The 56075-nt window shown below is 60.2% G+C and carries 58 protein-coding genes, 1 tRNA gene, 2 pseudogenes and 1 riboswitch (1 of these 62 cut by a window edge); of the genes and pseudogenes, 51 read left to right on the top strand and 10 right to left on the bottom strand.

What is annotated here, in order from left to right:
• The 5 genes from pdxR to E0E29_RS07660 all read left to right on the top strand — a co-directional run.
• A protein-coding gene (pdxR, locus tag E0E29_RS07640) for a MocR-like pyridoxine biosynthesis transcription factor PdxR (protein WP_130849358.1) crosses the window boundary here: on the top strand, positions 1-1001 show its 3' portion. Its footprint begins 400 nt before the window's first position; the window shows 1001 of its 1401 coding nt (coding positions 401-1401); its start codon lies off the left edge, out of view; it ends in the stop codon at positions 999-1001.
• A gap of 76 nt (positions 1002-1077) precedes the next feature.
• Positions 1078-1779: a response regulator transcription factor gene (locus E0E29_RS07645; protein WP_130849359.1), complete on the top strand. Its 702-nt coding sequence runs from the start codon at positions 1078-1080 to the stop codon at positions 1777-1779.
• Positions 1751-4066, top strand: coding sequence for a sensor histidine kinase (locus tag E0E29_RS07650; protein ID WP_130849360.1), 2316 nt, complete (start codon positions 1751-1753; stop codon positions 4064-4066). Before E0E29_RS07645 ends, E0E29_RS07650 begins: the two co-directional genes overlap by 29 nt.
• An 86-nt stretch (positions 4067-4152) precedes the next feature.
• A complete protein-coding gene (locus tag E0E29_RS07655) occupies positions 4153-4425 on the top strand; it encodes a GNAT family N-acetyltransferase (protein WP_130849361.1) in 273 nt (90 codons plus the stop codon).
• Positions 4426-4478: 53 nt separating this feature from the next.
• Positions 4479-5567 (top strand): putative NPN-dependent ornithine cyclodeaminase, encoded by a 1089-nt coding sequence (locus E0E29_RS07660; RefSeq protein ID WP_130849362.1) that lies wholly within the window; start codon positions 4479-4481, stop codon positions 5565-5567.
• 51 nt (positions 5568-5618) lie between these two features.
• On the opposite strand, the gene E0E29_RS07665 is transcribed toward E0E29_RS07660, so the two are convergent.
• Positions 5619-6545 carry a nucleotidyltransferase family protein gene (locus E0E29_RS07665; RefSeq protein ID WP_130849363.1) on the bottom strand — a complete coding sequence of 309 codons (927 nt, stop codon included), beginning with the start codon at positions 6543-6545 and terminating at the stop codon, positions 5619-5621.
• 210 nt (positions 6546-6755) lie between these two features.
• Here E0E29_RS07665 and E0E29_RS07670 point away from each other — a divergent pair, with 210 nt between their 5' ends.
• Positions 6756-7253, top strand: coding sequence for a pyridoxamine 5'-phosphate oxidase family protein (locus E0E29_RS07670; protein ID WP_130849364.1), 498 nt, complete (start codon positions 6756-6758; stop codon positions 7251-7253).
• Between the two features lie 3 nt (positions 7254-7256).
• Positions 7257-7970 carry an ATP-binding protein gene (locus E0E29_RS07675; RefSeq protein WP_130849365.1) on the top strand — a complete coding sequence of 238 codons (714 nt, stop codon included), beginning with the start codon at positions 7257-7259 and terminating at the stop codon, positions 7968-7970.
• Positions 7971-8013: 43 nt separating this feature from the next.
• Here the strand turns inward: E0E29_RS07675 and glpK are convergent, their stop codons facing one another.
• On the bottom strand, positions 8014-9513 hold the full coding sequence (gene glpK / locus E0E29_RS07680) for a glycerol kinase GlpK (RefSeq protein WP_130849366.1): 1500 nt from the start codon (positions 9511-9513) through the stop codon (positions 8014-8016).
• A 156-nt stretch (positions 9514-9669) separates the two neighbouring features.
• Here glpK and E0E29_RS07685 point away from each other — a divergent pair, with 156 nt between their 5' ends.
• The 3 genes from E0E29_RS07685 to E0E29_RS07695 are packed head-to-tail and all read left to right on the top strand — an operon-like array spanning position 9670 to position 11092.
• A complete protein-coding gene (locus E0E29_RS07685) occupies positions 9670-10221 on the top strand; it encodes a DUF2284 domain-containing protein (RefSeq protein ID WP_130849367.1) in 552 nt (183 codons plus the stop codon).
• A gap of 4 nt (positions 10222-10225) precedes the next feature.
• Positions 10226-10849, top strand: coding sequence for a CYTH domain-containing protein (locus E0E29_RS07690; protein ID WP_130849368.1), 624 nt, complete (start codon positions 10226-10228; stop codon positions 10847-10849).
• A gap of 21 nt (positions 10850-10870) precedes the next feature.
• The gene (locus E0E29_RS07695; RefSeq protein ID WP_130849369.1) at positions 10871-11092 is read left to right on the top strand and encodes a hypothetical protein; all 222 of its coding nucleotides are present in this window, start codon (positions 10871-10873) and stop codon (positions 11090-11092) included.
• A 41-nt stretch (positions 11093-11133) separates the two neighbouring features.
• On the opposite strand, the gene E0E29_RS07700 is transcribed toward E0E29_RS07695, so the two are convergent.
• A complete protein-coding gene (locus tag E0E29_RS07700) occupies positions 11134-11598 on the bottom strand; it encodes a GNAT family N-acetyltransferase (RefSeq protein ID WP_130849370.1) in 465 nt (154 codons plus the stop codon).
• 15 nt (positions 11599-11613) lie between these two features.
• Entirely contained in the window at positions 11614-12846 is a 1233-nt protein-coding gene (locus E0E29_RS07705) for a GNAT family N-acetyltransferase (protein ID WP_130849371.1), read from the bottom strand.
• A 416-nt stretch (positions 12847-13262) separates the two neighbouring features.
• Here E0E29_RS07705 and E0E29_RS07710 point away from each other — a divergent pair, with 416 nt between their 5' ends.
• The 24 genes and pseudogenes from E0E29_RS07710 to E0E29_RS07825 all read left to right on the top strand — a co-directional run bounded on the left by E0E29_RS07710 (position 13263) and on the right by E0E29_RS07825 (position 35762).
• A complete protein-coding gene (locus tag E0E29_RS07710) occupies positions 13263-14396 on the top strand; it encodes a 1-propanol dehydrogenase PduQ (protein WP_130849372.1) in 1134 nt (377 codons plus the stop codon).
• Between the two features lie 291 nt (positions 14397-14687).
• Complete coding sequence (gene eutS, locus E0E29_RS07715) at positions 14688-15038, top strand: ethanolamine utilization microcompartment protein EutS (protein ID WP_130849373.1); 351 nt, start codon at positions 14688-14690, stop codon at positions 15036-15038.
• A gap of 11 nt (positions 15039-15049) precedes the next feature.
• Positions 15050-15496 carry a EutP/PduV family microcompartment system protein gene (locus E0E29_RS07720; RefSeq protein WP_130849374.1) on the top strand — a complete coding sequence of 149 codons (447 nt, stop codon included), beginning with the start codon at positions 15050-15052 and terminating at the stop codon, positions 15494-15496.
• A gap of 41 nt (positions 15497-15537) precedes the next feature.
• Complete coding sequence (locus E0E29_RS07725; RefSeq protein ID WP_130849375.1) at positions 15538-16125, top strand: ANTAR domain-containing response regulator; 588 nt, start codon at positions 15538-15540, stop codon at positions 16123-16125.
• Positions 16126-16128: 3 nt separating this feature from the next.
• Positions 16129-17556 carry a sensor histidine kinase gene (locus tag E0E29_RS07730; protein WP_130849376.1) on the top strand — a complete coding sequence of 476 codons (1428 nt, stop codon included), beginning with the start codon at positions 16129-16131 and terminating at the stop codon, positions 17554-17556.
• Between the two features lie 120 nt (positions 17557-17676).
• Positions 17677-19107 carry an ethanolamine ammonia-lyase reactivating factor EutA gene (gene eutA / locus E0E29_RS07735; RefSeq protein ID WP_130849377.1) on the top strand — a complete coding sequence of 477 codons (1431 nt, stop codon included), beginning with the start codon at positions 17677-17679 and terminating at the stop codon, positions 19105-19107.
• Between the two features lie 22 nt (positions 19108-19129).
• Positions 19130-20500 carry an ethanolamine ammonia-lyase subunit EutB gene (locus tag E0E29_RS07740; protein WP_130849378.1) on the top strand — a complete coding sequence of 457 codons (1371 nt, stop codon included), beginning with the start codon at positions 19130-19132 and terminating at the stop codon, positions 20498-20500.
• Between the two features lie 17 nt (positions 20501-20517).
• Positions 20518-21408, top strand: a complete 891-nt coding sequence (gene eutC / locus E0E29_RS07745; RefSeq protein WP_130849379.1) for an ethanolamine ammonia-lyase subunit EutC — start codon at positions 20518-20520, stop codon at positions 21406-21408.
• A 22-nt stretch (positions 21409-21430) separates the two neighbouring features.
• Entirely contained in the window at positions 21431-22081 is a 651-nt protein-coding gene (gene eutL / locus E0E29_RS07750) for an ethanolamine utilization microcompartment protein EutL (protein ID WP_130849380.1), read from the top strand.
• 64 nt (positions 22082-22145) lie between these two features.
• A pseudogene (locus E0E29_RS19100) lies at positions 22146-22403 on the top strand (BMC domain-containing protein); the annotation flags it as partial.
• Between the two features lie 379 nt (positions 22404-22782).
• Positions 22783-24267, top strand: a complete 1485-nt coding sequence (locus E0E29_RS07760; RefSeq protein ID WP_130849382.1) for an acetaldehyde dehydrogenase (acetylating) — start codon at positions 22783-22785, stop codon at positions 24265-24267.
• A gap of 25 nt (positions 24268-24292) precedes the next feature.
• Positions 24293-24580 (top strand): ethanolamine utilization microcompartment protein EutM, encoded by a 288-nt coding sequence (eutM, locus tag E0E29_RS07765; protein ID WP_130849383.1) that lies wholly within the window; start codon positions 24293-24295, stop codon positions 24578-24580.
• Between the two features lie 95 nt (positions 24581-24675).
• The gene (eutM, locus tag E0E29_RS07770) at positions 24676-24960 is read left to right on the top strand and encodes an ethanolamine utilization microcompartment protein EutM (protein WP_130849384.1); all 285 of its coding nucleotides are present in this window, start codon (positions 24676-24678) and stop codon (positions 24958-24960) included.
• A gap of 38 nt (positions 24961-24998) precedes the next feature.
• A complete protein-coding gene (locus E0E29_RS07775) occupies positions 24999-25832 on the top strand; it encodes an ATP-binding protein (RefSeq protein ID WP_242622431.1) in 834 nt (277 codons plus the stop codon).
• Positions 25833-25856: 24 nt separating this feature from the next.
• Positions 25857-26675 carry an ethanolamine utilization protein EutJ gene (gene eutJ / locus E0E29_RS07780; RefSeq protein ID WP_130849386.1) on the top strand — a complete coding sequence of 273 codons (819 nt, stop codon included), beginning with the start codon at positions 25857-25859 and terminating at the stop codon, positions 26673-26675.
• Positions 26676-26712: 37 nt separating this feature from the next.
• On the top strand, positions 26713-27468 hold the full coding sequence (locus E0E29_RS07785) for a hypothetical protein (protein ID WP_130849387.1): 756 nt from the start codon (positions 26713-26715) through the stop codon (positions 27466-27468).
• Between the two features lie 66 nt (positions 27469-27534).
• Complete coding sequence (locus tag E0E29_RS07790) at positions 27535-27819, top strand: EutN/CcmL family microcompartment protein (RefSeq protein WP_130849388.1); 285 nt, start codon at positions 27535-27537, stop codon at positions 27817-27819.
• Between the two features lie 58 nt (positions 27820-27877).
• The gene (locus E0E29_RS07795) at positions 27878-29227 is read left to right on the top strand and encodes a 4Fe-4S dicluster domain-containing protein (RefSeq protein WP_130849389.1); all 1350 of its coding nucleotides are present in this window, start codon (positions 27878-27880) and stop codon (positions 29225-29227) included.
• 5 nt (positions 29228-29232) lie between these two features.
• Entirely contained in the window at positions 29233-29784 is a 552-nt protein-coding gene (locus E0E29_RS07800) for a BMC domain-containing protein (protein WP_130849390.1), read from the top strand.
• Positions 29785-29849: 65 nt separating this feature from the next.
• Positions 29850-31082, top strand: coding sequence for an ethanolamine utilization protein EutH (locus E0E29_RS07805; RefSeq protein WP_130849391.1), 1233 nt, complete (start codon positions 29850-29852; stop codon positions 31080-31082).
• A gap of 29 nt (positions 31083-31111) precedes the next feature.
• Positions 31112-31549 carry a cupin domain-containing protein gene (locus E0E29_RS07810; protein WP_130849392.1) on the top strand — a complete coding sequence of 146 codons (438 nt, stop codon included), beginning with the start codon at positions 31112-31114 and terminating at the stop codon, positions 31547-31549.
• Between the two features lie 125 nt (positions 31550-31674).
• Positions 31675-31858, top strand: a riboswitch (cobalamin riboswitch).
• Positions 31859-32307: 449 nt separating this feature from the next.
• Complete coding sequence (eutL, locus tag E0E29_RS07815) at positions 32308-32958, top strand: ethanolamine utilization microcompartment protein EutL (RefSeq protein ID WP_130849393.1); 651 nt, start codon at positions 32308-32310, stop codon at positions 32956-32958.
• Between the two features lie 90 nt (positions 32959-33048).
• Positions 33049-33804: a peroxide stress protein YaaA gene (gene yaaA, locus E0E29_RS07820; protein WP_130849394.1), complete on the top strand. Its 756-nt coding sequence runs from the start codon at positions 33049-33051 to the stop codon at positions 33802-33804.
• Positions 33805-34109: 305 nt separating this feature from the next.
• Positions 34110-35762: a Na/Pi cotransporter family protein gene (locus tag E0E29_RS07825; RefSeq protein ID WP_130849395.1), complete on the top strand. Its 1653-nt coding sequence runs from the start codon at positions 34110-34112 to the stop codon at positions 35760-35762.
• A gap of 64 nt (positions 35763-35826) precedes the next feature.
• Here E0E29_RS07825 and E0E29_RS07830 read toward each other — a convergent pair whose 3' ends face one another.
• Positions 35827-37335, bottom strand: a complete 1509-nt coding sequence (locus tag E0E29_RS07830; RefSeq protein WP_130849396.1) for a diguanylate cyclase — start codon at positions 37333-37335, stop codon at positions 35827-35829.
• Between the two features lie 136 nt (positions 37336-37471).
• Between E0E29_RS07830 and E0E29_RS07835 the strand changes: the two genes are divergently transcribed.
• Both E0E29_RS07835 and E0E29_RS07840 read left to right on the top strand, forming a co-directional pair.
• Complete coding sequence (locus E0E29_RS07835; protein WP_242622432.1) at positions 37472-38446, top strand: tRNA dihydrouridine synthase; 975 nt, start codon at positions 37472-37474, stop codon at positions 38444-38446.
• A gap of 57 nt (positions 38447-38503) precedes the next feature.
• Positions 38504-39025, top strand: a complete 522-nt coding sequence (locus E0E29_RS07840) for a nitroreductase family protein (protein ID WP_130849397.1) — start codon at positions 38504-38506, stop codon at positions 39023-39025.
• Between the two features lie 68 nt (positions 39026-39093).
• Here E0E29_RS07840 and E0E29_RS07845 read toward each other — a convergent pair whose 3' ends face one another.
• From E0E29_RS07845 to E0E29_RS07855, 3 genes are read right to left on the bottom strand one after another with little or no spacing between them, the layout of a single operon-like run.
• Positions 39094-40101, bottom strand: coding sequence for a siderophore ABC transporter substrate-binding protein (locus E0E29_RS07845; protein WP_130849398.1), 1008 nt, complete (start codon positions 40099-40101; stop codon positions 39094-39096).
• A gap of 43 nt (positions 40102-40144) precedes the next feature.
• Positions 40145-40534 carry an ATP-binding cassette domain-containing protein gene (locus E0E29_RS07850; RefSeq protein ID WP_423202439.1) on the bottom strand — a complete coding sequence of 130 codons (390 nt, stop codon included), beginning with the start codon at positions 40532-40534 and terminating at the stop codon, positions 40145-40147.
• Positions 40521-42008 (bottom strand): RCC1 domain-containing protein, encoded by a 1488-nt coding sequence (locus tag E0E29_RS07855; RefSeq protein WP_130849399.1) that lies wholly within the window; start codon positions 42006-42008, stop codon positions 40521-40523. Before E0E29_RS07855 ends, E0E29_RS07850 begins: the two co-directional genes overlap by 14 nt.
• 169 nt (positions 42009-42177) lie before the next feature.
• Between E0E29_RS07855 and E0E29_RS18440 the strand changes: the two genes are divergently transcribed.
• Positions 42178-42513, top strand: coding sequence for a hypothetical protein (locus tag E0E29_RS18440; RefSeq protein WP_207303590.1), 336 nt, complete (start codon positions 42178-42180; stop codon positions 42511-42513).
• Between the two features lie 339 nt (positions 42514-42852).
• On the opposite strand, the gene E0E29_RS07865 is transcribed toward E0E29_RS18440, so the two are convergent.
• Positions 42853-42939, bottom strand: a tRNA-Leu gene (locus tag E0E29_RS07865).
• Between the two features lie 202 nt (positions 42940-43141).
• On the opposite strand from E0E29_RS07865, the gene E0E29_RS07870 reads away from it, so the two are divergent.
• The 11 genes from E0E29_RS07870 (at position 43142) to pgsA (ending at position 53405) form a co-directional block, all read left to right on the top strand.
• Complete coding sequence (locus E0E29_RS07870; RefSeq protein ID WP_130849400.1) at positions 43142-44515, top strand: hypothetical protein; 1374 nt, start codon at positions 43142-43144, stop codon at positions 44513-44515.
• Positions 44516-44582: 67 nt separating this feature from the next.
• Complete coding sequence (locus E0E29_RS07875; RefSeq protein WP_130849401.1) at positions 44583-45272, top strand: response regulator transcription factor; 690 nt, start codon at positions 44583-44585, stop codon at positions 45270-45272.
• Between the two features lie 47 nt (positions 45273-45319).
• Positions 45320-46720: a sensor histidine kinase gene (locus E0E29_RS07880; protein ID WP_165449955.1), complete on the top strand. Its 1401-nt coding sequence runs from the start codon at positions 45320-45322 to the stop codon at positions 46718-46720.
• Positions 46721-46861: 141 nt separating this feature from the next.
• Positions 46862-47842 (top strand): DUF1385 domain-containing protein, encoded by a 981-nt coding sequence (locus E0E29_RS07885; RefSeq protein ID WP_130849403.1) that lies wholly within the window; start codon positions 46862-46864, stop codon positions 47840-47842.
• A gap of 43 nt (positions 47843-47885) precedes the next feature.
• Positions 47886-48749 carry a peptide chain release factor N(5)-glutamine methyltransferase gene (gene prmC / locus E0E29_RS07890; RefSeq protein WP_130849404.1) on the top strand — a complete coding sequence of 288 codons (864 nt, stop codon included), beginning with the start codon at positions 47886-47888 and terminating at the stop codon, positions 48747-48749.
• A gap of 14 nt (positions 48750-48763) precedes the next feature.
• On the top strand, positions 48764-49159 hold the full coding sequence (locus E0E29_RS07895; protein WP_130849405.1) for a hypothetical protein: 396 nt from the start codon (positions 48764-48766) through the stop codon (positions 49157-49159).
• Positions 49160-49226: 67 nt separating this feature from the next.
• A complete protein-coding gene (gene recA / locus E0E29_RS07900) occupies positions 49227-50339 on the top strand; it encodes a recombinase RecA (protein WP_130849406.1) in 1113 nt (370 codons plus the stop codon).
• Positions 50326-50955 carry a regulatory protein RecX gene (locus E0E29_RS07905; protein ID WP_130849407.1) on the top strand — a complete coding sequence of 210 codons (630 nt, stop codon included), beginning with the start codon at positions 50326-50328 and terminating at the stop codon, positions 50953-50955. The genes recA and E0E29_RS07905 overlap by 14 nt, the downstream gene beginning before the upstream one ends.
• On the top strand, positions 50952-51527 hold the full coding sequence (locus E0E29_RS07910) for a nitroreductase family protein (RefSeq protein WP_130849408.1): 576 nt from the start codon (positions 50952-50954) through the stop codon (positions 51525-51527). The genes E0E29_RS07905 and E0E29_RS07910 overlap by 4 nt, the downstream gene beginning before the upstream one ends.
• 26 nt (positions 51528-51553) lie before the next feature.
• On the top strand, positions 51554-52873 hold the full coding sequence (gene rimO / locus E0E29_RS07915; protein WP_130849409.1) for a 30S ribosomal protein S12 methylthiotransferase RimO: 1320 nt from the start codon (positions 51554-51556) through the stop codon (positions 52871-52873).
• Between the two features lie 4 nt (positions 52874-52877).
• Entirely contained in the window at positions 52878-53405 is a 528-nt protein-coding gene (pgsA, locus tag E0E29_RS07920) for a CDP-diacylglycerol--glycerol-3-phosphate 3-phosphatidyltransferase (RefSeq protein ID WP_130849410.1), read from the top strand.
• A gap of 59 nt (positions 53406-53464) precedes the next feature.
• Here pgsA and E0E29_RS07925 read toward each other — a convergent pair whose 3' ends face one another.
• Entirely contained in the window at positions 53465-53656 is a 192-nt protein-coding gene (locus E0E29_RS07925; protein WP_130849411.1) for a zinc-ribbon domain-containing protein, read from the bottom strand.
• A 204-nt stretch (positions 53657-53860) separates the two neighbouring features.
• Between E0E29_RS07925 and E0E29_RS07930 the strand changes: the two are divergent.
• From E0E29_RS07930 to E0E29_RS07940, 3 genes and pseudogenes are all read left to right on the top strand, one after another.
• Positions 53861-54596, top strand: a pseudogene (locus tag E0E29_RS07930) (IS5 family transposase).
• 82 nt (positions 54597-54678) lie between these two features.
• Positions 54679-55377, top strand: a complete 699-nt coding sequence (locus E0E29_RS07935) for a hypothetical protein (protein WP_130849412.1) — start codon at positions 54679-54681, stop codon at positions 55375-55377.
• A gap of 25 nt (positions 55378-55402) precedes the next feature.
• On the top strand, positions 55403-56020 hold the full coding sequence (locus E0E29_RS07940) for a zinc ribbon domain-containing protein (RefSeq protein WP_165449837.1): 618 nt from the start codon (positions 55403-55405) through the stop codon (positions 56018-56020).
• The last annotated feature ends 55 nt before the right edge of the window (positions 56021-56075 follow it).

Here is a 56075-nt window from a genome sequence, read left to right on the forward strand (position 1 = left end):
AGGACAGCGGCCTGCTGTCGGCCATCCATCCTCAGGGAGTCCCCGCCCTCCGCTCCGCCATCGTGGACTATCTCCGAGAGTTCCGGGGCATCGACGCACAGCCCGACCAGGTGGTGGTGGGGGCCGGGTCGGAATATCTCACCGGCATCCTCTTCCAGCTCCTGGGCCGGGAGGGGGGGTACGCCGTGGAAAATCCGGGCTACCGGAAATTTGGACGCATCCTCTCCCGGCAGGGTGCCCTTATCTGTCCCATCCCCCTGGACGAGCAGGGACTCCGGGTGGACGCCCTCACCTGGTCGGGGGCACGGGTGGTCCATGTGACCCCCTCTCACCACTTCCCACTGGGCACCGTCATGCCGGTGACCCGGCGGCGGGAGCTCCTGGCCTGGGCGGCGGCGGGGGAGGGGCGGTACATCATCGAGGACGACTACGACAGTGAGTTCCGCTTCTCCGGCCGGCCCATCCCAGCCCTCCAGAGCCTGGACGCCGGAGAGCGGGTGGTCTACCTCAACACCTTCGCCAAGAGTCTGGCCCCCTCTCTCCGCATCGGCTACATGGTGCTGCCGCCCCACCTGGCGGAGCGGTACCGGCGGGAGTTTTTGCTCTACTCCTCCACCGTGCCCTCCTTTGAACAGTACACCCTGGCCCGGTTTTTGGAGGGCGGCCACTTCGAGCGGCACATCGCCCGGATGCGGGTGGAATACCGGGACCGGAAGGCCGCCCTCACCACCTGTGTGAAAGAACTGGGCCTCCCCGCCCGACTCTCCGGCGCGGACGCCGGACTCCACATGCTCCTCACCCTGGAAAACGGCATGGGAGAGGGAGAGCTGGTGGAGCGGGCGGCGGCGGCAGGGGTGGCGGTCTACCCCCTGTCGGCCAGCTGGCTGACGCCGCCGCCAGAGGAGCTGCCCCCCACGCTCATCATGGGCTATGCCCGGCTGGAGGCCGAGGACATCCGTCAGGCCTTCCGGCGGCTCGAGGCCGCCTGGGGCAGTCGTTAGAGATTTGTAAGAAATGCCCGGTGGGGCTGTAAGAGTCGCCTGCTATGCTGGAGGCATCAGGAAGGAGTTTCAATCTATGGACGAGCGGATTTTAGTGGTGGATGACGACCGGGAGATCGTAGGGGCCATCGCCATATTGCTGGAGCGGGAGGGCTATCAGGTCCTCCGGGCCTACAACGGTATGGAGGCCCTGGACCTGGCGCTGGACCCGGCCATCCGGCTCATCATTATGGATGTGATGATGCCCCGGCTGGACGGGCTCTCGGCGGTGCTGCGCATCCGGGAGAAGCGGAACCTCCCCATCATTGTCCTCTCCGCCCGCAGCGAGGAGACCGACAAGATCCTGGGCCTTTCGGTGGGGGCGGACGACTACGTGACCAAGCCCTTCAGCCCGCCGGAGCTGGTGGCGCGGGTCCGCAGCCAGCTGCGGCGGTACACCAGCCTGGGGGACGTCCACGCCGAGGGGCGGCTGGATGTGATCGTCAACGGCCGCCTCACCTACGACCCGGAGGGCATGTGCCTGAAGGCCGACGGGGAGCCGGTGAAGCTCACCGCCACCGAGACCCGGATCGTGGACCTCCTCATGCGGAACCTGGGCCGAATCTTCCCGGCGGAGGAGATCTACCGCCGGGTGTGGGAGGGGGAGTGCTTCGCCCCCGAGAACACGGTGATGGTCCACATCCGCCGCATCCGGGAGAAGATCGAGCTCAATCCCAAAAAGCCGGAATACTTGAAGGTGGTGTGGGGCATTGGTTACAAGATGGAAAAAATGGGTTAGTGTGATCGTCCTCTTTCTGGGGTTCTATCTCACCCTGACGGGCTGTGTGGGGACGTGGTACGCCGTCTGGGGACTGGTACCCCGGGGGCTGGGGCCGGAGGTGGTCTACCAGAGCGACTACCGGGATACGGCCTACTTCCGGCGGGAGATGACCGGCTATCTGTACGATGTCCTCAACTGCCTCCAGAGCGGGCGGACCTATCATCTCTGGACGAATGCCGATGTAAGCACCAACCTCCTCTACTCCGGGAGCTACCGGTCCGGGTACAACGACATCGTCTATACCAACACCGACTACGACCTGAGTCGTGGCCTGCCGGACGGGTATAGTTTTCTTCTGGCCTTCCGGAACGGGAAGGTGATCATCACCAAGGACGGGGAGACGGTAGACGTCTATGGCAACGGTTACTACACAAAGGACAGCCAGTGGGACGTGCCGGGCTATGTCAACCGGGACTCCAGCGGCCTGGAAAACTACACGGTTTACCTGGCCGTAGCCTCCCAGCCGGTGGACCACGGCTGGTGGGAGCCCATCTGGGATATGAAGCAGGTGATCACCTACGTTCGGTACGGCTATCTGGGCCTCTTCGGGGTATGGGCCGGTGCAGTGCTGTGCCTCACCCTGGCGGTGGTGCTGCGGAGGGCCAGGCGGGAGGCGAGAGCCGCAATCGCTGCCCGGACGGCCAGGGTGTGGTTCGAGGTCAAGGCCCTCTGGACGATCTTCCCGGCTTTCCTGTTCTGGCAGCTCCTCATTGGGGGCTTTTTCTGGGGGCTCAGTGCCTTCGCCGCCGTGACGGGGCTGGTCTTTCTGCTCTGCTACCCCGTGCTCCTTTATCTGACGGGGTGTGATCTGCGGCACAACAAGCAGGTTTGGAAAAACAGCCTGTGCGCCAGGCTTCTCTCCGGCGGAAAGTCAGCGGCTGGCGCCCTGTCCGCCCGTCAGGCCGCGGCGGCCCGATTGGCCTCCCACATCTGGTTCGAGTGGAAGCTGCTGCTGCTCGTCTTTTTGCCCTTCCCCGCCCTGTGGACCCTGTCCGAACTGCGGTGGGCTGTGAACTATGTGGAGTCTTTTCTGTTCTTCCTGGCCTTGTTTGTCCTGACTGCCGGACTGTGGCTGGCCACCTTCTATGTGCTCGTCTGTGACCTGCGCTGCAACCAAAAGCCGTGGCGCCACGGGCTGGTCGCTGCGCTGCTTCGTGGACTGGGGCGCCTGTGGCGGATTCTCCGGGGCGCCGAGCTCTCCCAGCCCCTGCGGCGGCGGTTCCTGGCCCGGATGGTGGTTGCGGCAGCGGGAGTCCTCATCCTGGCATTCCTGTCGCTGGTCACGGTGTTCGGGTACTGCTGGGACCACACGGGCCTCTCTTTCTTTGCGAGCATCCTGACAGCCCTTCTGGCGGTGCTGCTCCTGCTCCTCCCCCTGGCCTGGCTGCTGGACCGGACCTGGGTCCTCCTCCGTGACCTGGTCCCCCTCACCGATCAGCTCTCCACGCTGCGCTCCGGCGGGGCGGCCCAGCCCCTGACTCTGCCCGAGGGTTCTGACCTGTCCGCCGCCGCGGGCGACCTCAACCGGGTCCAGGAGGGCCTGCGCTCCGCTGTGGCCGAGCAGATGAAGAGCGAGCGGATGAAGGTGGAGCTCATCGCCAACGTCTCCCATGATTTAAAGACCCCGCTCACCTCGGTGGTGAGCTACGCCGCCCTGCTGGGGGAGGAGGAGGACCTGCCTCCCCATGTGAAGGATTATATCCGTATACTCAATGAGAAGGCGAGACGGCTCCAGGTCATGGTGCAGGACGTCTTTGAGGTGAGCAAGGCGGCCTCCGGGGAGCTGCCGCTGCACATGGAACAGCTGGACCTCACCCGCCTGCTGGACCAGACCATGGCCGACATGGACGAGACCATCCGCCGCAGCGGACTCACCTTCCGCACCACACTGCCCAGCAATCCGGTGTGGATCATCGCCGACGGGGACCGGCTATACCGGGTCTTTCAGAATCTGATCCAGAATGCCCTCCGCTACTCCCTGGAGGGGAGCCGGGTCTATGTCACTCTGGAGGTTGTTGAGGGCCGGGCAGTGGCCCGATTGAAGAATACCTCCCGGGACGAACTGCCCTCCGGGGTGGATTTCACCGCCCGGTTCGTCCGCGGGGACGTCAGCCGCACCGACGGCGGCAGCGGTCTGGGCTTGGCCATCGCCAGCAGCTTCACCGCCGCCTGTGGCGGCACCCTCCGGGTGGAGACCGATGCCGACCTCTTCACCGTGGAGGTGACCTTCCCCACCTCCGGCTGACGAAAACAGGGGGTGGGCAACCAAGCGCCCGTGTGGTATACTATACGTATATCACACGGGCAATTTTGGCGCGGAAAGGAAAGCCTATGGAATTCATCTATGAGGCCGAGCGGATCTATGTCAAGGACGCGTCCGGCCGCATGGAGGCCCAGGTCACCTTCCACCAGCGGTCCGACAGGGCCATGTCCATCGACCACACCTACGTCTCGCCGGAGCTCCGGGGGCAGGGGGCGGCGGGAAAGCTGCTGTCTGCCGCAGCCAAACGCTTCCGGCAGCGGGAACTGAAGGTGGTGCCGGTGTGCTCCTACGCCGTGGCCTGGTTCCGGGACCATCCGGAGGAATCGGACCTTTTGAAGTGATACCGCCGCCATACATGCGGATCAGAGAATTTTAAGAAGGAGAGATTTGGAACATGAGCTTTGTACTGCCCGCGTACCACGCCCCCGACTTTGCAGCCCTGGGCCTCAGCGAGGCCCCCGATGTGTCTCTGGTCCCCGCCCCCAAGGACGGGGTGGTGCCCGAAGGATACCACGCCACCACCATGTTCCCGGAGTATTTCCGCCTGGGCGGCCGCTGGGTTCTGGCCCAGGAGAGCCGTATGGACTGCGTGGCCGTCTGCCGGGACGGCAATGTCTCTATCGTGGAGTTCCGCAATGTGAAGGCGGGAGACCCGGTGGCGGTGGGCCGCACCGAGGACGGCAGTCAGGGCATCTATGTCCACACCACCGGTTTTGAGGAGGACCGGGAGGCGGCGGGGGAGGCCTTCTCCTTCCGTCAGGGCCGCAGCCGTGAGACGGCCTACTCCATGGACTACGACTCCATGTATGAGCTCCTCCGCCACGAGCGGGAGCACGGCAATATCCTGTGGGTCATGGGTCCCGCCTGCACCTTTGACGCCGACGCCCGTGCCGCCTTCGCCGCCCTGGTGCGGGAGGGCTTTGTGGACGGGGTACTGGGGGGCAACGCACTGGCCACCCACGACCTGGAGGCCGGCTGCCGGGGCACCGCTCTGGGCCAGGACATCTATACCCAGCGCAGCCAGCCCAACGGCCACTATAACCACATCGACACCATCAATGACGTCCGCCGCCTTGGCTCCATCCAGGCCTTCGTGGACTCCGGCGCCGTGAAGGACGGCATCATCTACGAGTGCGTGAAGAAGGGCGTTCCCTTCGTGCTGGTGGGCTCCGTCAGGGACGACGGTCCTCTGCCCGAGGTGTACGGCAATGTGTACGAGGGCCAGGACGCCATGCGCAACCTGATCCGGAAGGCCACCACCATCATTTGCATGGCCTCCACCCTACATACCGTGGCCACCGGCAACATGACCCCCTGCTACCGGGTGGTGGATGGGGTGGTCCGTCCCCTCTACTTCTACTCGGTGGATATCTCGGAGTTTGCCGTCAACAAGCTCCGGGACCGGGGCAGCCTGACGGTCAAGACCATCGTCACCAATGTTCAGGACTTCATCGTCCATGTGAAAAACGGCGTCTGCGGCTGAATATAGAGCACAAAAAACGGCGTGTGCAGTATGGCACACGCCGTTTCTGTGTTATTCGCCCCACAGATCGGCGGGGTAGAGCCCTTCTTTGGTCATACGGGCGATGGCGGCCACCACCACCGGCTTATCCTCGTGGTAGGTGACGCCGTACCAGCGGTCCCGGCTGCGCAGGACCTTCACCCGGGCCTTGCCCTCCTCGATGAGAGCGCTCACCACGCTGGGCAGGAAATATTCCCCCTTGACGGGGTCTGTCTCCAGGGTCCGGTCCAGGAAAGCGGGGAAGCGGGCTTCGGCCTCGGTGAGGAAGCTGCGGGTGAAGCCCCACAGGTTCATGGACACGATGGTGTCCCCGGCCAGGTGTTCCCAGGTCTGTCCGTCGTCCCGGGTGGAGCGGGCATTGTCCCCGTCCTTTTCGATGTGGGTGTGCTCGGTGACGCTCTGGAGAAAGTGGTCGGCCGTCTCCACACACACCCCACGGGCTACGTGACCGTGCTCGGTGACGGTGTTCCCCAGCAGGTAGCCCACCATGGCGTATTCATAGCAGCCGGGCTGGTCTTCATGGGTGGAGAGGTAGTCGTACATCTCCCGAAAAGCCTCAGGGCCGTAGTAGTCGTCGGAGTTGATGACGGCGAAGGGACCGTCTACTACCTTCCGGGCAGCCAGAATGGCATGGCAGGTGCCCCAGGGCTTCACCCGGCCCTCGGGAACGGTGTAGCCCTCAGGCAGGTCGTCCAGCTCCTGATAGGCGTAGCGCACGTCCATCACCTTGCTCAGCCGGTCGCCGATGCCGGCCTTGAAGGTCTCCTCAATGGCGTGCTTGATGACGAAGACCACCGTCTCAAACCCCGCCCGACGGGCGTCGTAGATGGAGTAGTCAATGATGAGCTCTCCGTGTTCCCCTACGGGGTCCAGCTGCTTGAGGCCGCCGTACCGGCTGCCCATACCGGCGGCCATCACCACCAAAACAGGTTTCTGCATGTTCGTATCCTCCTTGTGCTCCGTGTCTCTCACCGCTATTTTACACGCTGGAAGCGAAAAAGGGAAGAGGCGTTTCAGCGCCCCTCTCTGGGGAGCCGGAGGAGGATTTCCAAATATTTTTTCGTGGCAGGCGTTTGATTGTTGGAATTCCAACTGACTTTTGAGTTCTGATATGGGATAATCCATACAGAAAATGAGGAGGGACCGGAAATGAGGAGAAAAGACCGGGAGATGGATGTGGAGTTTGCCCGGATGGTGCTGGACAAGTGCGAATACGCGGTGCTGGGTATGACCGGCCCGGAGGGCTGGCCCTACAATGTGCCGGTGACCATCGTCCGCCGGGGGGAGGAGCTCTTCTTTCACTGTGCCTTGGAGGGGCAGAAGGTGGACTGCCTCCGCCGGGACAGCCGGGTGTGCGTGACGGCGGTGGGGGACACCCACATTCCGCCCGACAAGTTCACCACCGAGTATGAGTCGGCGGTGGCCTTCGGCCTGGCCGAGGAGGTCACCGATCCGGCGGAAAAGACCGAAGCCCTGCGCCTGCTGTGCCAGCGGCACGTCCCCTCCAACATGGCGGACTTCGAGACCTCCGTTACCCGGAGCCTGGACCGCACCGGCGTGTGGCGGGTGCGGATCACCAGTTTGACCGGCAAGCGGAAGAAGTACGATGCCGCCGGGAAAGAAATGAAATTCGGAAGGATGGAATAAAGAATGGAGCGCAAGATCATCAAGATCGACCAGGAGAAGTGCAACGGCTGCGGCCTGTGCGCGGCCGCCTGCCACGAGGGTGCCATCGGCATGGTGGAGGGCAAGGCCCGGCTGCTGCGGGAGGACTACTGCGACGGGCTGGGGGACTGCCTGCCCGCCTGCCCCACCGGGGCCATCACCTTTGAGGTCCGGGAGGCCCCGGCCTATGACGCCGCCGCCGTGGAGGCGGCCAAAGCCGCCAAGGCCGCCCAGACGTCGGCCCCTCTGCCCTGCGGCTGCCCCGGCAGCCAGTCCCGGAGCATCCAGCGCACCCCCTGCGCCGCCCCTGCCGCTCCCGCCGCCCCGGAGGAGAGCCAGCTCTCCCAGTGGCCGGTGCAGATCAAGCTGGTGCCGGTGAACGCCCCCTACTTTGACAGCGCTAAGCTGCTGGTGGCCGCCGACTGCACCGCCTATGCCTATGCCGCCTTCCACCGGGACTTCATCCGAGGGCGGATCACCCTGGTGGGCTGCCCCAAGCTGGATGAGGGGGATTATGCCGACAAGCTCACCGAGATTCTACGGCGCAACGACATCAAGAGCGTCACCGTGGTGCGCATGGAGGTGCCCTGCTGCGGCGGCCTGGAGAACGCCGTGAAGCGTGCCCTCCAGAACTGCGGCAAGCTCATCCCCTGGCAGGTGACCGTCATCTCCACCGACGGCCGTATCCTGGACCTGTAAGGGGAAAAATGCTGCCCCGGAGCCATGGCTCCGGGGCAGCGTTTTATGATTCTTCGTCCTCTCTGGCCCAATCCAGGCTGCGCTTCACTGCACGGTGCCAGCCCTTCAGCAGCTTTTCCCGCCGGTCGTCGGCCATGTTCGGAGTGAAGGTCACGTCCTTCCGCCAAAGCCCCCGAATCTCCTCACGATCCTTCCAGACCCCCACCGCCAGACCGGCCAGGTAGGCGGCGCCCAGGGCAGTGGTCTCCCGGATGACGGGCCGGACGACATCAGTGCCCAGAATGTCGGCCTGGAACTGCATCAAAAAGCTGTCCCGGCTGGCTCCGCCGTCGGCCCGGAGTGCCTGGAGGGGGACACCGGTGTCCTTCTCCATGGCGGCAGCCAGGTCCCGGACCTGGTAGGCGATGGATTCCTGGGCTGCCCGGATGATATGCTCCCGGCGGGTGCCCCGGGTGATGCCCACCAGGCAGCCCCGGGCGTACATGTCCCAGTAGGGGGCCCCCAGACCGGTGAAGGCGGGCACCAGGTAGACCCCGCCGGTGTCGTCTACCTTTTGGGCGTAGTACTCGGCGTCACGGCTCTCGGTGAGGAAGCGCAGCTCGTCCCGGAGCCACTGGATGACGGCGCCGCCCACAAAGACGGAGCCCTCCAGGGCATACTGGACCGTGCCGCCCAGACCCACGGCGATGGTGGTGATGAGGCCGTTACCGCTGATACAGGGGGTCTCACCGGTGTTCATGAGGAGGAAGCAGCCGGTGCCGTAGGTATTTTTGGCCTCTCCGGGGGCGAAGCAGGTCTGGCCGAAGAGGGCGGCCTGCTGGTCTCCGGCGATGCCGGCGATGGGCACCTTGTCCTTCCCAAGCTGGGCATAGCCGTAGATCTCACTGGAGGAGCGGACCTCCGGCAGCATGGCCCGGGGAATATTGAGGGCTTTTAAGAGAGTGTCATCCCAGTCCAGACGGCGGATGTCGAAGAGCATGGTCCGGGAGGCGTTGGTCACGTCGGTGACGTGGACCGCCCCGCCGGTGAGCTTCCAGAGGAGCCAGGTGTCCACGGTGCCAAAGAGGATCTCGCCCCGCTCGGCTTTCTCCTGGGCGCCCTCCACGTGGTCCAGGAGCCACCGGATCTTGGTGGCGGAGAAGTAGGCGTCGGGGACCAGGCCGGTGGTGCTGTGGATGTGGTCTCCCAGGCCGTCGGAGAGGAGCTTGTCCACCAGGGGGGCGGTGCGGCGGCACTGCCAGACGATGGCGTTGTGGATGGGCCTGCCCGTGGCCTTATCCCAGAGAATGGTGGTCTCCCGCTGGTTGGTGATGCCGATGGCGGTCACCTCTGCAGGAGAGACCCCGGTCTTGGCCAGTACCTCCATCATGACGGCATACTGAGAGGACCAGATCTCCATGGGGGCGTGCTCCACCCAGCCCTCTCTGGGGTAGAGCTGGGGGAACTCCTTTTGAGCCACCCCGGCGATGGTCTGGCCCCCATCGAATAAAATGGCCCGGGAGCTGGTGGTGCCCTGGTCCAGGGCCAGGATATATCTGCCCATACGCTTGCCTCCAAACGTGGTTGTTTTGACCAGTTTACCACATTCAAGCCGGTTTGGATACTCCAAACTTGTTTCTCTTGCCAAGACGTGCGGGAAATGCTATGATGAGACAAAGAGCGTCCCCGCCTGGAGCGGGCAAAAGAAAGGCGTGAGGACATGTTTACCACAGAGGTCAGGGTGAAGGCCCTGCCGGTGCGGGAGTGGCTTGACAGCTATTGTTTTCCGGATCTGTTCCGGGATGCCTGCCTCCACTGTCCGGACCACAACATGAACTGGTCTTGTCCGCCGGGATTACCGTCGGCGGAAGAGCTTTTGGGGGGCTACCGTACCGTTTACCTCATTGGGATCAAGGTGATCTACGATGCCGAGCAGCGGGCCGTTGCTTTGCTCTCCCCCCAGGCGGCGGACGCGGTCAGGAGCGCCAGCTATGGCGTAGTGAAGAAGGCCCTGCTGGAGGTACTGCTCCAGCTGGAGCAGGCGGTGCCCGGCTCCTATACCGTGGCGGCGGGGCGCTGTGAGCAGTGTGAGAAGTGCAGCCGGATCATTGGGCGGATCTGTCGGCGTCCGGAGCGGCTGCGGTATTCTTTCTCCGCCTTCGGTTTCGACCTTACCGGACTGGCCCGGGACCAGCTGGATCTGGAGCTGCTGTGGGCCAAGGAGGGCCTGCCGGAGTATAACGTGGCGGTGGCCGCGTTCCTGACGAGGTAAGATCATGGGTACCGAACTGGAGCAGAAATATGTGGTGGATTCCACGCGGCCCTGGGCGGTCCAGACCCAACTCCTTGCCCAGCTGAGCCGGGCGGGCTATCAGGTGGCCTTTCTGGAGGAAAAGCCTCAGCAGGATACCTATTTCGACACCCCTGAGGAGGCCGTTCTCAAGGAGGACGGCTCTCTGCGCCTCCGGGAGAAGGGAGAGAAACGCCTCCTTTCTGTGAAGTCCATGCTCCGCAGCCAGGAGGGCACCTTTCTTCGCCGGGAGGACGAGCTGATCCTGGGCCAGGAGGCTGACCCCATGGTCTTCCTGCGTGAGCGTCTGCCGGGGGTGAGCCTGGAGCAGCTGCGCCCCACAGTGGTGGTGGTCAACCGCCGCCGTACCTATGAGGTGTCCCGGACGGCGGGTGGACGGTTTGAGCTGGCCTTTGACGATGTGACCTATCAGAATCCGGGTACCGGCCGGGAATATAGGGAGCGTCAGGTGGAGATCGAGGCTCTGTCCGGTACGGAGGAGGAGCTGGCCCGTGTGGTGTCCGCCCTGCGTCTCCCTGAGCTGCGTCCGGCTGCCGAGTCTAAATACCAGCGGGCCGTGTGGCTCACTGCCGCAGAGAAGGCCCGATAACGGCGGGGAGGAAGAGGGACCATGAGGAAAAAACTGCTGCGGCTGCTGAGCCTGCTGGTGACGGGAGCAGCGGCCATCGTATGGACTGTCAACTGTGTGATATTGGCGGTGTATACCCGCCACAACCCGCCTCCGGAATTCCTGCTGCCGCTGAACATCCTCTGTGCCGTCCTGTTTTGGTTTGCCTTTCTGATTCGGCTCTACTACTTTGTCAAAAGCAGAGGAGAGAAACCTAAGGAATAAAAAAATCCCGGCTCCGTGAGGAGCCGGGATTTTTTGTCCATTTATAGATCCTTGACCATGATGTTTTCGTGGATGCCGGGAAGGATGCAGTCGGGCACATAGCCCACCTTCTTGAAGCCAAGGGACTGGTAGAGGTTCTTGGCTCTGGGGTTGAAGTGGCTCACCAGCAGGGAGCACTTCTTGTAGCCCAGGGACCGGGAGACGCCGATAAAGGTCTCCAGCAGCACGTGACCAATGCCCATGCCCCGGAAGGACTTCTTCACGCCCAGCAGGGCCAGGTAGGGGAAGGTGCCGAAGAAGCCGTCGGGCTCCACCCACATGCACCCTGCCACCTCGTCCTGGGAGGTGAGGGCGATCCACAGCTCACCCCGGCTGATGGCAGTGGAGAGCTGTTTGTCCAGCCGCCCCTCCTGGGAGAAATAGTGGTCGTAGAGGGCGCTGTCCAGGAAGACTTTATGGCAGGCGCTCAGGCGGCTCTCGTCCGCCTTGGTGATCCGCACATTCATGGACGCACCTCCCACTCAGAAATAAGTATAGTTCTTGGGTTTGACGCTCCAGCCAATGGCCTTCTGGATGTCATCGGCATAGCTGGGGTCGGTGAGCTGCATGCGGTCGTACGCCAAAAATTCCTTCAGGGGGATGGCGCCCATCACCAAGGAGGAAAGGTCGGCGATGGGGGTGGAGAGGGTGACGTCAGCCTCGCCCTTGTCCACCAGGGCCACCCTGTCCCCCTCCACCTTCAGCAGGAAGGTGCCATCGTTGTGGGAGAGGAAGGTGTCCCGGACCTGGAGGGCCAGGGTGAAGGGCCGGGAGACCGGCGACTCACAGTGGGTCTGGACGGCAAAATACTGCTTCACGTCAAAGATGCGGACCATATAGCCCATGGTCTTGCGGCCGATCTCGTGGATGCAGCCGTCATGGGCCCGGTTCTCACCGGTGTCGGGGTTCTTGAACATGACGTGGAGGTATTCGTCGGGGGAGAAGATGCGCACCCGCTCGATCTGATCCACCTGGGAGGCGAAGAAGGTCATGAACTGCTTGAGGGTGTCCACGTCCTCCCAGATCATCTCCCGGACCATCAGGTCATGGTACATGTCGGTGTAGTGATCCACCTCCACGAACTCGAAGGTGAGGTAGCCGGTGATCCGGCCCTCCCTGCGGCAGACCACCACGTAGGGCATATCAAAGATGCGGTGGGGGTCCATGTAGTGGTGGACCGTGGCGCCGTTGGTCTTTTCGGCCCAGGCGCGGTAGAAGCGCAGGATCTCTTCCTTGTCGTCGGGACCGGCGTAGGACAGACCGGACTTGTCCCCGAAGGAACGGATCATGCTGGGTTTGGGCTGATAGAGGATGCTCTCGTTGCAGTACCCGTAGCCCATCTTCCGGTAGAAGGAGGGCATGAAGGGGTGCAGACAGCCGATGGCTGTACCGAGCTTTTGGTAATACCCCATGAGGACGCGGAGCATGGTCATGGCCGTGTGCTCCTTCTTCCGGAGGAAGTTGGTGGACACATAGGCCGCCGCTCCCATGGGCATCATCACGCCTCTGACGTTGAGGGTGAAATCCATCATCAGAATAGAACCCACCAGGGTCCCATCGTCGTCAAAACAGCCGAGGTAGCGTCCCTCGTCCGGCTGGTACAGCTCGCTTTCCATGTTCCGAAGGAGGGCGTCCGGCGTCTTGGACGGGAAGGCGCTCACCACGTTGCGGGCGAGCTGATCTCGTTCGGAGGGGAGAACGAACCTGATTTCCATTGATACACTCCTTTGCTGGCAGCGTGGGGAAAATGGGATAAAAACCAGACCCTGCCCATAAATGGCGGCAAGGCCTGATCTTTTGTTCTGCTGGAGGCCGGCTGGACGACCTCCGCGCACCTGCTTTGACAGCCTACATTATCGCAGGCTTTCTCCGGCTTGTCAAACCGTTTTTTACAGATATAACAAAAGGAGAAGGAGATCAAGAGAAAAAACTTGACAAAAAGCCTTTGACGTCGTAAAATTGCCATAGCTGGGATTTGTCCGCGAGGCAGTGGACAGTCAGCAAGGTAATGGATGCGAAGCAGCGTCCTGAACGGGGAATCGATGTGATTTATCCTGCGTTCAGGGCGCTTTTTGTTTTTCGGCGGCGCCGGATAGGGTGCCGGTCAACGGGAAAGGAGCGAAGTGAGCATATGAACTCCTTCAGCGTGCGTACCAAGATCATGACGGGGGGCGGATTGGAGACCCTTGCCCCCAAGCTGCACCGGGTCTTCATCGTCACGGACGGCTTTATGTCCTCCAGCGGGAAAGTGAGCTACATCACCGATGTGCTGGATCAGGCCGGGGCGGAGTACCGCATTTTCGACCAGGTGAAGGCCGATCCTGACATTGCCACCGTCACCAAGGGCGTGGACACCATTCTGGAGTTCAAGCCCGACGCTGTCATTGCCTTCGGCGGCGGCTCCCCCATCGATGCGGCCAAGGCCATCGTCTTCTTCGCCGCCAAGGCCTGCGACATGCGGGACTGCCAGTTTATCGCGGTGCCTACCACCAGCGGCACCGGCTCCGAGGTGAGCCGCTTCGCCGTCATCACCGACCCGGAGAAGGAGGTCAAGTACCCCCTGGTGGAGGACAGCCTCCTGCCCGATGTGGCCATTCTGGACGCTGTGCTCACCGCCAGTGTGCCCCCCTCCGTCACCGCCGACACCGGCATCGACGTCTTCACCCACGCGGTGGAGGCTCTGGTGTCCACCGCCGCCAACGACTTCTCCGACGCGGCGGCCGAAAAGTCCATCAAGCTGGTGCGCAAGCATCTGCTCACCGCCTACCGGGAGCCGGAGAACATGGAGGCCCGTCAGGGCATGCACAACGCCTCCTGCCTGGCCGGTATCGCCTTCTCCAACTCCGGCCTGGGTCTCAACCACGGCATGGCCCACGCCTTGGGCGCCCGGTTCCACATCCCTCACGGCCGGGCCAACGGCATCCTGCTTCCCTATGTGATGAGCTTCAACGCAGGCTGTGCCGAGAGCCTCACCCCTGTGGCCAAGCGGTATGCCAAGATCGCCCGTCTGCTGGGCCTGGAGAGCTCCAGCGTCCGCCAGAGTGCCCTGAACCTCATCCGCACCGCCCGGAAGTATGTGGAGCAGTTCCACATCCCCTCCAGCATCCAGGCCGCCGGCGTGAACAAAGAGGAATTCGAGGCCGAGCTGGACGCCATGGCGGAGGCCGCCCTGGCCGACCGCTGCACCGCTACCAACCCCAAGCCCTGCACCAAGGAGGATATTCTCCAGGTATTCCGGAAAGCCTATATCGGGAAGCTGCCCTGAGTCCGACGGCTGCGGTCGGCGCTGCCGGCCGCAGCCGAAAGAAGAGAAAAGCATTGACAATGCTTCTTTTGGCTGATAAAATATACAAAAAGCATCGGTGCGATTTCAGATGCTTTTGTATAAAAGTGGCGGAAGGCGCGCCGTTAGTGCCGGAAGCAGCGCGGATCGATAGGAAACGCAGGTGTTTGAGCCGAGCGATGGAGCTCCCAGGGATTGATGCTGAAAAAGATTGATCCTGTGGGGGCTTTTTTGTCAGGTGATACCGCTGCTCATGGAAGGATGGTGAGCGCCATGATCGAATTGGATGAGAAAAAACGAATTATTCAGGAGTTCGTCCCCGGTAAGCAGGTGACACTGTGCCATGTGATCGCCAGCCCGGACGACTCCCTTTATACGAAGCTGGGTCTGATCGATGCGAGGGGTGCCATCGGCATCATGACCATCACCCCCAGTGAGGCCGCCATGATCGCCGCCGATGTGTCCACCAAGGCTGCGGCGGTGGAGATCGGCTTTGTGGACCGGTTCAACGGTTCGCTGGTCATCACCGGTGATGTGGCCGCCGTGGAGGCCGCCCTCCACAGTGTGATGCAGGTGCTGTGCGACATGATGGGGTATAGCCCCACGCCTATGACCAAGACCTGAGGCCGGTGGAAATGGAAGAACGAAAGAAGAGGATCATCCTCATTGGACGCTCGGCGGCGGGAAAGACCACCCTGTGCCAGCGGATCAACCATGAGGATCTAACTTATCACAAGACCCAGACAGTGCAGGTCATCAATCAGACCATGATCGATACGCCGGGGGAATATCTGGAGCGCCGTTATTTTCGGGGCGCCCTGATGGTGACGGCGGCGGACGCGGATGTGATCGTCTTTGTCCAGGACGCCACCGAGGATGGGACCATGTTCCCTCCGGCCTATAACAGCCAGTTTGCCAAGCCCGCCCTCGGTGTGGTGACCAAGTGTGACATTGCCACGCCGGAGCAGGTGGAACGCGCCAAGCAGTACCTGCGTATGGCGGGAGCGAACCAGATGTTCGTGACCAGCAGCGTCAGCGGCGAGGGAGTCGATGAGCTGCTGCGGTTCCTGGGGTACTTGTAGCGGGCGGACGGACGCCGGCATAGCAAGGAGGAAGAAGTGGAATGTACAAGGACGGGATCCGGGTGGTCATCGCCGACGATGAGCCCATCACCCGAATGGACTTGAAAGAGCTGCTGTCGGAAGAGGGCTATCAGGTGGTCGGAGAGGCTGCCGACGGCTTCGACGCTGTGGAGGTCTGCAAGCAGTGCCGGCCCGACCTGGTGCTCATGGACATCAAGATGCCCCTGCTGGACGGCCTGTCCGCCGCCAAGATCGTGTATGAAGAAAACCTGGCCGACACAGTGATGATGCTCACAGCGTACAGTGAGCGGGAATTCGTGGATCAGGCCAAAGACATCGGGGTGGCCGGCTATCTGGTCAAGCCCATTGACGAAAAATCCCTGGTCCCCAGCATCGAGCTTGCGGTGGCCCGCAGCAAGGACATGAAGAAGCTCCGAAAGGATATGCAGAAGGTGTCTGAGCGGCTGGAGAACCGCAGCATCATCGAGAAGGCCAAAGGCCAGGTCATGGCCCAGGAGGGCATGACCGAGCAGGACGCCTATGATTACATCCGGAAGCTCAGCCAGACTAAGAACCTGTCCATGCGCCGGGTAGCCGAGATCATCTTGATGAAGTCCGGGGGTCAGTGAGAGATGGACATCATCTGGGAGCTGTGCAAGAAATATACGGACCTCACAGAGGAGGAGATCGCCACCATACAGGGTATGAGCGCGGTGCTCCAACCCCTGGCTAACCTGGAGGACGCCGATATTTTCATCGACTGCCCCTCCTGGGATGGAGATGCCATCGTGGTGGCCGAGGCGAAACCCTCCTATGTGCCATCCTCCTATAAAAAGACCGTGGTGGGCCTGCTGGCCCGGAAGGAGAACGAGCCCGCTGTGGCGCGGACCTTCCGGCTGGGGGTGGCCACCAAACAGATGAAGGCCGTGACCCAGGAAAATGGCCGCACCATTCAGTCGGTGGAGCCCATCAAGAACACCGCCGGCGATCGGGTCATCGGCGTGCTCATCCGTGAGCAGCGGGTGGATGAGCAGCGGCAGATCAGTGAGCGGCTCCACTTTTCCGAGCAGAGCTACGAGCAGATCGCCAACGCCCTGAGCCACATGGTGGGCAGCAACAACTGGCTTACCGAGTGTATCGACGAGGCGTTGCTGATGGTGGACCGGACAGGCGTCGTTGCCTTCCGGAACTCCCTGGCCCGGGACCTCTACCGTCAGTTGGGCTACATAGAAGACCCATTGGGGCAGGTTTACGAGAATGTACGTCTGGTGGACTCAGTGGATGATGCCGACCAGTCGGGCTATTCCGTCATCGAAATCACCGTGGGTCGGCACAGCCTTTCCGTGAAACGTATCCAGCTGGAGAGTGAAGACATGGCCTTTGCCGTGGTCATCCAGGACAACACCTGGAAGAAAGAACAGGAAAAGGCCCTGATCTTGAAATCAGTGGCCATCAAGGAGATGCACCACCGGGTCAAGAACAATCTCCAGACCATCGCCAGCCTCCTGCGGCTTCAGGTCCGGCGTTCGGACAACGAGGAGACCCGGAAGGTTCTGGGCGAGAGTATGAACCGCATCCTCTCCATTGCCACCACCCATGAGCTGCTGGCCCAGAGCGGTGTGGATCAGGTGAAGATCGGTGAGGTCATCCTCAATATCAAAAACAATACCGTCCGCTACTTCGCGCGCCCCCACTTCGACGTAAATATCACCCTGGAGGGGGACGATTTCGAAGTAGATTCCGATATTGCCACCTCAGTGGCCCTCATCATCAACGAGCTGCTGCAAAATTCCCTCCAGTACGCCTTCCAGGACCGGGAGAGCGGACTGATCCGCATCGTGGTGACCCGCGGGGAGCTGTATTCCCGCATCGAGGTCATCGATGACGGCAGCGGTTATGATGTGGAGAATGTCCGCACCGACCGGCTGGGCCTGTCCATTGTCCAGACCATGGTGAAGGATAAGCTCCGGGGGAACCTGGGTGTGGAGTCGGGACCGGGCGGAACCCATGTAACCTTTGACTTCAAAAATCAAATCGTAGACGCGGCCAGTGTGACGTAACACAGGCCGGAAAACGGAGCGACGCAGCTCGGATGCGCGGGGGAGAGAAAAAGCCCCTGTGTGTTCGGGCTGCCTGTTTTTACAGGACCAACCACCAAAAATGGAAAGCAGGTGAACGCCTTGCATGAAGTGATCCTCAGCGTGGGCATCGACATCGGCACCTCCACGACACAGCTCATTTTCAGCAGGCTGACCATTGAGAACCGGGCCAGCAGCTATACCGTGCCGCGGATCCAGATCGTGGACAAAGAGGTCATCTACCGCAGCCTCATCTATTTTACGCCTCTGAAGTCCAATACGGAGATCGACGCCGATGCAGTAAAGAAAATTGTCCGGGACGAGTATCAGGCCGCCGGCATGACGCCGGAGGATGTTCGGACCGGCGCGGTGATCATCACCGGTGAGACCGCCCGTAAGGAAAACGCCAACGAGGTGCTGGAAGCCCTCTCCGACCTGGCCGGAGACTTTGTGGTGGCCACCGCAGGACCCGACCTGGAGTCGGTCCTCTCGGCCCGGGGCGCCGGTGCCGACAAGCTCTCGGAAGAGCACCGGACCGCCGTGGCCAATCTGGACGTAGGCGGCGGCACCACCAACATTGCAGTCTATGAGAAGGGTACCCTCCGTGGGGTGAGCTGCTTGGACATTGGCGGCCGCCTCATCAAGGTGGACAAGGGCAGGGTAACCTATCTCTTCCCAAAGATACAGGCATTGGCCAAGTCCCACGGCATCGACCTCCAGGTGGGCGACCCGGCGGAAGAGCAAAAGCTCCGCCAGATCTGCGCCCTGATGGCCGACCAGCTGGCTCAGTCCCTCCACCTCAAGAAGATGGATGGGGACCATATGGGACTCTATACCAACGACGGCAAGCCCCTCCCCGCCGAACCGGAGATCAAGGCCATCACCTTCTCCGGCGGCGTTGCCGACTGCGTCTATCAGCAGATGGAGGGTGACCTTTTCCGTTACGGCGACATCGGCGTGCTGCTGGGTCAGGCGATCCGGTCCAACCCGGACCTCCAGACCGTGCAGCTCTTCCGGGCCGCCGAGACAATACGGGCCACGGTGGTGGGCGCGGGGACGCATACCACCGAGGTGAGCGGGAGTACGATCCATGTCGAAGCAGACCGGCTCCCGATCAAGAACATCCCCATCCTCAAGGTGTCCGAGGAGGACGAGGCGTCGCTGGAGACGTTTCGCTCTTCCATCACCAGGCAAATGCCGCTGTACAAGCCAGAGGGCAAGGTGGAACAGATCGCCATTGCCTTCAACGGGGAAACGCGCACCAGCTTTGCGGAGGTCCAGGACCTCGCAGCGGCCATCATCGAAGCAGCGAAGGAGGTGATCGACAGCAGTTATCCCTTGATCCTTGTGGTGGAAGCCGATATCGGCAAAGTGCTGGGGAACGCGGTGAACGTGATGCTGGACTACAAGAAAGACGTCATCTGCATCGACGGCATCAAGACCCTCAGCGGAGACTACGTGGACATCGGCGAACCCGTCGCGGACGGGCATGTGGTGCCCGTGGTGATCAAGACCCTGATCTTCAATTCTTAAAAAGTACGAGAGGTGAAGTAGCGTGATTCTCAAAACGAAGCTGTTTGGCCATGTGTACGAGTTCAAGAGCGTGCGCGAGGTTATGGCCAAGGCCAATGAGGAAAAGTCCGGCGACAAGCTGGCAGGCATCGCCGCCGAGACTGCCGAGGAAAGAGTCGCCGCCAAGGTGGTCCTTTCTCACCTTACTTTAAATGATCTGCGCAATTCCCCCGCCGTCCCCTACGAAGAGGACGAGGTTACCCGTATTATCCAGGACGCCGTCAACGAGACCATCTTCAACGAGTTCAAGAACATGACGGTGGCCGAGTTCCGTGAGTGGCTCCTCAGCGAGAGCACCACCACCGAGATGATCCGGCACGCTTCCCGCGGCCTGACCTCCGAGATCGTGGCCGGCGTCTGTAAGCTGATGAGCAACCTGGACCTCATCTATGCCGCTAAGAAGATGCGTGTGTCCGCCCACTGCAACACCACCATCGGTCTGCCCGGCACTTTCTCTTCCCGCCTGCAGCCCAACCACACCACCGATGACCCCAAGGGCATCATCGCTTCCGTTATGGAAGGTCTGTCCCTGGGCTGCGGCGACGCCGTCATCGGCCTGAACCCCGTGGACGACTCCCTGGAGTCTGTGGCCCGCATCCTGAAGATGTTCGACGAGTTCAAGCGGAAGTGGGAGATCCCCACCCAGATCTGCGTGCTGGCCCACGTGACCACCCAGACCGCTGCCGCCGACAAGCTGGGCGCTCCTCTGGACCTGATGTTCCAGTCCATCGCCGGCAGCCAGAAGGGCAACGAGGCCTTCGGTCTGACCGCCGAGATGCTGGACGAGGGCCGCGCCACCATGCTCAGCCGCGGCACCTGCACCGGCCCCAACGTGATGTACTTCGAGACCGGCCAGGGCTCCGAGCTCTCCTCTGACGCCCACAACGGCTGGGACCAGGTCACCATGGAGGCCCGCTGCTACGGCTTTGCCAAGCGCTATCAGCCCTTCCTGGTCAACACCGTCGTTGGCTTCATCGGCCCCGAGTACCTGTACGATTCCAAGCAGGTCACCCGCGCCGGCCTGGAGGACCACTTCATGGGCAAGCTGACTGGTGTTCCCATGGGCTGCGACGCCTGCTACACCAACCACATGAAGGCCGACCAGAACGACATCGAGAACCTGGCCACCCTGCTGGTCGCCGCTGGCTGCAACTACGTCATGGGCGTGCCCGAGGGCGATGACTGCATGCTGATGTATCAGTGCACCGGCTATCATGAGGCCGCTGCCCTCCGTGAGATCTTCGGCCTGCGTCCCATCCACGAGTTCGATATGTGGCTGGAGAAGATGGGCTTCTCCGAGAACGGCAAGCTGACCGCCAAGGCTGGCGACGCTTCCGTGTTCCTGGCGAAATAAGGGAGGAGGTGTGATTCATGGATGAGAAAGATCTGAGAACAATCATTGAGCAAGTGCTCAGCGAGATGAACGTGAGCGGTTCCGCCGCCCCCGCTGTCGAGGCCGCCTGTGCCAAGGCCTGCGAGGCGCCCGCCAACATCGAAGACGGCTGCATCCCCGATATCACCGAGGTGGATATCCGCAAGCAGTATCTGGTGGAGAATCCTGAGCACGGCGAGGAGTATGCCGAGCTGAAGATGAATGCTCCCTGCCGTCTGGGCATCGGCAAGGCCGGCGCCCGCTATAAGACGCTCCCCCAGCTGGAGTTCCGCGCTGCCCACTCCGCCGCCCAGGACGCCGTGTTCAACGACGTGGACGAGGAGTTCGTGAAGTCCCAGGGCCTGTTCATCGTGCAGACCCAGTGCGACAGCAAGGACACCTACCTGACCCGCCCCGACCTGGGCCGTAAGCTCAGCCCCGAGGCCGTGGCCACCATCAAGGAGAAGTGCAAGAAGAACCCCACCGTCCAGATCTATGTGGCTGACGGTCTGTCTTCCGCCTCCGTGGCCGCCAACATCCCCGATCTGCTCCCCGCCATCATGCAGGGCCTGCAGAACTACAAGATCGACGTGGGCACTCCCTTCTTCGTGAAGTTCGGCCGTGTGGCCGTCATGGACGAGATCTCCGAGCTCACCGGCGCCGAGGTCACCTGCACCCTCATCGGCGAGCGTCCCGGCCTCATCACTGCCGAGTCCATGTCCGCCTACATCGCTTACAAGGCCACCGTGGGCATGCCTGAGGCCCGCCGCACCGTGGTTTCCAACATCCACCGGAATGGTACCATCCCCGCCGAGGCCGGCGCTCACATCGCCGACATCATCAAGATCATGCTGGAGAAGAAGGCCAGCGGCACTGATCTGAAACTGTAAGGAGTAGGGAGGAAATTCTACCATGAAAAGAGATCCCGTAAGAGCAACCGTATTGGCCACCAAGATCATCCCTAACGTGGCTCCTGATATGGCCAAGGAGCTGGGCCTGCTGCCCGGCGAGAAGTCCCTGGCCCTGGTCACTGCCGACTGCGATGATGTGACCTATACCGCTCTGGACGAGGCTACCAAGAAGGCCGACTGCCGCGTGGCCTACGCCAAGAGCTTCTACGCCGGCGCTGCCAACGCCAACACCAAGCTGGCCGGTGAGATCATCGGCATCCTGGCCGCCCCCAACCCCGCTGAGGCTAAGGCTGGTCTGGCTGCCTGCGTGGACATGATCGAGAACGTGTGCCACTTCGTCTCTGCCAACGAGGACGATACCATTGTTTACTACGCCCACTGCATCTCCCGGACCGGCTCCTACCTGTCCGAGGCCTGCGGTATCCAGGAGGGCGAGGCCATTGCCTACCTGATCGCTCCTCCTCTGGAGGCCATGTACGGCGTCGATGCCGCTCTGAAGGCCGCCGACGTTCGTCTGTGCGTGCTGTACGCGCCCCCCAGCGAGACCAACTTCGGCGGCGGTCTGCTCACCGGCAGCCAGTCCGCCTGTAAGTCCGCCTGCGACGCTTTCGCCGCCGCTGTGGAGTTCGTGGCCGACAACCCCATCGACTGATCCCCATCGCCTGATTCGTTCACAAGAGAGGGCCGGTAGCGCCGGCCCATGATGGAGGTACTGAATGAAGGCTTTGGGTATGATCGAAACCCGTGGCCTGGTGGCCTCGATTGAGGCCGCCGATGCCATGGTAAAGGCGGCAAATGTCACCCTGACGTGTAAGGAACACGTGGGCGGCGGCCTGGTGACCGTCATGGTCCGTGGCGACGTCGGCGCCGTGAAGGCGGCGGTCGACGCCGGTGCGGCCGCGGCGGAGCGGGTCGGTGAGCTGGTGTCCGTGCACGTCATCCCGAGACCGCATGAGGAGCTCGAGGGCATGTTGACGACGCCCGCGCCGGTCACGCCCACTCCCAAGCCCCCCAAGGAGCCTGAGAAGGTCCAGGAGCCTCCGGTGAGCGAGCCCCCCGCCCCCCAGCCTGAACCCCAGCCGGAGCCGGAGGCCCCGGCAGAGGAAAAGGCCGAGGAAGGGGAGAGCCTGCAGCTCGCCGACCTGACGGATGAGGTCCTGGAGGCCATGCCTGTGGTCAAGCTGCGTTCCGTCGCCAGGAGCGTAGGCTTGGACACCATGACCCGCAAGGAGATCCGATTCGCCAAGAAAGAGGAGCTTGTGGCGGCCATTCGAGCGTTTCGGGGACGTTAAAATCCGCTGAAGATGACGGAATGTCATATGGGAAGCATCCCTCAAGAGGAGAGTTGATTAAATGCAGCTTTACGATAAAGACCTGCTGTCTATGCAAGAGGTCCGTGAGCTGGTGGAGGCGGCGAAGGAGGCCCAGAAGGAACTGGCCAATATGACCCAGTCCCAGGTGGACCACATCGTCCGTGCCATTGCCGACGCCGGCGTGCGCAACGCCCGGCGGCTGGCCGAGATGGCGAACGAGGATACCGGCTTCGGCAAGGTCGAGGATAAGATCATCAAGAACATCTTCGGCAGCCGCGGCGTCTACGAGTATATCAAGGACATGAAGACTGTGGGTGAGCTGGAGCGGGACGACGTCAAGAAGGTCCGCACCATCGCCGTGCCCATGGGCGTCATCGCCGGTCTGGTTCCCTCTACCAACCCCACCTCTACCACCCTTTACAAGGCGGAGATCGCCATTAAGGCGGGCAACGCCATCGTGTTCTCCCCCCATCCCACGGCACTGCGCTGCATCATGGAGACCGTCAAGGTCATCCGGCAGGCCATTGCCGAGGCTGGCGGCAACGAGAACCTGGTCTCCTGCATCACCATCCCCACCATGGAGGCCACTGACAACCTGATGCGTCACCGGGACGTGGCCATGATTCTGGCCACCGGCGGCTCCGCCATGGTCCGCGCGGCCTATTCCTCCGGCACCCCCGCCATCGGCGTGGGCCCGGGCAACGGCCCCGCTTACCTGGAGAAGACCTGCGACCTGCCTCTGGCGGTCAAGCGCATCATGGACTCCAAGACCTTCGACAACGGCACCATCTGTGCCTCTGAGCAGTCTATCATCTGCGATGAGGACATGGTTCCCGCCGTCAAGGCTGAGATGGAGAAGCAGGGCGCCTACTTCCTGGACGACGCCGAGCGTGAGAAGCTGGGCAAGTTCATCCTCCGCGCCAATGGCACCATGAATCCCGAGATCGTGGGCCGCAGCGTGGAGACCATCGCCAAGCTGGCCGGGCTGGACAAGGTGCCCGCCACCGCCCGGGTCCTGGTGGCCCGTGAGGACGGCGTGGGCCGCGGCCATCCCTACTCCAACGAGAAGCTGGGACCCATCCTTGCCTTCTTTACCGGCACGGATTACAAGGACGTGTGCGACAAGGTGTGCACTATCCTCCACTACGAGGGCGCCGGCCACACCTTCTCCATGCACACCAATAACGATGAGATCGTGGACTACTTCGCCAAGCGGGTGCCCGCCTCCCGCATCATGGTGAACACCCCCTCCGCCCTGGGCGGCATCGGCGGTACCACCGGTCTCATGCCCGCCCTCACTCTGGGCTGCGGCGCCGTGGGCGGCTCCGCCACCAGTGAGAACGTGGGTCCCATGCAGCTCCTCAACACCCGCAAGGTGGCCTATGGCATCAAGGAGCTGGACGAGATCCGGGCTGACCTGCCTGACTGCTCCGACGGTATCTGCCGGCTGCGCACCAGCGATGTGAGCGAGGCCGATGTGGAGGATATCGTCCGCAAGATCATGGCCCGTCTCAAGGATCTGTAAGACTGATTTTTAGGAGGAACTATTTATGGCTACTATGCAAGCACTTGGCATGATCGAGACCAAGGGTCTCGTTGCCTCCATCGAGGCCGCCGATGCCATGGTCAAGGCCGCCAACGTCACCCTCATCGGCAAGGTCCACGTGGGCGGCGGTCTGGTGACCGTCATGGTCCGCGGCGACGTGGGCGCTGTCAAGGCCGCCACCGATGCCGGCGCTGCCGCTGCCGAGCGCGTGGGCGAGCTGATCTCCGTCCATGTCATTCCCCGTCCCCACGAGGAAGTGGAGTTCATCCTCCCCTCCCTGGATAAGCAGTAACCATTTTCCCCATCCCCTGCGGTGGAGCGGGGGCTGGGCGGCGTGAGCCGTCCAGTCCCCTGACCGCCGCCCGGATGGTATAGGAGTGTATGAATATGGCTAGTATGCAAGCACTTGGTATGATTGAGACCAAAGGCCTGGTCGCCTCCATCGAGGCCGCCGATGCCATGGTCAAGGCCGCCAACGTCACCCTCATCGGCAAGGTCCATGTGGGCGGCGGTCTGGTGACCGTTATGGTCCGTGGCGACGTGGGCGCTGTTAAGGCGGCCACCGATGCCGGCGCCGCCGCCGCTGAGCGTGTGGGCGAGCTGGTTTCCGTCCACGTGATCCCCCGTCCCCACGAGGAAGTGGAGTTCATCCTCCCCAGCCTGGAGAAGTAAGACCGGCGTAAGCCGTATCAAACCTACCGACGGAGGGGGTGAAGCGCTTGAAATGTATCACGGAGGACGCTCTTCGGTGCGAACTTCGGGCAACAGATCCCGAATGCTACGTCGTACCGGCAGGCAAGATCCTCACCCCGGCGGCCCGGGAGTATCTGCAGTCCCGCAAGATCAAGATCGTCAAGGAGGGACAGCAGACCGCACCCAGGATCGTCGCCACAGAGGTGCCGCCCATGCCCGAGGTGACCATGGCAGCGCCCGCACCCGCGCCCACGCCTGCGCCGGCGCCGGCGCCGGCGCCTGTAAAGCCTAAGTTCGTGGACTATGAGACCGGCGCCTTCTACATGGAGAAGCCCGAGCATATGACCCACCTGGTGGGAAATGTGCTGGTGGTGAAGAACCATCCCCGGATCCTGTTCCGCGGTAAGCTGGACTCGCTGCAGAGCGCAGTGGTCCTGGCCCAGGTGGACATCCACGACCGGGGCGGCAGTCAGGCTCTTATCGACGACCTGGACGACATCCTGAAGATCCTGCGGGAGATGATGCGCTGCGACGTGTTGGATGAGCCTTTCCAGATGGATACCATCATCGGACTCACCCACGCGGAACTGCGGGAGCAGTCCCACGATCCCCAGCGGTTCTTCGGGGTCAAGGCAATGGTCCTGCCCGACTACACCATGGGACGGGACTTCGCGCTGCTCAACCAGTTGCGCACCGACGTGCGCGAGACGGAAGTGGCGGCGGCCAACGCCTTCCACAGCGGCGCAAAGTACACCCGGGGCGATATTATCGAAGAGCTCAACCGCATGTCCAGCGCCCTGCACATTATGATGTGCAGATATTTGGCCGGACAGTATCAAAACGGAAACTAAACTTGACAAAGGAGCGCCAAACACATGATGGATCTGGACCGCGTCAACGCCTATATGGCCCGTGTGGAGGAATCGGAGACCAAGACCTTCAAGCCCGTCAGCAACAAGCTGAAGGTGGGCCTGGATTTGGGCACGGCCTACATCGTCATGGTCGTCCTGGACGAGGAGAATAACCCCATCGCCTGTGAGAAGCAGGCGGCGCAGGTCCTGCGGGACGGCGTGGTGGTGGACTACTCCGGGGCGCTGCGCATCGTCAAGGAACTCAAGGCAAAGCTGGAGGAGCGGCTGGACACGGAGCTGGTCAACTGTGCCATCGCCATGCCCGCCGGGACCGAATCCAGCACCAAGACCCACCAGTACGTGGCAGAGGGTGCCGGCTTTGAGGTCACCAATGTTCTGGATGAGCCCACCGCGGCCAACTCCATTTACCAGATCGAGGACGGTGTGGTGGTGGACATCGGCGGCGGCACCACGGGCCTTGCCATCCTGAAGGGCGGCAAAGTGGTCCAGATCGAGGATGAGCCCACCGGAGGCACCCATCTCACCCTGGTCCTGGCGGGGAATTTCCACGTTCCCTTCCAGGAGGCCGAGGCCATCAAGCAGGACTACTCCCGTCACAAGGAGATCCTGCCGGTGGTGAAGGCTGTGGTGGAGAAGATGGCCTCCATCGTGAACCGGTATATCGACAAGGAGCACACCGACGCCATCTATCTGTGCGGCGGTACCTGCTGCCTGACGGGGATCGAGGGCATCTTTGAGAAGGAGACCGGAATCAAGACCATCAAGCCGGCCAATCCCTTCCTGGTGACGCCGGCCGGCATTGCCATGAACTGCAAGGTCTGACGAGACCCAATGAATGATTTAGAAAGGAGGGGAAGGCATGGACCATAACGCCATCGTGGAAGAGATCCTCCGTCGCGTCGCGCAGAAGATCTCCGAAGCGGAAGGTAGCTGCGCCGAGTGTGCCGACTGCGGCGGAAAGCCGGGTCTGCTGATCCTGACTCAGAACCACGGCACCGACTGTCACGCGACCTTGGAGAATGAGGCCCTCAAGGCCCGTTACCACACCGACTGCGCCCTGATGCACCACTACGAAGTGGACCTGGACGCCTATGAGGCCGTGGTGCTCTTCAATCTGAGCTGTGACGCCATGGCGGCGCTGGCATCCGGCGCCTGCGATACCGCGTATACCCGTCTTGCCTCCAAAGCCATCCTCTCAGGTAAAAAGGTCTATGTCCCCACCGAAGAGGTGGAGCTGTATCAGTACAGGGAGACAGCGCCCGCTGCCTACTATAACATGATGCAGCAGAAGCTGGACCTGCTGGTGGCCTCCGGCGTGGTGATCTGCGCCCAGGCCAGCCTGGAGCAGGTCATCCTGGGCAATGCGTCTCCTGTGCCCGCCGCGGTCGCGCCTGTGTGCGCCGCTGCCGCTCCCGCGGCACCCGCCCCTGCCGCTGCCTGCTGTGAAGCCAAGGCAGTGCGCATCGAGAAGCGGGTGCTCACGGAGAAGGACCTCATTGAGGCCAATATGGGCGGAGTTACCGAGGTCCATATCGGTGAGAAGACCATCGTCACCGCGCTGGCCAAGGACGCTGCCAAGGACCGGGGTATGACCATCGTCCGAGACGAAGACTAAACGCGGATGGACCGCGGGAGAGGGAGCCCCTCTTCCGCCGTCCCGCGTCAAACAGGGGGACAACGTATGAAAGTGGCAAAAGTCATCGGCAACATCTGGGCCACCCGCAAGGAAGAGAAGCTGGCCGGATATAAGCTGCTCATCGTGCAGCCTATCAACATCCTGGACGGCTCCATGGATAAGCCCCCCATGGTGGCGGCCGACATCATCGGCGCCGGTGTGGGAGAGACGGTGTTGATCGTCGGCGGGAGCTCGGCCCGGAGCGCTGCCGGGGACATGTCAGTCCCTGTAGACGCTACCGTTGTGGGCATCGTGGACGACCAGGAAATCGACCCCAGCGTTTTGGAGTAACAGCCGGTCCGCCCAACTGGGGCGGCACACGGCAAAGGGAATTAAGGCGGTGAAAGCATTGAATCTGACCGAACTTGTCAAGGCATCCGGTATCGTTGGCGCCGGCGGCGCTGGGTTTCCCACCCAAGTCAAGCTCAACGCCAAGGCCGAATGCTTTGTGGTCAACGCCGCGGAGTGCGAACCCCTCATCGAGACTGACAAATATCTGTGCCGCACCTATGCGCCCCAGATCATAGCCGCGGTGGTGGCAGTGGCCGCCCACCTGGAGGCCAAGCGGGCAGTCATCGCACTCAAAGGAAAGTATAAGGCTGAGATCGCGGCCCTATCCGACGCGATCAAGCTGGCGGATGCCCCCGTTGAGATTTTCGAGATGGGGACCTTCTATCCCGCCGGCGACGAGCAGACCATGGTCCAGCAGGTCACCGGCCGGTCGGTGCCGGAGCGGGGCCTGCCTCTGGACGTGGGCTGCGTGGTGGACAACGTGGGCACCCTGCTCAACATCTTCGATGCCATCCAGGGGCGTCCCGTGGTGGATAAGTTCCTCTCCGTGGTGGGTGAAGTAAAGGCCCCCATCATGCTCCACGTTCCCGTGGGCACCGCTATCACCGAATGCGTGAAGGCGGCGGAGCCGACCATCACCGACTACGCCCTAATCCTGGGCGGCCCCATGATGGGCAAGGTGCTCCTCAGCCAGGCGGACATCGATGCCGCGGTGGTCACCAAGACCACCGGCAACATCATCGTCCTGCCCAAGGACCACTACCTGTTCAAGCGGGCCACCCTGCCTCTGGAGTCCATCCGGCACCAGACCCGAAGTGCCTGTATCCAGTGCCGGATGTGCACCGACCTGTGTCCCCGGTATCTCATCGGCCACCAGATCCGCCCCAACCTGGTGATGCGGAACTTCTGGCGTGAGCCGGGAATGGAGGACAACGCGGAGTACGAGCGCTGCTTCGGCGACGCGGCCAACTGCTGCGACTGCGGCGTGTGCGAGATGTTTGCCTGCCCCATGGGCCTTTCGCCCCGGAAGGTGAACCAGTACATCAAGGGCCAGCTCCGCGCCCGCGGCATCCAGGTGCCCCGGAACATGGAACCCCAGGCGCGGTCCTTTGTGGACCAGCGTCATACCCCCACGGACCGCCTGGTGGCCCGGCTGGGGCTCTCCGAGTACTATGGGCTCCACGCCCACGAGTGCAAGGAGCTCAGCCCCAATGAGGTCTTCATCCCCTTCTCTCAGCACATCGGTAAGCCCGCTAATGTGGTAAAGGCGGTGGGCGACTATGTGGAGCGGGGCGAAGTCCTGGCCGAGGCCGCTGAGGGACTTTCCGCCAACATCCACGCCAGCATCTCCGGCGTGGTGGTGGAGGTCACCGACAAGGGCGCCCGCATCAGCAGCCGGAAGGAGTGAGAAGCATGGGAAACGCCAGCAGACTTGCCATCGGCATGGTAGAACTCAACAGCATCGCGCGGGGCATCGAGACCTGCGACTACATGGTGAAGGCGGCTCAGGTGGACCTCATCCGATCCTCCACCGTCTGTCCGGGTAAGTACATGGTCCTCATCGCCGGCGATACCGGTGACGTGAAGGCGGCCATGGCCGAGGGGATCAAGCGGGGCGGCGAGTGCGTGGTGGACACGCTGACCCTCCCCAACGTCCACCCCCAGGTCATTCAGGCCATCAGCATGACCACCCAGGTGGAGAAGCCGGGCGCCGTAGGCGTCCTGGAGTTTTACTCCGTGGCCTCCGCCATCATTGCCGCCGATGTGGCGGCAAAAGCGGCCAACATCACCCTCATCGAGGTCCGCATCGGCTACGCCATCGGCGGCAAGGGCTATGTGACCCTTACCGGCGACGTGGGCGCGGTCCGTGCGGCTGTGGCGGCCGCGGAGCGGGAGGCGGAGCTCCTGGTGGGCACCACCGTCATCCCGCGTCCCTCCCCCAAACTGTTCCAGTCTCTGCTGTAAGGCGGGACTGACAGAAGGCTTCCCAATGGGAGCAGACCCATTTAGAGAAGAGAAGGAGCGTAACTATGGATTATAGTGAACTGATTGCTGCTGCCGATCCCAGTATATTCACCGAAAGTATCTCTGCATGGATCTCCGGCATCTCTATCAACTCTGTCATCATGCTCATCATGATGATCTTCATGCTCGTTGGCGCCATCGACAAGATCCGCGGCAACAAGCTCGGTTACGGTGAGAAGTTTGAAGACGGCTTCAACGCCATGGGCGGTCTGGCCATGTCCATGGCCGGCGTCGTGGCTGCGGCCCCCGTTCTGTCCATGCTGCTGGGCCCCATCCTGAAGCCCATCTACGGTATCTTCGGCGCCAGCCCCGCCATGTTTGCTACCACCCTGCTGGCCTGCGACATGGGCGGCTATCCCCTCGCTATGCAGCTGGCCGGTGACAATATCGCCATCGGTAACTTTGCCGGCCTGATCCTGGGCACCATGATGGGGCCCACCATCGTGTTCACCATCCCTGTGGCCCTGGGCATCATCAAGAAGGAAGACCGCGGCTATCTGGGCGCCGGTGTTCTGGCTGGTATGATCACCATCCCCATCGGTTGCATCGTGGGCGGCCTGATGATGAACACCCTGGCTCCTGAGTATCACCTGAGCATCATCACCATCATCCAGAACCTGATTCCCGTCATCATCATCGCCGCTCTGATCGTTATCGGCCTGTGGTGCGCCCCTGGCCCCATGATCAAAGGCTTCAACGTGTTCGGTACCGGCGTGACCATCGTCATCACTGCCCTCACCGCCATCGCTGTCTTTGAGCAGATCACCGGCATTATGTTCCCCGTGTTCCACATCATGGTTGAGAACCCTGCCGATGGTTCCCGCGGCCTGGACAGCGGCCTTCTGGTCTGCGGCCAGATCGCTATCGTCCTCATCGGCGCCTTCCCCATGGTGGAGTGGATTACCCGCACCTTCGGCAAACCTCTGGAGAAGATTGGTGCCGCTCTGGGCATGAACGAGCAGGGCTCCGCCGGTATGGTGGCCAACCTAGCCAACAACATCGCCATGTTCAACATCATGGGCGAGATGAACCCCAAGGGCAAGCTGCTGAACGTGGCCTTCTCCGTGTCCGCCGCCTTCGTGTTCGGCGACCACCTGGGCTTCACCGCCGGCAACAACCCCGACATGATCTTCCCCGTGATCGTTGGCAAGCTGGTGGCTGGTATCACCGCCATCATCGTGGCCAATATCCTGGCGCCCAAGCTGCTGTCTAAGATCGAGAACGTGAAGTTCGACTAACTGGCAGCGCGGAAAGGTAAGGAATCGCTATGAACGTAAGTGAAGAACTCATTCGCAGCATTGTAGAAAAGGTCATCGCCGAAGCGGCGGGCTCTACCGGCAAGTGCGACTTCCAGAAGCAGGTGGATCCCAGCGGCGTCATTGGCGTCAAGACCTCCACCGTGAAGCTGGAGCCCTTCGAGGGCCGCAATGACGTCAAGCTCAAGGACGTGGCCACCCTGGAGGAGGCCCCCCGTATGGGCTGCGGCATCATGGAGCTCTCTGACGGAGCCGACTTCGAGTGGACTCTGACCTACGATGAGTGGGACATCGTGCTGGAAGGCCGTCTGGAGATCAAGATCGACGGTCGCGTGGTGGGCGGCGACGCCGGAGATGTGATCTACATCCCCAAGGGCAGCCACATCCACTTCAGCACTCCGGACTACGCCAAGTACGCCTACACCGTGTTCCCCGCCGACTGGCAGTAATGAACGCAGACAACCCCCGCCGCAGCGCATGCGGCGGGGGTTGTTTCCTCTTTGAAAAGTGTTAGCGCCACTTGACAAGGGTACGGTAAGGCCGGTATAATAAACACAAGCCAAGCTGACAACTGAATCATAAGTGGTACACAGGTGCTTTGATGAGCTCAAAAGGGAAGTCGGGTGAGAATCCCGCGCAAAGCCGTTGCTGTATTGGCGAAGTGGTCCCCATTAGGTCACTGGAGCGAAAGCTCTGGGAAGGCGGGGAGCGCGTTCGGACGCCTAAGTCAGAATACCTGCCTGTGTATGGCGCACACGAGACCTCCTCGCGCTTAGGAGGGTGCAGTTCCCACGGTGAAGCCCGTGGGCCATTGCTGTATCCTTTTTGAGAGGGATACGGCTTTTTTGTTGTCGGCGCTAAAGGGTGGACGGGACGTACCGCCATTCCTCCTTATGCGATGTGTCAGGTGGCCAACTTCACCTCCCTTTGGAACTGGTATGGCAAGCTGATGCAGGGCAAGGACCCATAGCTGCCACTGTGGGTCCGGCCATACCAGGAAATACCCGCCTGTGGAGAAGGGCGGAGCCATCCCGACGTAGGGATGGTTCCGCCCCTTTTTTTGTCTGAAAGGGTTGGAAAAAGCGGTGGGCGGCCGGTGTTCCGTTGACAAAAAGAACGGGGTCCGATATAATTACACTGATGATATATGCCGCCGACCGGACGGCAGACAGGGCGGAAAAGACGCCCGTGAAGGAGGAGACGGATCATGAAACGAGATCCTGTGAAAGCAACTGTACTGGCCACCAAGCTGATCCCCAATGTATCTCCTGACCTGGCCAAGGAGCTTGGTCTGCTGCCCGGCGAGAAGTCCCTGGCCCTGGTCACTGCCGACTGCGACGATGTGACCTATACCGCTCTGGACGAGGCCACCAAGAAGGCCGACTGCCGCGTGGCTTACGCAAAGAGCTTCTATGCAGGCGCTGCCAACGCCAACACCAAGCTGGCCGGTGAGATCATCGGTATTCTGGCCGCCCCCAACCCCGCTGAGGCTAAGGCCGGACTGGAGGCCTGTGTGGACATGATCGAGAACGTGTGCCACTTTGTCTCCGCCAACGAGGACGATACCATTGTCTACTACGCCCACTGCATCTCCCGGACCGGCTCCTACCTGTCTGAGGGTGCCGGCATCGCCGAGGGTGAGGCGCTGGCCTACCTGATCGCTCCTCCTCTGGAGGCCATGTACGGCGTCGATGCCGCTCTGAAGGCCGCCGATGTCCGCCTGTGCGTGCTGTACGCGCCCCCCAGCGAGACCAACTTCGGCGGCGGTCTGCTCACCGGCAGCCAGTCCGCCTGTAAGTCCGCCTGCGACGCCTTCGCTGCCGCTGTGGAGTTCGTGGCCGACAACCCCATCGACTGATTTTTGACCCATCAACGGCCCGGAGACGGCGTAGGATCACCGCTCCGGGCCATTTTATGCCCGTTCCGAAGGATGAAAGGGAGGAAGTCTATGCGTATCATCATCTCACCTGCCAAGAAAATGAAGGAAGATTTGGACGGGCTGCCGCCCAGAGAACTACCAACTCTTCTGGGGGAGACGGAGCGGCTGCTGGACTATCTGAAAGGCCTTTCCTTGCCGGAACTGAAAAAGCTGCTCGCCTGTAACGACCAGCTGTCCCAGCTCAACTACCAGCGGTTCCAGACGATGGAGCTGCGCCAGCGGCTGACGCCGGCACTTCTGGCCTATGAAGGGATTCAGTATCGTTATATGGCGCCTGCAGTGTTTTCGGAAAGGGCGCTGGACTATGTGCAGGAACACCTGCGGATCCTCTCTGGCTTTTACGGGGTACTCCGGCCCTTCGACGGAGTGACTCCATACCGGCTGGAGATGCAGGCCAGACTGAAGACCCCGTTTTGTAAGGATCTCTATGCGTTCTGGGGAGGCAAACTGGCCGAAGCTTTGGCGCCGGATGGTGTAGTGGTGGATTTGGCCTCCGGGGAGTATAGCAAGGCGGTGATCCCCCACCTGCCCGCCGGAACCAGGGTGATTACGCCTGTCTTTGGGGAGCTGCGTGCCGATGGAAAGGTAGTGGAAAAAGGGGTCCATGTCAAAATGGCCAGAGGGGAGATGGTCCGCTTTCTGGCAGAGGGAGGCGTGGAAGATCCGGAGGATGTCACCGCCTTTGAGGGACTCCATTTTCGGTATTGCCCACAGAGATCCCAGCCGGACCATCCGGTCTTTCTGCGCGATGTGGAGAAAAGGTAAAGTGGGGTAAAATCCCGTTGACGGTGGCAGAGATAGCATGTATAATGTAATTGTGAGAGATTGTGTTTGAGACAGAAAGGACCATGGAGCTATGAGCGATACTGCTGCGGAAAAAGCCACCGTGCTTACCCACAAGTGGAATTGCCCCAGGCCTGTTAAAGAGACATGACCTGCTTTTCGGTTGGAAAAGCAGGCTATGTCTTTTTCTTTTGCCCAAACGCGGGAAAGAGCACGTGGACAGACGGCAAAAGAACTGATCCAACCATTCGATTTCAGAGAGAAGAAAGAGAAAAAGGAGCATTTCGATGAGTATTGCCAATATTCTGAGCCTGTTGGGCGGCTTGGCGCTGTTTCTGCACGGAATGCAGATGATGAGCTCCGGCTTGGAGGCTGCGGCCGGTAACCGGATGAAGGGCATCCTGGAGAAGCTGACGGCCAACCGGTTGCTGGGTGTACTGGTGGGTGCGGTGATCACCGCTGTCATCCAGTCCTCCTCCGCCACCACGGTCATGGTGGTGGGCTTCGTCAACTCCGGTATGATGACCCTCACACAGGCAGTGTGGATCATCATGGGTGCCAACATCGGTACCACCATCACCGGACAGCTCATCGCCCTGGACGTAGGTGCTATGGCGCCCTTCTTTGCCTTCCTGGGCGTGGCCATGATGGTATTTTTGAAAAAGCCTCAGCTCCACCACTACGGCAGTATCCTGGGTGGTTTGGGCGTCCTCTTCATTGGTATGGACATGATGAGCGCCGCCATGGTCCCGCTGCGGGAGATGCCCGCTTTCGTAAACCTGATGACCAAGTTCTCCAATCCGGTGCTTGGTATCCTGGCCGGTGCCCTCTTTACCGCTCTGATCCAGTCTTCCTCCGCCTCTGTCGGTATCCTTCAGGCCCTGGCCAACAGCGGCGTAATCGGACTGGGCAGCGCTGTCTATGTCCTCTTCGGCCAGAATATCGGTACCTGCATCACTGCTGTGCTGGCCTCGGTGGGCACCGGGCGCAACGCCAAGCGGACCACCATCATCCACCTGATGTTCAATATCATCGGCACGGTTCTGTTTACCACACTGTGCTTGGTCACGCCGCTGATGGGGGTTTCCATGGTGGGCTTCGTGGAGAGCCTCACGCCCGACAGTCCTGCCTCTCAGATCGCCAACATGCACACCCTCTTTAACATCGTCACCACGCTGCTTCTGCTGCCTCTGGGCAAGTGGATGGTGAAGGCAGCCATGCGCATCCTGCCTGAGCGCAAGCAGGATCTGGACGAGGGGATGCATCTGGCCTTCCTCACCCCCATCAATGCCAATCAGGACCGTACCATTGGTCAGTCTGCCATCTATATCAGCCAGCTTCGCCAGGAACTCAACCGCATGTTGGACATGGCGAAGGAAAATGTCTCCACCGCCTTCCGGGCGGTGCTGGACCGCGACCCCTCCCTGGTGGCCAAGGAGGAGTCGGTGGAGGAGTATATCGACTTCCTCAACAAGGAGATTTCTCAGTTTATCTCCCACGTGATCGTCCACGAGACCAACGAGCAGGACTCTGCCGCGGTAAGCGCCTACTTCAAGATCGCGGGCAACATCGAGCGTATCGGCGATCACGCGATGAATATCTGTGGTTACAGTGGTATTCTGAAGGAGAAGGATGTCCACTTCTCCGAGGAAGCAAAGAACGAGATCCGGGAGATGGAGGCCGTCTGCCGCAAGGCCATCGAGTCGCTCAGCGGTGTGGTATCCAATCCGGTGGAGTGGATTAGTGAGATTTCCGCTCTGGAGCAGAAGATGGACGACATGACAGCTAGCTTCCGGCGCCATCAGATGGAGCGGATGCGCAAAGGCATTTGCTCTGACGAGGGCTGCATCCTGTTCTCTGAGATGCTCACCGACTTTGAGCGTATCGGCGACCATGTGCTCAACATTGCGCAGGAGCGCTCCAGTGCCAGCCTGCCCTGAGGCGGAAGGAAAGAAGAAGACCGCCATGTTCCGGCTCAGGCCGGAACATGGCGGTCTTTATTTGTTAGCAGGAGGACTCACCGGAGAAAATGCTCCAGCCGTCCTTGCCGTGGTGTTTGGCGCAGTACAGAGCGCTGTCCGCATGTGGGTAAAGCTCCTCAAAGGAGCGCCCCTGGTCGGGGATCATGGCAGCGCCAACGCTGCAGGAAACGGAGATCTGAGGGTAGGTTGGGTCTGTGAGGAGGCGGAATTCCTCGCACAGGCGACGCATGTGCAGCTCCACAACGGACCGGGAGGATACATCCTTCATCAGAACCATAAATTCATCACCGCCGATCCGACCGATGACATCACTCTGACGGAAATGTGCGCGCAGCAGCTCCGCAGTAAGGACCAGGATAGAGTCACCCGCCTGGTGACCCCAGACATCGTTGACCTCCTTGAAATTGTCCAGATCCAGCATCAAAAGGGCACCCTGCCTGTCGGGGACGGCCAGCCAGGTGTCGATGCAGGCACTGGTGCTGGTGCGATTAAGCAGACCGGTGAGAGAATCGGCCTGGGCCTGATGGAGCAGCCGGCGCCGGTCTCGCAGAGAAATATGGATCATAGAGAACAAAAGGAGCAGGACGCCCACCAAAAAGGCGATACCCAGATAGAGAACATCCCGGAAGATAAAGCTGTAATCAGCGCTGGCCTCGCTGCTGGAGACGGTGTAACACATCATCCAGCCGTTGTCCAACCCGGCGGACTGGTAGACCATATACTGGATCTCGTCACCGTTGTGGGCAAAAAAATAGCCGCTCTTGCCGGCGGCAAAATCAGCCCGAACTTCATCCGGAGAAGCGCCGCCCATCAGCTCCATAGAGGCACAGTATTCAAAGAAATCATGATAGTGTGTGGGCAAGGTGGTAGAGGTGGTGGAAACCAGGGCGCCGCTGGAGGTGACCAGCAGAGGATAACCGCTGCCATTGTACAGTCCGGAGAAGAGGAAGTCACTGAGTTGTCCGATGTTGTAGGCTCCGCCTACAACGCCCATAACTTCTCCATCCTCACCAATGATGGGCACGGACAGAACGACCTTTGTCTGGCTGTCCACAGAACTGGAGAGGGGATCACTGACCGCGCGGCGACCGGACATGGAAGTCAGGAAATATTGCCGGTGAGCGACAAGAGTAGTGGCGCCATCGTTGGAGTGGCCGGTACCGGAGGGGGCGATAATCAAAATGCGGGAAAATTCACCACTGGAAACAATGGCATCAGCCATCAGTATATTATCGCTGTCGACAAGATGATCTTGCCTCGCGATAAAGCGGGCCAAGCTGTCCAAGGAGGAAAACTGCGTGTCGATCACAGAGTTGAAGTAATCACATTGATGCTCTACATTGTTGCGGAGAGAGAGAAGTGTATGTTCTTCCACAGAACGCTTTTCATGCAGAACGAAACAACCCATACAGGCGGCCATATACAGCAAAAACAATAACAGCGACGGCGCATAGCGGCGAATGCGGTCGACATGCAACACAGAAATAAGATCCACCTCCTCACCTGATATTTTGTACCCATAGTATACCATATTTTATAGAAAAGCGGAACGGGGAAACTGTCAGATTTGGAACAGAAAGTGGTAAATTTTTCATGTAAAAGCAAGAAAGAATGGGCAGAAGTCCGAAATACGTTACTATTTAAAAATAAAAGGGGACAGGGAAAACATGTATTATTACTTCGCACCCATGGAGGGGGTGACGGGCAGGCTGTTCCGGCGGGTCCACAGTCAGTTCTTTCAGGGGGTAGACAAATATTTCATGCCGTTTGTCTCACCTGGGAAGGACAGGGTCTTTTCCAAACGGGATATGCGGGAACTCACGCCGGATGCGGAGTCAAGTGTACCGGAAGTGCCCCAGCTGCTGACCTGTCAGGCGGAGGATTTTCTCTGGGCGGCGGAGCTGTTGGCCGACCTGGGCTATCGGGAGGTCAATCTGAATCTGGGCTGTCCTTCCGGAACGGTTACTGCCAAAGGGAAGGGGTCCGGTTTCCTCCGGGACCCGGATGGACTTGACCGCTTTCTGGAGGAAATCTTCAGCCGGGCCAAAGTCGCCATATCCATCAAGACCCGGGTGGGATTTGCGTCACCGGAGGAATTTGATCGGCTGCTGGAGTGCTTTGACCGCTATCCCTGCACGGAGCTCATTGTTCACCCCAGAGTGCGGTCGGATTTCTATAAGGGCAGGGTGCGGCTGGAGGCCTTTGCCCTGGCGGTGGAGAGGAGTACAGCCTCGCTGTGCTACAACGGGGATCTGACCACTGCCAAAGAGATCGGGATTTTCCGGCAGCGCTTTCCATCGGTGGAGCGGGTGATGCTGGGACGGGGATTGGTGGGAGACCCCGCCCTGGCAGCCAAGGCCAAAGGAGTACCAGCAGCCGACCGAGAGACGCTGCGAAAATTTCATGATACTCTTTATGAAGGCTATGCGGAGGCCTTTGGTAGCCGACATAACGCCATGCTGCGGATGAAGGAGCTGTGGTTCTATCTCATTTGGCTCTTTGAGGGACAAGAGCGGCTGAGCAGGGCACTGAAGAAGGCCAAAAACCCTGCCGAGTATGAAGCGTGTGTGGAGACCATTTTCGGTGAGCTGCCCCTGCGGGAGGATTCTGCCGCCGGCTGGCGTGACCAGCCCATTTTTTGACACAGGGCCGTGGCCGCGGTATGATGAAACAAACGATATGGAAATGGGGGAATACACTTGGAAAACAAAGCATATGAGACCATTCTGGGGCGCCGGAGCATCCGCTCCTTTCAGACGAAGCAGGTAGCACAGCAGGAGCTGGACGCGGTGCTCCAGGCGGGGCTGTATGCCCCCTGTGGGATGGGCAGCCAGCTGGTGACATTGGTGGCCGTCCAGGACCCGGAGGTCCGGGGCAAGCTGTCCGCCATGAACGCCACCATCATGGGCACCGACCGCGATCCCTACTATGGAGCACCCACCATCGTGGTGGTTTTGGCGTCGACGGAGCGGTATACCTGGGTAGAGGACGGCAGCTGCGCGCTGACTGTCATGATGGAGGCCGCCCACGCCCTGGGGCTGGGTTCCTGCTGGATCCACCGGGCGCGGGAGATGTTCGACAGTGACGAGGGCAAGGCCATGCTCAAGGCGTGGGGGGTCCCCGAGGGCATGCGGGGCGTGGGGGCCCTGGCCCTGGGCTATCCCGCGGGCGCGGCGCCCCAAGCACCCCAGCGGAAGCCGGGCCGTGTTTTCAAGATCTGACCATAAAAAGTCGTCCCATAAAAAGTCGTCCGGCCGACCGGCCGGACGACTTTTTTACAGGAAAGGATTCAGCTCAGAAGCTCACTCTCCAGGTCGGAGAGCATCACATCCAGAGCGGTGATACCGCCTTCGGCGGTGTACCAGACGGCGGGGTGAACCAGATAGACGATGTGGCTGTTCTTGTAGGCGTCGGTCCCCACGACCAGCTCATTTTCCATGATCTCCTGGGCCAGCTTGGCACCCTCGGTGGCGATGGCGGCATCCCGGTCCATAACGAAAATGTAGTCCGGGGCTTTGTCCACAATGAACTCGAAGGAGGCCTCGTTGCCATGGGTGGAGGTTTCCAGGTCGGCGTCCACGCCGATGTTCTCAAAGCAGATCTCCGGACCGATGATGGAGCAACGTCCATCGTTGCCCAGCACATTGAAGCTGCCGCTGGTACACATGCCGACGATGGCGGTCTTGCCGTCGGCAAATTTAGACAGGGCGGCGATCCGGCTGTCGAAATCAGCCATGAGTGCATCCACCTCTTCCTCCAAACCAAACATGGAGGCGATGGTGACGGCGTTCTGGCGTACACTTTCTACCACGCCAATCTCGGTGTCGGTGGAGAGGTAGACCACGGGAGCGATCTCACTGAGGGCGTCATAGCTGGAGGCCAGGCGGCCGCCGATGAAGATGACATCCGGCTCACAGGCCATGACCGCTTCCAGATCGGCCTCTTTGATGGTGCCCAGGTTGGCGATATCGTCATTGATGTAGTCCTGGAGGTATTCCAGGCTGGTGGAGGCGGTGCCCACCACTCTGTCGCCCACGCCCAGTGCGTCTAGAATGTCCAGACAGGCCATGTCCAGAGTGGCGATACGCTGGGGATCGTAGGGCACCTCCAGCTCCACAGACTCTTTGGCGCCGTTCAAAGAGGTGATGGTAACGCTCGTGGGAACGGTCCCTGTAAGCTGAGTATCCTCCACCGGTGTGGTGGATTCCGGCGCGGCGGAGCCGCCGCTGCCGGAGGAGCAGGCGGCCAAACCCAGGGACAGTGCCAGTGCGAGGGCAAGAGAGGCGATCTTCTTCATGTGTGCAAACTCCTTTTCATAAAAAGTACGGAAAAATAGCGGGTCAGTAGTAAATAGACAGGGGCTTACCCTGAATATTCAGGATCTCAAAGTCCACCCGGTAGATCTCTGACAGGTTCCCTTTGGTGATTACCTCCTCCACAGTGCCGAACTTGGCGATCCTGCCGTCCTTAAAAGCGCAGATGTAGTCGGAGTAGAAGTCGGCATAGTTGATCTCATGGAGTACCAGGATCACAGTCTTGCCCAGCTCGTCGCAGAGCCGACGGACGATCTTCATCATGTTGGTGGCGTGGTAGATGTCCAGGTTGTTGGTGGGCTCGTCCAGGAGAATGTATTCGGTGTCCTGGGCGATGACCATGGCGATGAGGGCCCGCTGGCGCTGGCCGCCGGAGAGCTCGTCGATGAACCGGTCCTGAAATTCATCCAGTTCCATGTACGCGATGGCACGGTCGACGATGGCCTGGTCCTCGTCGGTGAGGCGGCTGCCCGAGTACCGCCCACTCCACGGCGTCCCGGTACCAGGCGTTGGCGGCAATGTCGGCAAAACCGGCCACCAGCTCCACTTCCTCCTGGACGGGACCGAACATCCCGGCGAAGGAGCCGTAGGACAAGCCGCACAGAGTGGGGGTGCTGCGATAGGCGCTGTGGGAGGGATGGCCGTCCTCCAGGATATAGATCTCGCCCCACTCGTCCGCGCCGTCACCACGGCCCAGAGGGCGACTTCCGGTGAGTTCCATGCCGCAGCCCCACATGGTACCGTCGTTTTTCAGATAGAGCATATGACTACCGCCACCGGAGACAGAGTGGACATTGGTGTCCACGATCTCCGGATAATAGTTGTACAGCTTATACTCGCCGGTAACAGAATCATAGTGATAGTTGATGGAACTGGGACCACGCTGTCCGTGCTGGCCTGCGCCGGTGACCCAGAGGGTGTCATCAAACTTAATGAAATAGGCGTTGTTGTTGCCGGCATCCACGCTGCGCACATCGGTGGCAACCAGAGTGGGGGTAGCGACATAATCCACCAGGTTCCAGTGGAAACCAAGGGCTGCGTAACTGCTGTTGTTCCCCCAGCCGTAGAGAGAACCGTCGGGCTTGAGGGCCATGGCGAATTTATTGCCAAGGGCGATATCCACGCAGCCATCCATGACCTTGATCATTTCGTTGACCAATTCGGCATCTTCTCCCTCGTCCCGGCCGAGAACGCCATAGATATTGGTGCCCATCATCCACACCGAGCCGTCGTTTTTCAGGGCCATAACATTTTCTGGGCTCAACTCCACATCCTTTACGCCGGTGAGGATGACGGTGGGGTCGGTGTAAGATTCACAGCCTCCCTCGCCGTTGGCATAGGCTTCCGCAAAGTTGTCGCCCCAGAAATAGAGATCGCCATTCTCCGTCACCGCCGCGCAGGCGTGGTCGTTGGTGGCAGCCTTGACCACGTTGCCCATGACGAAGTAGGGCTCGTAGGTCTCCACATCAGCTTCATAGTAGCCCTTGCCCAGCTGGTAGCAGACGTTGTCGCCCCAGGTATAGAGATCGCCGTTCTCCTTGAGGATGGTGAGGACCGTGCCGGGCTCTCTCCACCTTATGTTGTAGCCGTACTCGTCGTACACTTTCACGCGGACAGTGAGCGTACAATACGATGAACTGGCTGACACCGATTTCACCCCGGACATGATATTGACGGGGACGTTGGATGTGGTGTCGCCGTTGAGCAGCGTGGAGGTGTCACAGCTGCCCCAGCCGTAGAGGTCGCCGTTGCTGGTGACCGCCCAGGAAGTCCGGTTTCCCGCCTCCACCTGTTTGATGTAGGGCTGGCCCGCCGCCGAGGCGGGGACGGCCAGCAGCCCCGCCAGCAGGGCGGCGGTGAGCAGCAGGGAAAAGAATCTGCGTTTCTTCATAAAAATCCTCCTCGTATAATAAGTTTCAAAGTTAATAAATGGGGTATCAGCAGGCTTTGAGATACCCGTGATACAATAGCTGTAGGACAGCAGGGTCAGGCTCTTATCCTCCTGGTCGAGCCGTAAGGCTGCTTCATAGTAAAGTCTGTCCCCCTGGACCGGAAGTTAGTTGCAAACTAATTGGCTGTTTGCCGGAGATAAGGTCGCCCTTTTAGCAGTGAGGGATATCGCATTGGCTCTCTCCGGAATGATTCTGATACGCGAGGTTGCGGACGCTCCGGTTATCATGGGCATCTCAAAGTCTGCTGGCCTGAAATTCCCATGTGGGGAGGTGAGAATTGTGAATCCATTATTCGTTGGTATTGATGTGAGCAGCAAGAGTAATGTGGCTTATTTGATGAATCCCGACGGCAGTAAGCATTCCATTTTTTCCGTGCAGAATAACCTGGGCGGTGCTAGGGCTTGTTTGAAAAAAGGCGGAGATTGTGCTAAAGCAACAAAATAGTGATGGAGGCAAGATAGCCCGCTGTATCATGCCGGACATTCTCGCTTTCTATGAGAGCGAGGAGGGGCAGCGGGAATTTGCCGAATGGAAGAAGCAGCGGGAGGCGGAGAGGCAGGAGGCCGAAACGACGAAATGACGAAAAGGGCGGGCGCACCGTGCAAACGGCTGCGCCCGCCCTTTTTGCGTTTATAGGGCCGCTTTCTTCTTCCGTGGGCCTCTCGGCTTGGAGGTGGGCTTGCGCCGCACCCCGTTGCGGAAGTAGGTGGCTTCGTAGCGGTCAAAGAAAACAAATAATCCGAACCCATCTCCTATCGGAAACAAGTTCGGATTATATTGGTTTGGTGCCGGTAGTCGGACTCGAACCGACACGATGTCGCCACCAACGGATTTTGAGTCCGTCACGTCTACCAATTCCATCATACCGGCGTGGATGATATGGGTGCAAGGATTATTATACACAAGGTGGGCCGAGACTGCAAGAGTGGATTTTTGACGTGGCGGAGAAAATTAAAAAATCCCATACCAAATTGGCGGGAAATATGATATGATGATACATACGAGATTGTTGCCTATGGGAGAATGCGTTCTCACGGGCGGTCGGGCAGATCCAGGAAAGGAGGCGGCGGAAATGAGAAAGAAATGGATCGGGGCGGTCATACTCTCCGTGGTCCTACTGTGTTTGGGCGGCTGCGCGTTCAGCTCGCCCGAGGAACTTTACGCCGTCCCCAAGGCAGCAGAGGATTATAGGAACCTTCAGGAGCAGATTGACAAGGTGCGCAGTGCGGGCGCCGAGTATTCCGGTCCGCTATTCGGTACCAATACCCAGCCTGTTCAGCTCATGGATCTGGATGAGGATGGTGTCCAGGAGGCCATTGCCTTTTTCCGCAGCACCAGTGTGAACGATCCAGAACCGCTGAAGATCTATATTTACCACCAGACGGCAGATGGAACCTATGAGGTCTGGAACATCATTGAAGGGGATGCCCCTGCCATCAATTCCATCTCCTACGAGGATCTGGACGGCAAGACAGGTCCAAGCGGTCACATGGACAAGGAATTGGTGGTGAGTTGGCGGCTGAGCGACAAGATCTACCGGCTGGAGGCCTTTTCGGTCACCGGGCCGGAGGTGGAGACGCTGCTGCCCGCGGTATCCTACACAGATTATGTGCTGTGGGATATGGATAAGGACAATCAGCAAGAGATCGTCATGATCACCCTCAACACGGTGGACAGTGTCTACCAGGCCGACTACTATGATTACCAGTCCGGTCAGATGATGCTGCGCAGTTCGGCACCTCTGTCGGGCAAGATAACCGGTCTGGCCAGCAATACCAAGCCCCTGGCCAGCTACCTATACAACAACGGTGTTGCTGAGCCGGCCATCTTTGTAACCTCTAATCTCATTACCGGTGTCATTACCGACATTTTCACCTGGCAGGAGGATAAACTGGTGAATATCACCCTGAATCCATCCACGGGCATGAGTGATGATACCTTCCGGCTCAATACCAGTATCTCTATTCAGGACATCAACAATGATGGTTATCCGGAGGTGCCCAGACCCACCGCTCTCCCCACGCCGGATGCCGTCAGCAGTCTGGACTTCTGGCAGGTCCAATGGGTGCAGTATGATCTGAAGGGGAATCCCACCGTGGTCTCTACCACCTATTATAATGGTGAGGATGGCTGGTATCTGGTCATGCCGGAGAACTGGCAGGGCCAGGTGGCGCTTTCCCGACTGGACAACACTGGCAGTGGGGAGCGGGGTGTCCTCTTCTACCCTTACTCTGCGGAGCAGAGCGAGGGGAATGCCGCGCCCAAGCCATTCCTCTCTATTTATAAGCTCACTGGTCCAAACCGAAAGACGCGGGCCAACGCGGAGGGACGGTTTATCCTGCTGGAGGAGGACGATGTGATCTATGCCGCAGAATTCCATACCGACAGCGGTTGGGACTGCGGTGTGGATCAGGGGGGCCTGAAGGCGCTGTTTCATTTGATTTAGGCTCCGGCCGGTCTGGGAAAGACCGGAGGAGACAATCCAGATCCGTAACGGAAGGGAGTGTTCTGCATTGAAAAAAGTGCTGGTATTAGAGGACGAGGCCAATATCCGCAGCTTCGTGGTCATTAATCTGAAGCGAGCGGGGTATGAGACCATTGAGGCGGGCACCGGCGAGGAGGCTCTGGCCCAGCTGCGCCGGAACCCTGATATAAAAGTGGCCCTTTTGGACATTATGCTCCCCGACGATATGGACGGCTTTGAGGTCTGCCGCCGCATCCGGGCCAGTGATTCCAAGATCGGCATCATCATGCTGACCGCCCGGACCCAGGAGATGGACAAGGTGACCGGACTCATGACCGGTGCCGACGACTACGTGACCAAGCCCTTCTCGCCGGCGGAGCTCACCGCCCGGGTGGACGCCCTCTACCGTCGCACCGGCGGGGATGTGGAGGTGGACAGTGGCGAGATCAGCCAGCCCCCCTTCCTCCTGAATACCCGGAACCGGACATTGGAGAAAAACGGCCAGCGGGTGAAGCTCACTCAGGTGGAGTATTCCATCATGAAGCTCTTTATGGACAACCCGGGCAAGGCCCTCTCTCGGGACGAGATCCTGGACACCGTCTGGGGCCGGGACTCCTTCGGAGAACTCAAGACGGTGGATGTAAATATCCGCCGCCTGCGCATCAAGATTGAAGATGACCCGACGAACCCAACCTATATCACCACCGTGTGGGGTTATGGGTACAAGTGGGGATTCTGACCTTAAATTAAGTACAGAAGAAAGGAGGCGGAGAGGTTGTGGCAAAGATGAAGGGGATCCGGAAACGGTGGATGCTCAACAGCATCTCCGCCGTGCTGCTCATCGTGCTCTTCGCTGTGGCGGCCTTTTCAGCCGCCATCGCCAGCTATTTCTACTCCACCATGAGCACGGGGCTCAAGTCACGGGTCACTGCGGCCCTGCCCTTTTTCAGCAGCGCTATGACCCAGAGCGAATACCTCCAGACGGCCAACGACTATGTGAGCACCTTTGCTGATAAGGACCGCCTGGAACTGCAGATCATCAATCCCAGCGGCAGCATTGATCAATCCACCAACGATTTGACCATTCCCGGCTCCTATCCAGGTACGCCAGACGTGACAGGAGCCATTGAGCAGCGGGAACTGACCCCCTGGACCGGTACCGCTCCGGACACAGGGGAGCGGATTATGTCGGTGTCCATGCCGGTGGTGAGCCGGAACGGTACGCTGCTGGGTGTCATCCGTATGGTGACCTCCCTGAACCGATGTGACCTCCAGGTCGCCAAGATCGTGGCGGTGGCCCTCCTCATCGGCGCTGCCATTGTGCTGCTGGTCTCCTTCTCCAACCTCTATTTTGTCCGCTCCATCGTGGAGCCGGTCACCGCCGTCACCGAGACCGCCAAGCGCATCGCCGCCGGCTCCTACGGCATCCAGATGGAGAAGAAGTACGACGACGAGGTGGGCGACCTCACCGACGCCATCAACGACATGTCCCTGAAGATCGACCAGTCGGAGAAGATGAAGTCGGAGTTCATCTCCTCTGTGTCCCATGAGCTGCGAACCCCCCTCACCGCCATCAATGGCTGGGCCGAGACCATTATGAATGGCGAGGTCCGGGATGCCGCCGACGTGAAAAAGGGCATGGGTATCATCGTCTCCGAGGCCCGGCGGCTTACCAACATGGTGGAGGAGCTGCTGGAGTTTTCCCGCATTGAGGATGGCCGCTTCACCCTGTCGGTGGAGCCCATGGACATCAAGGCCGAGCTGGAGGACGCCGTCTATACCTATACGGAATTCTTCCGCAGGGAGGGGATCACCCTCACCCACACCGACTGTGAGGAGGAGTTCCCGCCCATCCCCGGCGACCCGGAGCGGATGCGCCAGGTTTTCTGCAACCTGCTGGACAACGCCGCCAAGCACGGCGGTTCCGGCAAGCGCATCGACACCGCCATCCGTGGCGAGGAGGATGCGGTGGTCATCACCATCCGGGACTACGGTCCTGGTATCCCGGAGGATGAGCTTCCCCACGTCAAATATAAGTTCTATAAGGGAAGTTCCAAGGCAAGAGGCTCCGGCATCGGCCTTGCCGTCTGCGAGGAGATCATCACCCGCCACAATGGCCGCCTGGACATCGGCAATGCCGAGGGCGGCGGCTGCATCGTTACCATCCGGCTGCCCATGAGCGGCTGAACTGGAGAAATGGAACATTAGTTCGAATTTTCTCTTGCTTTTCCCAACCTCCTTTGCTATGATGGAAGTTGGGCCGATTCGGCCTCCGACTTTCTGTTTCGGGGCTGAAGATCTTTATCAATCAGAGGAGAACCTGAATCCATGGCAGAAAAACAGAGCCAGGCCTGCGCCACGCCCTTCCGCACCATGATCGGCGGACAGGCCCTCATTGAAGGGATCATGATGATGGGTCCCGACAAGAAATCCATCGTGGTCCGCCGCCCTGACGGAGGTCTGGAGGTCAAGACCGAGGAGCGCAAGCTCATCAAGGACCGCCATCCCATCTTGGGCTGGCCTTTTATCCGGGGCGTAGTCAACTTTTGCGTGTCCATGTATACCGGCGTTACCGCCCTGATGTACTCGGCGGAATTCTACCCCGAGGACGACGAGCCGGAGGAGCCCTCCCGCTTTGAGAAGTGGCTGGACGAGAAGCTGGGCAGCGAGAAGGCCATGGCCTTCTTCACCACCCTGGCGGTCATCATCGGTATGGCCTTCTCCGTAGGCCTCTTCTTCGTGCTCCCCACGCTCCTGTCCGGCGGTGTCATGTGGTTTTTCCCAAACATCCCTCTGTGGGTCCGTAACCTGGTGGAGGGTGCCACTCGGGTGATCATCTTCCTGGGCTACCTGATCCTGTGCTCCAAGACCAAGAGCATCCGAAGGGTGTTTTCCTACCACGGCGCCGAGCACAAGACCATCTTTTGCTACGAAAAGGGGTTGGAACTCACCGTTGAGAACGTCCGGGCCCAGCCCAAACACCATCCCCGCTGTGGAACCAGCTTCCTGTTCGTGGTCATTGTGGTGTCCATCCTGCTCTCCAGCATCGTTTTCTCTTTTTGGGAGTTTACCAACCCCTGGCTGCGGACCCTAGTCCACCTGGCGCTGCTGCCGGTGGTGGTGGGTCTCACCTGGGAGATCAACCGCTATGTAGGCGGACATGACAACCTGCTGTGCCGGGCCATCCGGCGGCCGGGCATGGCGATTCAGTGCTGGACCACCTTTGAGCCCGATGACTCCATGATCGAGGTAGGCATTGAGGCGCTCAAGCAGGTGCTGCCGGAGGAAAAGGGAAAGGATCAGTGGTAAATTCGGAAAAACCCTGATATCAAAACAGACAGAGGGTGATTCTATGGCGACCACCTACAACAATCTATACCTGGATACCCGAAAACGCCTGCGGGCTCACGGTGTGGAAATGGCCCAGCTGGAGGCCAGGGAACTGGTGTGTTTTGCCGCCGACAAGACCCGGGAGCAGTTCTTCCGGGATTTGTCTCTTTATGCCTCCAAAGAGGTAGAGGAGAAGGTGGAAGAGCTGACCCAGCGGCGTCTGGCCGGGGAGCCAGTGGCTTACATTATCGGGGAGTGGGAGTTTTATGGCCTGCCCCTGGATATCTCCAGGGACGTGCTCATCCCCAGGTCCGACACTGAGGTGCTGGCCGAGAGGGCCATTCTGCTGGCCAAGGCGGCAGGAGAGGGTGCCCGGGTGCTGGACCTGTGCGCCGGAAGTGGCTGTGTGGGCCTGGCGGTGGCCGCCCACGCCCCCAACTGCCGGGTGGTGCTGGCCGACCTCTCTGAGGCGGCCCTGCGCATCTGCAAGCAGAACGTCCGCCGCAACAACCTCAACGCCCGGGTGACCTGCGTTCAGGCGGACGCCACACAGGCGCCGGCGGCCAGCCTTTGGGACTTTGATGTGATCGCCTGCAATCCACCCTACATCCCACACAAGGACCTGCCCGACCTGGATGTGTCGGTGCGGGACTATGAGCCCTGGGCTGCCCTGGATGGCGGCCTGGACGGGCTGGACTTTTATCGAGCAATTGCTCAGCGTTGGGGCACTGCCCTGCGGTTGGGCGGCAGCCTCATCTTTGAGGTAGGCATCGGTCAGGCAGCCGATGTGGAGAAGATCATGGCCCAGAACGGCTTTGAGAACATTGTCACCCACCAGGACACCCAGGGCATCTGGCGTGTGGTGGAGGGGACCGCCAACCACTGACGGAGGAGAGGTGTATGGAGCGGTTGAGCCGGGCGTTCAGCCTGTTCATCGTCTTTCAGTTCGTCACCCTGGTGGCGGGCGTCTGCGCCATCCTGCTTACAACGAGCGGGCTTTACGTCGTGTTCCTCTTCGGCCAGGTCATCTCCATGATCGTGTTCAGCATCGTTACCAGCAATCTGCTGGAGCGAGATTTGCGCCAGAAATATCCGGAGGTCAAGCCGGATCGGCATATCTCCGTGGGTACGGGCGGCATTCGGTTCGGCGTGGACTGGCGCGGCCCGTTGAAGACGCGGGCAGGCAGAAGCCAGGACCAGTCGGCAGAGGAAGTGTTTCGGAAGCAGGAGATCACATGGCTTCTCGTGATCGTGACCATGGTGGTACTGGTCGGGCTGGCGTCAGCAGTTTATTGACCCCGGCGCTGCTCCGGCCCGGAGCTGCGGGAATGGGGAGCGCTGATTCGTTTAAGGAGTGAGTCATTTGGCAGATAAGAAGAAAAACCTGGTGGAGGCGGCTGCCCCCGCCAGCGATAAGAAGAAGGCCCTGGAGACCTGCATGGCCCAGATCGAGCGGACCTACGGCAAGGGCTCCATCATGCGCCTGGGTGAGAACGCAGGTGTAGTGGTGGAGGCTATCCCAACCGGTTCCCTGTCCCTGGATCTGGCCCTGGGCATCGGCGGTGTACCCAGAGGCCGCATCATTGAAATCTATGGCCCTGAGTCCTCCGGTAAGACCACCCTGGCCCTTCACATTGTGGCCGAGGCCCAGAAGCGGGGAGGCGAGGTGGCCTTCATCGACGCTGAGCACGCTCTGGACCCCTCCTATGCCCGGGCCCTGGGGGTGGACATTGATTCCATGCTCATCTCCCAGCCCGACACCGGTGAGCAGGGTTTGGAGATCTGCGAGGCCCTGGTCCGTTCCGGCGCCATCGACGTAGTGGTGGTGGACTCCGTGGCCGCCCTCACCCCCAAGGCGGAGATCGAGGGCGATATGGGTGACTCCCATGTGGGCCTGCTGGCCCGGCTCATGAGCCAGGCCCTGCGGAAGCTGGCCGGCTCCATCGCCAAGACCAACTGCATCGTCATCTTCATCAACCAGCTCCGGGAAAAGGTGGGCGTCATGTACGGCAACCCGGAGGTCACCACCGGCGGCCGGGCCCTGAAGTTCTACGCCTCCGTCCGTATGGACGTGCGGAAGGTGGAGACCCTGAAGAACGGCTCCGAAATGATCGGCAACCACGTTCGGGTAAAGGTAGTCAAGAACAAGGTGGCTCCCCCTTTCCGGCAGGCGGAGTTCGACATCATGTTCGGCCAGGGCATCGCCAAGACCGGCGAGCTCATCGACCTGGGCGTCCAGCTGGACCTGGTGCAGAAGTCGGGTTCCTGGTTCGCCATGGGTGAGACCCGCATGGGCCAGGGCAAAGAGGCCGCCAAGCAGTACCTGCTGGATAACCCCGAGGTGGCCGAGCAGCTGGAGGCCGATATCCGGGCCAACTCCTACAAGCTGCTGCCCACTCAAGCCAAGGCGGCCGCTAAGGCCGCCGGACGGGCGGTAGACGTGTCCGCCGAGGATTTCGAGGATGCGGATCAGTAAGCTGGCCGCATCCAAGCATAAAAAGGGCCGCATCCTGGTCCAGTTGGACAGCGGAGAGCTCCTCCGCATCGGCGAGCGGGAGGTGGTAGCCTTCTCTCTGTATGTGGGCAAGGAGCTCACAGCGGAGGAGAAGACTGCACTGGAAAACGCTGCCCGGGAGAGCGGCCTGAAGGACCGGGCCCTGAGCCTGCTCACCACCCGGCCCATGTCCCGCAAGGAGCTGACTGACCGCTTGATGGAGCGGGCCGACGCCACGGATGAAGAGGCTGAAGCGGTGGCCGACGAGCTGGAGCGATTGGGTCTCCTCAATGACCGTACTTATGCCGAGACCCTGGTGCGGCACTATTCCGCCAAAGGCTACGGGCCCTACCGGCTCCGGGAGGAGCTGCGCCGGCGGGGGGTGCCCCGGGAGTACTGGGACCAGGTCCTGGGCGACCTGGATGACCCGGCGGAGACCATCGACGCCCTCCTGCGCCAAAGGCTCCGCGGAAGGATTACTGACCGGAAGGAACTCAAGCGGGCCTCCGATTATCTGGCCCGGAAGGGGTATCACTGGACCGACATCAGCGCGGCATTGCGCCGCTACGACGCATCACTGGAGGAGGATGAAATATGAACGCCATGGAATGTCTACTGACCCGACGCAGTATCCGCAAGTACAAGAGCGATCCCATCTCCCGCGAGACCTTAGAGGAGATCTTGGCGGCGGCCTGCTGTGCCCCATCGGCCATCAACATGCAGCACTGGTATTTTGTCGTCATCCAGAGCCCGGAAAAGATGGCGGAGTTCCGGGAGGTGATGCGCCGGGTGATGGTGGCCTTCCATCCAGTGCTGGAGGACCGGTTCAAGAAAAATCCGGAGACCATTCAGGAGACGGAGAGCTTCCTGGTGAGCCTGGGCGGGGCCCCGGCTGTGGTGTTGGCCTTTTTCCTCAAGGACAACTTCCCCGACCGGGACGGCGCCATGCAGAGCGTCTCTGCTGCCATTGAGAACCTGATGCTGGCCGCCTGGGAGAAGGGCATTGGCTCCTGCTGGATGTCGGCGGCCCAGCGCATGGGCTTTGGTCCTGAGATCCAGGCCAAATATGCCCCCGGCAAGGGTGAGTTCGTCTCCGCCATCGCCCTGGGCTATCCCGACCAGTCCCCCAAGATGCCGCCCCGCCGGGAGGGTCGCTGCATCTTCCTCTGATCTGAACAAAGAAGGAGAGCATCCACTTGAAAGTTGCATTCGTATCCCTGGGCTGTTCCAAGAATCTGGTGAACACCGAGCAGATGATGGCTCTGTGCCGGTCGGCGGGCTATACCGTCACCGGAGAGCCCGAGGGGGCCGACGTGGCGGTGGTCAACACCTGCGGCTTTATTGACTCGGCCAAAAGTGAGGCCATCGACACCATTTTGTCCATAGCCCCGCTGAAAAGCGCAGGTAAACTGAAAAAGCTGCTGGTGACCGGCTGTCTTACCCAGCGCTACCAGGATGAGATCCTGGAGGAGCTGCCCGAGGTGGACGGTATCCTGGGCACCGGCAGCTACACCGACATCGTTCCCGCCATCGAGTCCGTCATGGAGGGGGACACCCCCACCTACTTCGGGGACATCGACCATACCATCGAGGATGGCGCGCGTATGGTGTCCACGCCCCCCTATACCGCCTACCTGAAGATTGCCGAGGGCTGCGACAACCGCTGCGCCTACTGTATCATCCCATACCTCCGGGGCCGCTACCGCAGCCGGGACTTCGAGTCCCTGCTGGAGGAGGCCAGGGGCCTGGCGGACAGCGGCGTGAAGGAGCTGCTGGTCATCGCTCAGGACATTACCCGGTATGGCACCGACCTCTACGGCCGCCGCCGTCTGGGCGAGCTCCTCACTGAGCTCTGCAAAATGCCCTTCCACTGGATTCGGCTCCACTACCTCTATCCTGACGAGATTGACGACGAACTCATCGACGTCATCGCCCTGGAGCCCAAGATCGTCAAGTACCTGGACATCCCCATCCAGCACATGAGCGACAAGATCCTGAAGGCCATGAACCGCCGGGGGGACAGCGCCCTCATCACCGAGGCGGTATCCAAGCTCCGGGCCAAAATGCCCGACCTGGTGCTGCGCACCTCCATCATCGTGGGCTTCCCCGGCGAGGGAGAAACCGAGTTCGAGGAGCTGTGCCAGCGCCTTCCCCAGCTGGACTTCCAGCGGGCGGGGGTCTTCCCCTTCTCCTGTGAGGAGGGCACTCCCGCTGCCAAGATGGCAGACCAGGTTCCCGCCGATGTGGCCCAGCACCGGGCCGAGCTGCTGGTGGATGTCCAGTCCAGGGTCATGGACCGCTGGAACGAGGAGAAGCTGGGCACCGTCATGGAGGTCCTCTGTGAGGGCTTCGACGCCGACATGGGCTGCTGGGCGGGCCGGACCTATGCCGACTCCCCCGACATCGACGGCCACGTGTACTTTACCGCCGCCGGTACCGTACCCGCTGGTACCTTTGTCAACGTGCGTATCACCGGCGTGTCCGACGGCGACCTGACCGGCGAGATCGAGGAGTGAGACCATGAATACAGCCAATAAGCTCACCATGACCCGGGTGGTCATGATCCCCATCTTCCTGGCGGTTTTGTACCTGGTCATCCCGCCCTACAACCACTACATCGCCCTGGCCATCTTCATCCTGGCCAGTGTCACCGACTTCATCGACGGCTATGTGGCCCGGCACTACAACCAGATCACTGACTTTGGCAAGTTTATGGACCCCCTGGCCGACAAGCTGTTGGTGGTCTCGGCTATGCTGTGGTTCATCGAGAGTGGGCAGATGCCCGCCTGGGCCGTCCTCATCGTGGTGGCCCGGGAGTTCGCCGTCACCGGTCTCCGGCTGGTGGCCGTGGACAACGGACGGGTCATTGCCGCCGGCTGGTCCGGCAAGGTGAAGACCGCCTCCACCATGGTGTGCATCTGCATCATGCTGCTGAGCATCCCGTCTTGGCTCAATACGGTATGTGTGGCCGTCATTGTGGTCACCACCCTCTACTCCGGCGTGGAGTACTTTGTCAAGAACCGGGACGTCCTCAACTGGAACAAGTAAGAAAAAGGTCCCCGGCAGTTCAATGTGAACTGCCGGGGACCTTTTGCGTGTTTCACCGGTCAGAAGGCGTGGAGGAGGGAGGCCAGCAGAAAGCCGGCTACGGTCCAGATCGCCAGAGCGCACAGGATGGCCCCCACCGTTTTCCAAAAGGTCATGGGAGCGGTGGCCCGGAGGGGATAGCCGCAATGGATGCAGGCGGCGGCCAGGTCGGAGACCTCCCTGCCGCACTCAGGACAGTGGGTGAGGGCCATAGATCTTCCACCTTTGCTGTTTGTTTTCGATCCCATTATATTATAGATCGCCTAAACCGAATAAGATGTGATAAATCAATAAAAAGTAATGTGGCTTCTCAATTCTTTATAGGCATATTGACAAAATTAAATTTGTATGATCTATAAGTATTAGGCCTTGTTTAAAAAATAAAAGTTGCACAAGAAACCAAGTTATGCGAAGCTATGAGCATGAAACGATATGAATTAACAAAAGAACAATGGGAACGAATCAAGCCGCTGCTGCCACCGGAAGAAACGGGAAAGCGGGGTCGTCCCCGGAAGGATAACGGGATCATGCTCAACGGAATGCTCTGGATCGTCCGGAGCGGTGCGCAGTGGCGTGAGCTGCCGGAGACCTATGGTCCTTGGCAGTCTATATACGCAAGATTCGCCAAATGGCGGAATGAGGGCACTCTGGAAGCGGTATTCCACACACTGTCTGCGGACGCGGATATGGAGAACCTGAGCATGGACTCCACTTGCGTAAAGGTGCATGAAAGCGCAAATGGCGGGGAAAAAAACGGCGGATAAGGCGGTTGGCCGTACCAAAGGCGGGTGGAACACAAAGCTCCACGCTGTCGTAGACGGTCTGGGAAACCCGGTGGAGTTCCTTCTCTCCGCTGGAAATGACCACGATTCGGTTCACGCTGTTGAACTGCTGAAAAAGGTCAGAATCGGCGGGAGTGCCGTGCTGGCAGACCGGGCCTATGGTGCCCGGACGATTCGGGAATATATCTCAGCGCACGGGGCCAGCTATGTGATCCCGCCGCAAAGCAACGTTTCCGATCCCTGGCCGGTTGACTGGCATCTGTATAAAGAACGCCATCTGGTGGAGTGTTTTTTCCAGAAAATCAAGTGGTTTCGCAGAATCGCCACCAGATATGACAAGTCGGATGCTTCCTTCCTAGCCTTTGTGTAGCTTGCCTCCATCGCTATTTTGTTGCTTTAGCACAATCTCCGCCTTTTTTCAAACAAGGCCTAATCATATCGATCAGACTGCATTGGATCTTATCAAACAGGAAGCTGCGCATAATCTAAATGACAGTGCCTATGATTTTGCTGGATTGATGAATGACCTATCGATTATTTTTGTGGAACAGGAAATTTTAGAGCATTATGAACAACTCCCGGTAACAAGGTCCAATGACGTGGTCATAGATAATATGGAGACTGAGATTTTGCACGAGTATGGAGCTCTGGGTGGTCAGTATAAAGGGAATGTGGCCAGAGGTGTAACAACTACAGAGAATTTCAATTTTACTATTTCTCTCGGTGGAACTGTCCATAAAATTAACATAGGAGGGACAGTAACATTTAGTGCTAGTAGATCTATTACTGGGCCTGGACAAAACGATACTTTATATAATGGAAAACAAGCGACTCACAATTTTGCCTGCGCAATCCTCTTTGGTACGATCACACGGACGACATGGGATCTTGTCGACCGAGTCACTGGGGAGGTTGAAAGTTCTCATGAAACAGTTCAGATTCCCCGGTCCACATCGAATACGGTTACATATACGTCACTAGCGTCCATCCATGCCGACGGCTCAATCGAAATCAACAGCGCGGATCCTGACTATGGCGCGGTATCGTTGTGGGACAATTTGAATGAATTTCGAAATGAAATTGAAGAGGCACCTTATAAATATTTGAAGGGATCTGTTTCGGCGAGGTGTGATGTTTGCGGGCAAAACTGATGGCGGTGTTAAAGGAGTGCTGGTGATGCCAATCATCCATTGTCCAGAGTGTGGCCGGGAGGTTTCGGAGGATGTCGTGGCCTGTATCCGTTGCGGCGCGTCTTCGAAGCAGGTCCAGGAGGAGCGGTTCGCCCTGGTGCTTCTCTCCAAGAACATGGACTATGAAGGCCTTCTCCGGCTCGTACAGGTAGAGGCCAGTCTGGAGGACCGAGAACAGGCCGAGGCGTTGCTCAGCGCGCCGCCGGTCCTCCTCCGGCGGGGATTGACTCGAAGCGAGGCTTTGTCCTTTCTGAAACGGCTGGGCTCTCGGGCCACTATGAAGCTGGTTCGGGACGGCGGCGAGACAGAGTCCGAGTTGCTCTCCGCGCCGGAAGTATCCCAGACCTCTCTGGATGGCCGCAGCCGGGAGCGGGTTCTGTGGAAGTGGTGGTCCGGGTTGAGCGTTTTCGGCGGACTTCTGCTGATGTGGTGCGCGCCTGTTTTCGGGAAGTGGCTCGAAAGTGCGTATCTTTTGCGTGTGGATGGCGGTATGTGGGTGGGCTATCTTTTTGTCTTCTACGCGTTTATGACGGCGGGCATCCAGCTCACCGGCCTCCTGTTTGCTGTGGGTGGGACGGTCCTCTTCTTCCGCAAGGTGCTCTGAGATAGATACCTCGTCAAGGCATCCCCGCCGGGGATGCCTTGACACATTTTCCGGA

Source organism: Intestinimonas timonensis (assembly GCF_900626145.1).
Lineage (GTDB): Bacteria > Bacillota > Clostridia > Oscillospirales > Oscillospiraceae > Intestinimonas > Intestinimonas aquisgranensis.

Excerpts from the sequence above, each read along its gene's own strand:
- E0E29_RS07645 (WP_130849359.1), top strand. The coding sequence starts at position 1,078 with ATGGACGAGCGGATTTTAGTGGTGGATGACGACCGGGAGATCGTAGGG.
- E0E29_RS07655 (WP_130849361.1), top strand. The coding sequence starts at position 4,153 with ATGGAATTCATCTATGAGGCCGAGCGGATCTATGTCAAGGACGCGTCC.
- E0E29_RS07660 (WP_130849362.1), top strand. The coding sequence starts at position 4,479 with ATGAGCTTTGTACTGCCCGCGTACCACGCCCCCGACTTTGCAGCCCTG.
- E0E29_RS07665 (WP_130849363.1), bottom strand. The coding sequence starts at position 6,545 with ATGCAGAAACCTGTTTTGGTGGTGATGGCCGCCGGTATGGGCAGCCGG.
- E0E29_RS07670 (WP_130849364.1), top strand. The coding sequence starts at position 6,756 with ATGAGGAGAAAAGACCGGGAGATGGATGTGGAGTTTGCCCGGATGGTG.
- E0E29_RS07675 (WP_130849365.1), top strand. The coding sequence starts at position 7,257 with ATGGAGCGCAAGATCATCAAGATCGACCAGGAGAAGTGCAACGGCTGC.
- glpK (WP_130849366.1), bottom strand. The coding sequence starts at position 9,513 with ATGGGCAGATATATCCTGGCCCTGGACCAGGGCACCACCAGCTCCCGG.
- E0E29_RS07685 (WP_130849367.1), top strand. The coding sequence starts at position 9,670 with ATGTTTACCACAGAGGTCAGGGTGAAGGCCCTGCCGGTGCGGGAGTGG.
- E0E29_RS07690 (WP_130849368.1), top strand. The coding sequence starts at position 10,226 with ATGGGTACCGAACTGGAGCAGAAATATGTGGTGGATTCCACGCGGCCC.
- E0E29_RS07695 (WP_130849369.1), top strand. The coding sequence starts at position 10,871 with ATGAGGAAAAAACTGCTGCGGCTGCTGAGCCTGCTGGTGACGGGAGCA.
- E0E29_RS07700 (WP_130849370.1), bottom strand. The coding sequence starts at position 11,598 with ATGAATGTGCGGATCACCAAGGCGGACGAGAGCCGCCTGAGCGCCTGC.
- E0E29_RS07705 (WP_130849371.1), bottom strand. The coding sequence starts at position 12,846 with ATGGAAATCAGGTTCGTTCTCCCCTCCGAACGAGATCAGCTCGCCCGC.
- E0E29_RS07710 (WP_130849372.1), top strand. The coding sequence starts at position 13,263 with ATGAACTCCTTCAGCGTGCGTACCAAGATCATGACGGGGGGCGGATTG.
- eutS (WP_130849373.1), top strand. The coding sequence starts at position 14,688 with ATGATCGAATTGGATGAGAAAAAACGAATTATTCAGGAGTTCGTCCCC.
- E0E29_RS07720 (WP_130849374.1), top strand. The coding sequence starts at position 15,050 with ATGGAAGAACGAAAGAAGAGGATCATCCTCATTGGACGCTCGGCGGCG.
- E0E29_RS07725 (WP_130849375.1), top strand. The coding sequence starts at position 15,538 with ATGTACAAGGACGGGATCCGGGTGGTCATCGCCGACGATGAGCCCATC.
- E0E29_RS07730 (WP_130849376.1), top strand. The coding sequence starts at position 16,129 with ATGGACATCATCTGGGAGCTGTGCAAGAAATATACGGACCTCACAGAG.
- eutC (WP_130849379.1), top strand. The coding sequence starts at position 20,518 with ATGGATGAGAAAGATCTGAGAACAATCATTGAGCAAGTGCTCAGCGAG.
- eutL (WP_130849380.1), top strand. The coding sequence starts at position 21,431 with ATGAAAAGAGATCCCGTAAGAGCAACCGTATTGGCCACCAAGATCATC.
- E0E29_RS07760 (WP_130849382.1), top strand. The coding sequence starts at position 22,783 with ATGCAGCTTTACGATAAAGACCTGCTGTCTATGCAAGAGGTCCGTGAG.
- eutM (WP_130849383.1), top strand. The coding sequence starts at position 24,293 with ATGGCTACTATGCAAGCACTTGGCATGATCGAGACCAAGGGTCTCGTT.
- eutM (WP_130849384.1), top strand. The coding sequence starts at position 24,676 with ATGGCTAGTATGCAAGCACTTGGTATGATTGAGACCAAAGGCCTGGTC.
- eutJ (WP_130849386.1), top strand. The coding sequence starts at position 25,857 with ATGATGGATCTGGACCGCGTCAACGCCTATATGGCCCGTGTGGAGGAA.
- E0E29_RS07785 (WP_130849387.1), top strand. The coding sequence starts at position 26,713 with ATGGACCATAACGCCATCGTGGAAGAGATCCTCCGTCGCGTCGCGCAG.
- E0E29_RS07790 (WP_130849388.1), top strand. The coding sequence starts at position 27,535 with ATGAAAGTGGCAAAAGTCATCGGCAACATCTGGGCCACCCGCAAGGAA.
- E0E29_RS07800 (WP_130849390.1), top strand. The coding sequence starts at position 29,233 with ATGGGAAACGCCAGCAGACTTGCCATCGGCATGGTAGAACTCAACAGC.
- E0E29_RS07805 (WP_130849391.1), top strand. The coding sequence starts at position 29,850 with ATGGATTATAGTGAACTGATTGCTGCTGCCGATCCCAGTATATTCACC.
- E0E29_RS07810 (WP_130849392.1), top strand. The coding sequence starts at position 31,112 with ATGAACGTAAGTGAAGAACTCATTCGCAGCATTGTAGAAAAGGTCATC.
- eutL (WP_130849393.1), top strand. The coding sequence starts at position 32,308 with ATGAAACGAGATCCTGTGAAAGCAACTGTACTGGCCACCAAGCTGATC.
- yaaA (WP_130849394.1), top strand. The coding sequence starts at position 33,049 with ATGCGTATCATCATCTCACCTGCCAAGAAAATGAAGGAAGATTTGGAC.
- E0E29_RS07825 (WP_130849395.1), top strand. The coding sequence starts at position 34,110 with ATGAGTATTGCCAATATTCTGAGCCTGTTGGGCGGCTTGGCGCTGTTT.
- E0E29_RS07830 (WP_130849396.1), bottom strand. The coding sequence starts at position 37,335 with ATGGTATACTATGGGTACAAAATATCAGGTGAGGAGGTGGATCTTATT.
- E0E29_RS07835 (WP_242622432.1), top strand. The coding sequence starts at position 37,472 with ATGTATTATTACTTCGCACCCATGGAGGGGGTGACGGGCAGGCTGTTC.
- E0E29_RS07845 (WP_130849398.1), bottom strand. The coding sequence starts at position 40,101 with ATGAAGAAGATCGCCTCTCTTGCCCTCGCACTGGCACTGTCCCTGGGT.
- E0E29_RS07850 (WP_423202439.1), bottom strand. The coding sequence starts at position 40,534 with ATGGAACTGGATGAATTTCAGGACCGGTTCATCGACGAGCTCTCCGGC.
- E0E29_RS07855 (WP_130849399.1), bottom strand. The coding sequence starts at position 42,008 with ATGAAGAAACGCAGATTCTTTTCCCTGCTGCTCACCGCCGCCCTGCTG.
- E0E29_RS07870 (WP_130849400.1), top strand. The coding sequence starts at position 43,142 with ATGAGAAAGAAATGGATCGGGGCGGTCATACTCTCCGTGGTCCTACTG.
- E0E29_RS07880 (WP_165449955.1), top strand. The coding sequence starts at position 45,320 with ATGAAGGGGATCCGGAAACGGTGGATGCTCAACAGCATCTCCGCCGTG.
- E0E29_RS07885 (WP_130849403.1), top strand. The coding sequence starts at position 46,862 with ATGGCAGAAAAACAGAGCCAGGCCTGCGCCACGCCCTTCCGCACCATG.
- prmC (WP_130849404.1), top strand. The coding sequence starts at position 47,886 with ATGGCGACCACCTACAACAATCTATACCTGGATACCCGAAAACGCCTG.
- E0E29_RS07895 (WP_130849405.1), top strand. The coding sequence starts at position 48,764 with ATGGAGCGGTTGAGCCGGGCGTTCAGCCTGTTCATCGTCTTTCAGTTC.
- E0E29_RS07905 (WP_130849407.1), top strand. The coding sequence starts at position 50,326 with ATGCGGATCAGTAAGCTGGCCGCATCCAAGCATAAAAAGGGCCGCATC.
- E0E29_RS07910 (WP_130849408.1), top strand. The coding sequence starts at position 50,952 with ATGAACGCCATGGAATGTCTACTGACCCGACGCAGTATCCGCAAGTAC.
- pgsA (WP_130849410.1), top strand. The coding sequence starts at position 52,878 with ATGAATACAGCCAATAAGCTCACCATGACCCGGGTGGTCATGATCCCC.
- E0E29_RS07925 (WP_130849411.1), bottom strand. The coding sequence starts at position 53,656 with ATGGCCCTCACCCACTGTCCTGAGTGCGGCAGGGAGGTCTCCGACCTG.
- E0E29_RS07940 (WP_165449837.1), top strand. The coding sequence starts at position 55,403 with ATGCCAATCATCCATTGTCCAGAGTGTGGCCGGGAGGTTTCGGAGGAT.